The sequence below is a fragment of the Pseudomonas sp. PSE14 genome (assembly GCF_029203285.1).
In the GTDB taxonomy this organism is placed as follows: Bacteria; Pseudomonadota; Gammaproteobacteria; order Pseudomonadales; family Pseudomonadaceae; genus Pseudomonas.
The window spans coordinates 2769131-2826801 of sequence record NZ_CP115669.1 but is presented as its reverse complement, the minus strand read 5'-3'; the positions used below and the strand labels follow the sequence as shown (position 1 = coordinate 2826801).

Here is a 57671-nt window from a genome sequence, read left to right as displayed (position 1 = left end):
ACCAGGGCCGCCAGCGTGGATTCCCCGGCTTCGTCCAGGGCCAGCCCGGGCTCCACCGCGATGCCCAGGCGCTGCAGGGCAGCCAGCAGGTAGGCGAGGAAGCTGGGGTACTGTCGGTCGTCATGGCTGAGCGACAGCCAGGCGACGTCCAGTCCCTCCTTGAGCAGCGCCTGGCGCCACTGCGCGAGCAGCAGGGTCTTGCCGAAGCCGGCGCCGCCAGTGATCAGCGTGAGGTTGCCCAGGCGCGCCTCGTGCAGCCGCTCCAGCAGTTGGGTGCGCGGAATGTGCCGGGTATTGAGGCGCGGCGGGGAGAATTTGGTGGCGACCAGCAGGTCGTCGGAGTTCATCAGCGAGCTTTGCATCTTCTTGTTAGCCCTTGCTCTGGCGTTAGGCGGACGGCGGTAGCGCACGCAGACCCGTGGCTCCGCTCTTCTGGGTACTGGCCAAAGGCACGGTGGGCCCGGCGCATGCCGTCCGCCCCGCCGCGCCCTTTCCTCGACGGCCACGTCCATCCTGCACCAGCCCCTGCGCCGCCGACCCCGTCCGCAAGGGGGGGGGAGCGGCGCCGATGGGCTGGCGTAACGTGCAAATCGACCGTATCGACCCCCGTCCGCGAGGAGCAGAAATGAGCGAATCCGTTAAGTTTGAAGTGAAAGGCCAGGTAGGCTGGATCACCCTCTCCCGTCCCAAGGCGATGAACGCCCTGAACCCGGAGATGCTCCAGGCCATGGTCGAATGCCTGAAGGCCTGGGAAGTCGACGCCGACGTGCGCGTGGTGGCGCTGACTGCCACCGGCCCGGCGTTCTGTGCCGGCGCCGACCTCAAGGTCGCCGGCGCTCCGCAGCCCGGTGAAATGGACCTGCTGGACAACATCGTCGCCTTCTTCGACCGCCTGCGCGTGTTCCCCAAGCCGGTGATCGCCGCGGTCAACGGCCTGGCCCTGGCCGGCGGCCTGGAGACCGTGCTGTGCTGCGATTTCGTGATCGCTGCCGAAAGCGCCCGCTTCGGTGACGCCCACTCCAACTTCGGCGTGTTCCCCGGCGGCGGCGGCGCGGCCATCCTGCCGCGCAAGATCCCGGAAAACGTCGCCAAGTACCTGCTGTTCACCGGCGACTCGCTGCCGGCGCAGGATATGAAGACCTACGGCCTGGTCAGCGAAGTGGTGCCCGACGGCGAATTGCTGGCCCGCGTCCAGGCCATCGGCGACAAGCTGGCGGAAAAGAGCCCGCTGGTGCTGCGGCGGATGAAGCGCGTGGCCGACGAGGCCGCCGACAAGTCCCGCGCCGATGCCCTGCGCCACGAGCTGCTGGAACTGCGCAACCACCAGCGTTCCTACGACATCGCCGAGGGCCTGCGCGCCTTCGCCGAGAAGCGCAAACCGGCCTTCAAGGGCTATTGATCCCGCCCCACCACCGAGCATTTCGAGGAAGCGATGGAAAACATCTATATCGTCGGCGTCGGCATGACCGCCTTCGGCCGACACGCCGACAAGAGCGTCAAGCAGCTCACCGCCTGGGCCGTCGAGGACGCCCTGAAGGACGCCGGCTGCGATCGCCGGTCGATCCAGGTCGCCTTCTACGGCAACTGCACCCAGGGCCATTTCGACGGCCAGCACATGATCCGTGGCCAGGTCGCCCTGCTGCCCCTGGGCCTGGACGGCATCCCGATCTTCAACATCGAGGGCGCCTGCGCCTCCTCCAGCCACGCCTTCAACCTGGCAGTCACCCAGCTGCGCGCCGGCGCCGCCGAGGTGGCCCTGGCCGTCGGTGCGGAGAAGATGTTCTACAGCGACAAGCAGAAGATGTTCTCGGCCTTCGAGTCGGCCTGGGACATCGAGACTTTCGAGGACAACAGGAACTACCTGGCCGCCATGGGCAAGGGCATCGTCCCGCCGCCCGGCTCGCAGTCCGAGAAGCCCTACAGCCCGTTCATGGACGTCTACGCCGCCCTCGGCCGCGGCGGCCTGATGGAGCGCTTCGGCATCACCCAGCGCCAACTGGCGGCGGTGTCCTCGAAGAACCACGGGCACTCGGTGCACAATGAGCGCTCGCAGTACCGCAATGCCATGAGCATCGAGGAAATCCTCGCCGCGCCGCCGATCACCTACCCGATCACCCTGCCCATGTGCTCGCCGATCTCCGACGGCGCTGCCGCCGCGATCCTCTGCACCGAGTCGGCGCTGAAGAAATACGGCTTCGACAAGAGCCGTGCGATCAAGGTCCTGGCCAGCGTGGTGCGCTCGGCCTCCGCGCGCGCCGCCGACGATTTCGCCAACGGCTGCACGCACCTGGCCGGCAAGGCCGCCTTCGAACAGGCCGGCATCGCCCCGCAGGACGTCGACGTGGTCGAAGTGCACGACGCCACCGCCATCGGCGAGTTGCTCTCCATCGAGGCCCTGGGCCTGAGCGAGCCGGGCATGAGCGGCGTGATGGCCGAGCGCGGCGACTTCACTCTGGGCGGACGCCTGCCGGTCAACCCCTCGGGCGGCCTGGAATCCAAGGGCCACCCGATCGGCGCCACCGGCATCGGGCAGATCTTCGAACTGGTGGAGCAACTGCGTGGCAATTGCGGCAAGCGCCAGGTCGAGGGCGCGCGCATCGCCCTGCAGGGCAACGGCGGCGGCCTCTGGCGCGTCGAGGAGTCCACCGAGCACGTCGGCATCTTTGCCCGCGCCTGATCACTATCCTTGACGGGAGCGGTACCTCGCTCCCGTCGCGACAACAACAAGATCCATGAGGAACCACAGCATGACCATTCGTTTCGATGATCGCGTCGCCATCGTCACCGGCGCCGGCAACGGCCTGGGCCGCATCCACGCCCTGCAACTCGCCGCGCGCGGCGCCAAGGTGGTGATCAACGACTTCGGCGGCAGCCGCGACGGCACCGGCAGCTCCTCCGACGCCGCCCAGGCCGTGGTCGAGGAAATCCGCAAGGCCGGCGGCAACGCCATCGCCAACGGCGCCAACGTCGCCGACTACGAGCAGGTCCAGGCCCTGGTCCGGCAGACCGTCGAGGCCTTCGGCCGCGTCGACATCCTGATCAACAACGCCGGCATCCTGCGCGACAAGTCCTTCGCCAAGATGGAGCTGGCCGACATCCATGCCGTGCTCAACGTCCACCTGCTGGGGTCGATGTACTGCTCCAAGGCCGTCTGGGACCTGATGAGGGAGCAGAACTACGGGCGCATCCTGATGACCACCTCGGCCGCCGGCATGTTCGGCAACTTCGGCCAGGCCAACTACGGCGCGGCCAAGATGGGCCTGGTGGGTCTGATGAACATGCTCGCCATCGAGGGCCGCAAGAACAACATCCACGTCAACACCCTGGCGCCCATGGCCGCCACCCGCATGACCGAGGACGTGATGCCGGAAGAGCTGCTCAAGGCCAGCCGCGCCGAGCAGGTCAGCCCGGGCGCGCTGTTCCTGGTCAGCGAGCAGGCACCAACCAAGCTGGTGCTGGGCGCCGGCGCCGGCGTGTTCTCCGCCGTGCGCATGGAAGAGACCACGCCGGTGTTCCTGGGCAGCGAGCTGACCCCGGAAGACGTGCAGGCACACCTGGAGCAGATCACCGACTGGAGCAGCGCCGGCCCGCGCAACGATGCCAACCAGCAGGTCGGCCTGTTCATCGACACCGCGATGAAAGCCTTCAAGGGCGCCTGATCGGCGCGGGTGACTGCCAACGCAAGCCCGGCCCGCGCGGCCGGGCTTTCGTACATCCGCGCAACGACCAAACGCCATGCGGCGCCCCCAGGGGCGCGGTTATCATGGGCCGGTTCCGCGACGGCCCCGAGATGGAGAACAACAATGACAACCATGAATTTCTCGCGAACCATCGGCAACCTGGCGGTCCGCTTCGGCGAGCGCGAGGCCCTGGTCAACATCGAGCGCAACCGCCGCTACAGCTTCCGCCAACTGCACGCCCTGACCAACCGCATCGTCAACATGATGCGCGAGCGCCTGCAACTGCGCCGCGGCGACACCTACCTGTGCATCCTGGAAAACGACAACATCGCGCTGCTGCACGCCTGGACCGCGCTCAAGGGCGACGCCGCGGCGGCGTACACCAATTACCGCGATGCTTTCGACGAGCACCGCTGGCAGGTCGAGTTCATCCGCCCGAAGGTGGTGTTCATCGAGAACGCCCTGCTCGACAGCCATTTCCCCATGCTCCGCGAACTGGGCATCGTGGTGGTGTGCATGGACCCGCCGGCGACCCCGCGCGACGGCCTGCTGTATTTCTGGGACCTGCTCGAAGGCGTCTCGGACGCCAACCCGGACGTCGAGAACGACATCCAGCATGACGCCCTGGTCTACCGCTTCACCGGCGGCACCACCGGCCAGGGCAAGTGCGCCACCTACACCACCGACAACTGGCTGGCCCTGCGCGACTCGATGTACATGGAGAGCGAGCAGCCCTACCAGCCCGACACCCGCTTCCTGCACATGGCGCCGATCAGCCACGGTTCCGGTCTGGGCCTGCTGCCGACGCTGTTCCGTGGCGGCTGCACGGTGACCCAGAACGTGCCCGACATGGTCCAACTGTGCCGCAACATCGAGGCGGAACGCATCACCATGACCCTGCTGGTGCCGACCATGGTCTATCGCCTGCTGGAAATGCCCGAGGCCAGCCACTACGACCTGAGCTCCCTGCAGACCCTGGCCTACGGCGCCGCGCCGATGAGCCCGGCCAAGCTGCGACAGGCCCAGGAGCGCTTCGGCAACATCTTCATGCAGATCTACGGCGCCACCGAGAGCCTGCATGCGGTGGCCATCCTGGGCAAGGCCGAGCACCTGAGCGCCAGCGAGCAGCAACTGGGCTCCGCCGGGCGCATCGCGGCCGCGGCCGAGGTGATCATCGTCGACGAAGACGGCAAGGAGCTGCCCCTGGGCCAGACCGGCGAGTTGTGGGTGCGCTCGCGCGGCACCATCGGCGGTTACTACCGCAACCCCGAAGGCACTGCCAACGAGTTCAGCAATGGCTTCTGGAAGTCCGGCGACCTGGGCTACATCGACGACCAGGGCTTCCTGTTCCTGGTCGACCGCAAGAAGGACATGATCATCACCGGCGGCTTCAACGTCTACGCGGTGGAAGTCGAGGCGGCGCTGAACGCCCACGCGGCGGTGTCCAACTCGGCGGTGGTCGGCATCCCCCACGAGGAATGGGGCGAGGCGGTACACGCCGAGGTGGTGCTCAAGGCCGGTGCGCAGGTTTCGGTCGAGGAGTTGCAGGCCTACGTCAAGGAACGCCTGGGACGCTTCAAGGCGCCCAAGTCCATCATCCTGGTCGATGCCCTGCCGGTGAGCGTGGTGGGCAAGGTGCTGCGCCGTCAGGTGCGGGACAAGTACTGGAAGGACAAGGCGCGGCGAGTGTCGTGAGGCCGGGTGGAGGGACTCGCTCCCTCCATGCTCGACCGTAGGGCGGATAACCGATCGCGGTTATCCGCCGTTGGCGGGAACGTCGGTTCCCATCCTGCGAACAATCCAGGTGCTTTTCGTAGGAGCGAGCTTGCTCGCGAACCAGCCCCGCTGCGGATCCGTTCGCGAGCAAGCTCGCTCCTACAGGTACCTGTGATGCCTGGCATCAGGGGCAGCTTCCTTTTCCGGAAAGTCCGCAGTCAGACATCTCCCCTCACCCCAGGGTGAGGGGCTCTTGCCCCCGTAGGAGCGGACTCCGTCCGCGATCCGCCAGCCGCACCTCAGGACAGCGGCTGCGGCTCCGGCATCTTCCAGCCGCCATCGAGAATCACCGGCTGCGGCAGGTAGTAGCGGATCATGTAGTTCCACCCCGGCATGATCGGTAGACAGTTCACCACCCCCGCCTTGCAATCACCGAAGCGCACGCTGACCTTGCCGCCCTCGCCCTTCTGCGCCGTCAGGTTGTTCAGGGTATAGGCGCCCAGTTCGTTGCGCTGGAAACGGCCCTGCGCATCGTAGACGCTGATCGACCAGAACGCCCCCACCGGAACCGTCGGAACGTCCAGGCGGTAGGCGGTGGCGCCGTCGTTCCGTGGCGGCGTGACGATCTGGTAGAAGGCATCGCGCTCGGGGTTGCCGCCCCAGGCGATGGCGCTGCCGACCAGATGCCGCAGCGGATCGACCTGTCCCGGCGCGCCGAACATGCCACGCGAATCCCCCACTGTCCTACCGAGGACGATCAGCGCGGCGCGCAGGCGGTCCTGGCTGGCCTTGTCCCAGGCGGGAACGGCGAACTGGCCGGGGCCGCCGGGCTGGCTGACGCGGATGCGGTCCTGCAATGCATGCGCCTGCTGCAGGTCCTCGCTGCTGGCGGGGTCGATCAGGGTCCGCACGCCGAGCAGCACGTAGCGCGTGCCGACGTCCTCGCGGGCGATACGGTAGCGTCCTGCGCGGTAATGCATGGCGAGCACATGGTGATCTTCATCGATCACTGCCAGCGAGCGGTAGCGCTTGCCAGCCTCCGGCAGTTCCACTGTGACCGGCCCGGCGTCCAGGTCGAAGACCGCGGTGGAATACAGGGTGTCGCGGTTGGGCCGCACCACCGTCTTGGCATCCACCGGCATCAGCTCGCGCCAATGGACGAACTGGCCGAAGCCGCCGCGCTGCGCGGTAAGGGCGAAATAACGATCCGACTCGGCACGCACGAAATTGTCGAGCGTGACCGGCACCGGTGCATCAGCGGCATGGGCGGCGCCCGCCAGCAGCAGGGCCAGCGTGGTCGCCAGGCGCAGGGGTTTGAACATGGGACGTTCTCCTTGTCGATATGTCATCAGGAACCTTTGACGATGACCGGCGGGAAGTAGCTGCCGTCCGCTACCGCGCCCTTGGCGCCGTAGTAGCGGAACACCAGGCGGTATGGCAGGTCGGCGCGGGTCGGCAGCCAGTTGCCCTCGGGTGCGCCGGCGGGTTTCTGCGGGGCGAAGTAGAGCGTCAGCGACCCGTCCGCGTTGTAGGTCAGCGGCGAGTGGTTGTTGAGCAGGAAGCGCTGGAGCGGATTGGGCAGCACGCGGAAGGTCTTCGAGTCGGTTGCGGTGATCGACCAGAAGTAATGCGCCTGGCTGGCCGGCAACTGCTCGCGGGGGAAGGTCAGGCTGTAGCTGGCGCCGCCGTCAAGAGGCTTGCCGTCGGCGTCCAGGGCGCCGCGGAAGTAGTTCACCTCGCTGCGGGTATTGGCCCAGATGCCGCCGTAGTCCACCAGCGTGCGGGTCAGGTAGTTGCTGCCGTAGGTACCGGTGGCCGGTGGCCGCGACCAGCCGTTGCGCAGGGTGCCGCCGCCCATGGTCGGCGAGGCCTTGGCGAGGTCGGCGTAGGCGCGGCTGCGGATGATCTGGTCGATGCGCTGGCGCTGTTGCGGGTCACCGATCGCGGCGGCAACGGCGCGCACCTTGGCTTGCAGCGGCGCCATGCCGGGGTTGATATCGGGTTCGGCCAGGGCCGCCTCGGCGCCGTCGAAGATTTCCACGCCGGGCAGCTTCGGCCACGCGAAGTCTGCTACCGGCGGCACCTGGGGCAACGCCGGCTTGCCGGTGGGCTGCAAGGTGAAGGCGCGTTGCAGGCGTTCGGCGCCCTGCGGGTCGGCGCCCAGTTCGACGCGGGTCAGCAGGCGCGCGCTACGTACCGGCAGGTCGATTCGACGGACATCGGCAGGCAGCTTCACCTGCGCGTCCTTCAGGCAGAAGGCGAACTCGCCGTCGGGGCGCTCGGGGTAGGTGCGCTCGTTGACGTTGGCCAGGGTCTCGCCCCAGCCGTTGAGCACCTGGGCGGTGTAGTAGCGGCCCTGGATCTTCGGCACGCCGAGCAGCGTGCAGCTGTGCTCGTCCAGCGCCAGCCAGGCTTCGGAATAGGCGACATCGAGGTTGGGGTTGGGCCAGTCCACCGCACCGGGCTTGCGGTGGACCAGGTTGTTCCAGCCCATGCCTTCGCTCAGGTCGATGCGCTGCTGGCGCAGCACCAGCGTGCGGCCGAGCAGGTAGACGTAGGCGTCGCTGATCGCCTGCGCGTCCACGGCAGGCGCGGCCTCGCTGGCCAGGGCGAAGGGGCAGGTCGTCAGCAGCACGCTGGCCGCGACGGCGCTGAGGGCATGGGGCATCCGCATGGGGGGGGTCTCCGGCATGAATGAAAGGGCAGAGTAGTCCGCCCTTCCCTTTCACCGGCCCCTCCCCTTGTGGGGGGATCGTGCCTTTGCCTCAGTCCCGCAGCGAGGCCATGTCGATGACGAAGCGGTATTTCACGTCGTTGCGCTCCATGCGCTCGAAGGCCGCGTTGATGTCCTCCATGGCGATCAGCTCGCACTGCGGCAGCACCTCATGCTCGGCGCAGAAGTCCAGCAGTTCCTGGGTCTGCGCCAGGCCGCCGACCAGCGAACCGGAGATGGAGCGGTTGTTGCGCGCCAGCAGCGCACCATGGATAGGCTCCAGCGGTTCCAGTGCGCCCACCAGCACCAGCTTGCCGTGGCGGCCGAGGAGCATCAGGTAGGGGTTGAGGTTGTGCTGCCGGGGGATGGTGTCGAGGATGAAGTCGAAGCGGTTCGCCGCCGCCTTCATCGCCTGGGCATCGCTGGACAGCAGCACGTCGTGGGCACCGAGGGCACGGGCGTCGTCGGCCTTGCCGGGGGAGCTGGTGATGACGGTCACCTCGGCGCCCAGGGCCACGGCCAGCTTCACCGCCAGGTGGCCGAGGCCGCCCAGGCCGAGCACCGCGACGCGACTGCCCTGCCCCACGCCGTGCTCGCGCAAGGGCGTCCACACGGTGATGCCGGCGCACAGCAGCGGGCCGGTGAAGCGCATGTCCAGCGCTTCGGGCACGCGCAGCACGAAGCGCTCGCTGACCACGATGTTCTGCGAATAGCCGCCGAGGGTCACTTCGCCGTTCTGCCGGTCGCGGCCGTTGTAGGTGGGCGTGGCGCCGTGTTCGCAGTGCGGCTCCTCGTTCGCCTCGCAGGCGGCGCAGTGCTGGCAGCTGTCCACCAGGCAGCCGACCGCCACCCGGTCACCCACCTTGTAGCGGCTGACCGCCGGGCCGACGGCGCTGACCAGGCCGACGATCTCGTGGCCGGGCACGCAGGGGAAGAGGGTGTTGTTCCAGTCGTTGTGCGCGTAGTGCAGGTCGGTATGGCACACGCCGCAGTAAGCGATTTCGATGGCGACGTCGTCCGCGCGCAGCTCGCGGCGGTCGATGCGCAGCGGAGCCAGCGGCGCGCGGGCAGCGCTGGCGGCGTAGCTGAGGCATTGGGACATGGATGACTCCTGATACGAAAACCGGGCCGGCGGCGCCGGCCATGCAGGGTTGTGCCGCCGCCCGGTGCGGGTGGCGGCGGGATCGGGGCTCAGAGCGATGGACGCAGCCAGGGCGCCGGGGTGGTCTCCGGCGAGGCGATCTGGTTGCTGATCCACTTGCCCATGCGACGCATCGGCTCGATGGCGTCCTGCGGGGCGGCGAACTTCATCGCTGCCGCGTAGCCCAGGGATACGATGCGCTGCGCGCCGTACAACGGCAGCACGTCCTTGATCCGGTCCTTGATCGCCTCGGGGTAGACGCCGACGGTCTGGGTGTAGGCGTCGACCGCATCGAGCATCTGCTCCAGCGAATCCACCGGCACCAGGTTGGCGGTGCGGTCGTCCAGGCTGGCGGCGAAGGACACCGCCTCGGGCAGCTGCGAGCAGATGATCGCGCCCTCGCCTTCGCGGCCGCCGATCACCCGGTACCAGTCGTCATCCAGGCGCAGCGCGTCGACGTGGGCCTTGAGCCCCGGGTCATAGCGCTTGGGCCGCGTGCTGACGGTGTTGGGCAACGCCAGCAGCGCCTCGTAGACGTACTGGCCGAAGCGGTTGAGACGCTCCAGCCCGGCGCTGTCGGTGCCGCTCTGCACGTAGGCCACCCGCGAACAGACGCAGCCCTTCTGGTTCAGCACGCCGATATCGGTGGCCAGGCGCACCGCCGCCTCGCGCAGGCTGGCCTCGCTGGCGAAGGCCTCGCTGCCGATGATGCTGGCGCTGCGCTTGGGATCCAGGGAGATCAGCTCCAGCCCCGGCTGGATGTAGCGGGTGACGTGCTTGAGCGCGGCGAAACCGCCCCAGGCGACGATCTTCTCGATGTTCTGCGGCTGGTACAGGCGCTGCTCCAGGGCCTGGTCGCCGCCCTTCCAGTAGGCCACGCTGAGGTGCTTGGTCAACGGGTGGTCGGGCGCCATGTCGATCATGGTGCGGGCGATGGCCAGCGCGGTGAAGGGGTCGTTGGACGGCGCCTTGATGATCGCATCGCTGCGCAGGACCATGTTGCGCACGATGGTCCACAGGGACAGCGCCACCGCGTTGCCGGCCACGATGTGCAGCGCGCGGGAGCCGAAGCAGCGGGTCTCCAGCTCGGTGCCGTCGAGCAAGCACTGGCGCACCCAGCCCTCCAGGTACGGGATGCCGACGGTGCTCTCGGCCATCTCGATGATCGCCTCGCGGGTCAGCAGGTGGCGCAGGTTCATGTAGGCGCCGCGCACCATGGTCGGGGTGGTCGGTGCGGTCAGGTAGGACAGCTCGCAGGCTTCCTGCAGGTAACGGTTGCTGGCGAAGTCCAGGCGCTCGGCGAGGGCCTCGCAGTAGTCGAGGATGTCCTCGAAGCTCAGCGCGTAGAGGTCGGCCAGCTTCGCCGGGTTGCCCAGCGGCAGGCGGTCCAGGTAGCGGTGCGCGTCAGGGGTGAGGAAGGTCAGGTCGCCGCCGCGGCCGCCGACCTCGATCAGGTGATCGGTGATGACCTCGCCACGGATGATCATCGGTGCGATGGGATGGCTCATGGCTCAGGCCTCCAGCGTGCTGAGGAAGTCCATCGCTTCGCGATGGGCCTGTTCGGACGCGGCGCAGGTGATCTTGTCGTCGCCGCCGTTCTTCTCGCTGTAGCGCTGCACCGGCCCGACCACATAGCGGCTGTGGCGCCCGCAGGGGCAAGGCGCGTCCCACTCGACGGTGACTTCGTCGCCGGTGATGAAGCCGCCCCAGCGCAGTTCCGCACCCAGGTCGAAGAAGGCTGCGCGGCCGGTCTGGCGACCGCTGCGCGGCAGGGTTCCACCGGTTTCCGGATCGAGCACGAAAGGAATCGCGGTGTGCGCGAAGTGGTAGTTGCCGTGGTCGCACAGGGCGTGGGAACCGCTGACCACCTCGGACATCGCGTAGGTCTCGTTGATGCGCTGGGCGCCAGTGAATCGCAGCACCTCTTCGCGCCAACCCTCCGGTTGCACGACACCCTTGGCGCCGCCGGTGGTGGCGATGAAGGAACCGGGGTGGAAGACCCCTTCCAGACCGCGCGCCAGCCCTGCCTTGGCCATGTTGTGCAGCAGGTTCCAGGTGCCGCCGATATAGACGCGCTGGCCCTTCAGGCGCTGGGTCATCTCCTCGAAGAAGGCCGCCAGGTGCTGCGGCATCTCGGCCTGCAGCTGGTCGTAGGCCTGTTTCTTCGCCAGCAGCGCCGGGCTCAGTTGCAGGCGGTCGAGGGTGCCTCGGGCCTGGGCCGCGCGGACCTTGGCGCCCAGGTGCAGCACGTCGCTGGAGAGGGTCGCAGGATAGGCCGGGTGGAAGTTGTCCAGGCTCGGCAGCAGGCCGCGCATCAGCGCCATGTTGCCGCGCACGTGGCTCAGGTAGCCCTTGCGGTAGTACGGGTACAGCGCATGCAACTGCGGATCGGGGGTATCCGGACCCTGCATGTCCCAGGCGAACAGCCGGCGCACGCTGGCCGCCTTCTCGAATTCGCGGGTGCCCAGCGGCAGGAACGACAGGGTTCCGGAAGTGCCCGAGGTATGGCTCAGGCACAGCTGCGGCACCTGCGCGTCGATCGCCTCGAACCAATCGTCCAGCCCTTCGCAGTCGCTCACGTCAGCGGCCAACAGGGCCTCGCCGATCTCCGGGGTCACCAGCTTGGACAACCAGCGGTTGATCGCGGCGAAGTTGTTGTTGTCCAGCAGTGACGGCGGGTAGGACTTGAAGACGGTGTGCTCGAACAGCAGCGGGACGACATCTTCGAGCCGCTCGATGCGCTCCACGCCCTCGGCATCGGCCAGGCGCTTGAGCACCGGGATGCGCTCGCGCAGTTGCGTGAAGCGGCGTTGCAGGGCGCGTATCTGCAGGGCGTCGATCTCGGTGCGGGGCAGTTCGTTCCAGGCCTGGCGGGAATGGCCGACCAGGGCGACGGGGTCGCTGAGCAGCAGGTCGACCTTTTCGTCGATTGTTCTTGTCATTGTTCCGGGTCCTCGCTTGCACCCTTCGTACCGCCGCCGGCACGAAGGACCGGCTGCCCGCCGCGGGCAGCCTTCATGGCAAACCCAGTCTAGGGACTGGCAGGCCTGTGCTGTTCCGGATTCCCGATGTTTCTTGTGATAGACAAGCCGTTGAATTAAAACGACTTTTATCAGGACTCGGAGACGCTTTCCGAATCCGCGGTGAGCAGCCCATGGAGCATGCGCGCCAGCAGGCGCACGGTCTGTTCCTGCTGCAGGAAGTCGGGGCGTTCGATGACCAGCGCGCGCGGCAGCGCCGTCACCGCCTGGTAGGCGAGAAAGCCTGCCAGCTCGCGGTCGCGCACCCGCACTTCGGTGGAAAATCGCTCGACCAGCGCGGGGATCACCTGGGACACCCAGAAGCCATCCCCGCGCACCATGTCCAGGCGCACCAGCTCCGCCTGGTAGACGGTCTTGATGCTCAGTTCGGAGTCCAGCCGCAGCCAGCGCTGCAGCGCGGCCAGGCCGGTGTGCAGGAGCAGTTCGATGCCATCCATCAGGCAGGCGGAATCCGGCAGCGCGCGAATGCTGGCGATGACCTCGACCCGCGCCTCGCTGCGGTAGTCGTCGAAGATCGCCGCCACCAGCGATTCCATGGTGGGGAAGTATTCGTAGATGGAACTGATGGCCACCCCGGCGTGTTCGGCGAGGCGGTGTACGGTGAGCGCCGCCCTGCCCTCGCGTTCGAGGATCTCCCGGCCGGTGATCTTCAGCGCCGCCACCAGCGCCACCGAGCGCGCCTGGCGCGGGCGCTTGCGCTGGGGCGCCGGCAGCGCCACGCGCAGGACCGGCTCGGCCGGTTCCTGCGCGGGTTTGTCGATGGGCTTGCGGGGCATGGACACTCAGGGGGTGACGATGTTGAACATGGGGTCGAAGCTCGACATCGCAGCCATCAGTGCCTTGAACTTGCCGGCATCGCCCTCCAACTTGAGCGCATCCTGCTTGAGTGCGGTGGGGAAGTCCAGCTGCTTCAGGGCGATTCGGTCGAGGGTCGCCTTGCTCATCCGCAGGCTGACGTCCGGCTTGGCATGGCTGGCCCCCTCTCGGTAGGTCAGCACGCCATTGCGCAGGGTCAGGGCGAAGGACTGCGCCGGCTCGTCGAAGTCCCAGTTCAGGGTCATGTCGTGGCCCAGGGCCTTGTCCGAATCCAGGCGCACGGCCAGCAGGTCGAAGAACATCGCCGGGGTCGCGGCGCGCACCAGGTCTTCCACCGGGCGGCCCTTGTAGGGCGGCAGGCCGTTGCGCAGCTCGCTGGCGCCGACCAGGTACATGTTGCGCTGCACGCCCGACTCGGCGGCGTAGCCCAGCTGTTCCAGGGCGGCGGCCTGGGCCTCGCGGGCGGCGCGGTTGTCCGGCTCGGCGAAGACCAGGCGGTTGCCCAGCTCGGCGGCCCAGCGGTAGTCGCCCTGCTCCATGGCCTGGCGCACCAGGCCCAGCACCTTGTCGGCGCCGCCCATGGCCGCCACGTAGCGCTTGTCGGCCTGCTCCGGCGGCAGCGGCGCGAGGTTGGCCGGGTTGCCGTCGTAGAAGCCCAGGTAGCGCTGGTACACCGCGCGCACGTTGAAGGCCAGGTTGCCGTAGTAGCCGCGCAGGTACCACTTGCGGTCCAGCTCGCCGGGCAGCTGCTTGACCGCATCGGCGATCTCCAGCGGCGTCAGTCCCTGGTTCAGCAGGTGCAGGGTGCGGTTGTTGATGAAGGCGTACATGTCGCGCTGGTCGGCCAGTTCGGTGCGAATCCGCTCGCCACCCCAGGTCGGCCAGCTGTGCTGGACGAACATCACCTCGGCCTTGTCGCCGTAGCGCACCAGGCTGTCGTCGAGGAATTTCGACCAGGCCTTGGCGTCGCGCACCTCCGCGCCGCGCGGGGTGAGCACGTTATGCATCATGCGGGTGGCGTTCTCGGCCATGCCCAGGGCGTGCCATTGCGGCAGGTACAGGTTCATCTCCGCCGGCGCCTCGGTGCCGGGGGTGAGCTGGAATTCCAGATCGACCCCGGATATCCGCAGCGTTTCCTGAGGCTTGCGGATCAGTTCGGTGGGGGCGATCAGGCCGACGCTGCCGCCTCGCGGCGCGGCCTTGCCCAGGCCGCTGTCCACCAGCGCCTGCTCGCCACGCGGCAGCAGGCTGCCGCCCTGGTACATGGCGCGGCGCAGCATGGCGGTGCCGGCCAGCACGTTCTCGCTGATGGCGTGGTCCATGAAGCCATCGGGAGCGATCACCCGCACCTTGCCGGCGCGCACGTCGGCCTCGTCGATCACCCCGCGCACACCGCCGAAGTGGTCGAGATGGCTGTGGCTGTAGATCACCGCCACCACCGGCTTGTGCGGACGCTTGCTGTAGTAGAGGTCGAGGGCCGCGCGGGCGGTCTCGGCCACCATCAGCGGGTCGATGATGATCAGGCCGTCGTCGCCCTCGATGATGGTCATGTTGGCCAGGTCCAGCCCGCGCACCTGGTAGAGGCGCTCGGCGACCTGGAACAGCCCGGCATGGGTATTGAGCTGTGCCATGCGCCAGAGGCTGGGGTTGACGCTGTCCGGCGCCTTCTCGGCGGCGAGGAAATCGTACTGGTGGGTATCCCACACCACGTTGCCCTGGGCGTCCTTGATGCTCCCGGCGAAGGCTGCCACCAACCCGCGCTTGGCGTCGTCGAAGTCCTGCCGGTCGGCGAACGGCAGGCGGCCGAGCACGGCGTGGTTGGCGGCGATCGTGGCCGGGCTCGCCGGCAGCGGCGCGACGGGCTCGGCGGCCGAAGCCTGGCCGGTGAATGCCACCAGGGCGGCCAACAGGGACAGCGGGAGATATCGGCATTGCATGGTCATTACGTCCTTATCGTCGATGTCCGACCGGCGCGCTGCGCTTCGGATCGGCGTAGCTCATATCGGTGTAGAGATGCCCAGCAAGGTCCGGGCGATCAGCATTTTGTGAGTATCGGTGACGCCGTCGCTCAACGGCAGGCTGAGGGCCTCGCGCACCAGGCGTTCCACCTCGCCGGCCCGCGCCAGGCCGTCGGCGCCCTGCAGCTGCACGGCGTTGCGGCAGACCTGCACGGCCATTTCGCTGGCATACCACTTGGCCATGGACACCTGCGGATCGTACGGCAGGCCTGCATCGATCAGCCCATAGGCCCGCCGGCAGAGCAGGCGCGCCGCGTCGGCCAGGGTGGCCATCTCGGCGAGCTGGGCGGCGAGCAAGGTGTCCGGCCCGCCCGCCAGGCGCTGCCGGACAGGTTCGAGGCTGGCCTCCAGCGCGGCGCGCATCAGCCCCACGCAGAGCAGGCCGGTATCGATGCGCGCCACGTCCAGCGCCCGCAGGCTGTCCTGCAGGCCCACGCCATCCTCACCGAGCAACTGGCAGCCCGGCACCCGCGTCTGGCTGAAAAAGACCTGGGCGGTGGATTGGGAATGCAGCGCAATGCACTCGGCGTTGCGCGTGACGAAGCCATGGGCGCGGCGGTCCACCAGCAGGTGCGCCCACTGGTCGTCGGTGCGCGCGGCGACGATGACGAAGTCCGCGTAGTGCCCGTTGGCCACCCAGGTCTGCTCGCCATCGAGGATGAAGTCCTCGCCTTCGCGGCGGGCCGTCACTCGGGGCGTATCCGCCGAGGCCCCCGCATCAAGGCAGAAGGCACCGAAGCTGCGGCCGCCGAGGACATCCGGCAGGTAGCGTTCGCGAATCGCGGCCCGCTGCGCCGGCAAGCCGGCGAGGAAGGCGGCCACGGCCTTGTTGGTCTTCACGCACAGGGCCACGTCCGCCGACAGCGTCCCCAGCTCCTCGAACAACATGGCTTCGGTGAGCCGCGCCAGGCCCAGGCCGCCCTGCTCTTCGGCGATGCTCGCGCCGGGCAGGCCGAATTCGGCGATGCCCTGGGCCAACTCGCGCATGCGCCCCTTGGGCAGGCTGCGGTCGCGGAACTCCCGCGCCACCGGCACCACCTCGCTGTCGAGGAACTTGCGGAAACTCGCTACCGCCAGACGCTGTGCTTCGCTCGGCATCTCGTTATGCATCTGCCCTCTCCCTTCCCCAGTGCGGTGCCACCGTGCAACTCCGGCGCCGGTCCGGCCTGAGCCGGACCGTGATGCGCATCCTCCCTGTCGGAGGGCGCGCCTCAAGCCAGGTGGCGAGCGATGATGAGTTTCTGGATGTGGCTGGTACCTTCGTAGATCTTGGTCACCCGTACGTCGCGGCAGTAGCGCTCCACCGGGAAGTCCGCCAGGTAGCCGTAACCACCGTGGATCTGCAGCGCGTCGGAGCAGACCTTCTCGGCCATCTCGCTGGCGAACAGCTTGGCCATCGAGGCTTCCTTGGCACAGGGCACGCCCATTTCGCAGAGGCGCGCGGCATGCACCAGGTACTGGTGCGACAGCTCGACCCGGGTGGCCATGTCGGCCAGGTCGAAGGCCACGCCCTGCAGCTGGATGATCGGCGCGCCGTAGGCTTCGCGCTCCTGCGCATAACCGACCGCTGCCTGCAATGCGGCGCGGGCGGTGCCGGTGGCCACGGCAGCAATCGCCACCCGGCCTTCGGACAGCGAGCCCATCACGTTGCGGTAGCCGGAGCCCTCGGCACCCAGCAGGTTTTCCGCCGGTACCCGGCACTCATCCAGCTGGATGGCGGCGACCTGGGCCGAACGCTGGCCCATCTTGTGTTCCACGCGGGTCACCACGTAGCCGGCGTGGACCTTCGGTTCGACGATCAGCAGGCTGCTACCCTTCTTCCCGGCGTTGCGGTCGGTCACCGCCAGCACCAGCCCGACGCCCGCCTCGTTGCCGTTGGAGATGAACTGTTTGCTGCCATTGAGCACGTAGTTGTCGCCCTCACGCCGGGCGCTGGTGCGGAAGGCCGCGGTGTCCGAACCGGCGTGGGGCTCGCTGAGCAGGAAGGCGCCGATCCGGCTGCCGTCGGCGATGCCCGGCAGGAACTTGCGCTTCTGCTCTTCATTGCCCAGGCGGGCGATGGTCAGGCCCACCGAGTTGTGCACGTGGATCAGGGTGGCGAAGCCGGTGTCGACGGCGGCGAACTCCTCGATCGCCAGGCAATACTCGACGAAGCTGGCGCCGGAGCCGCCGTAGGCTTCGGGCACCAGCATGCCGAGGAAGCCCAGCTCGGCCACGGCCGCCAGCTCCTCGCGGGGCCAGGCGCCGGTGCGGTCGCGCTCGGCGGCGGTTGGCGCCAGGACCTCGGCGGCAACCTTGCGGGCGCTGTCGCGAATCAGCCGCTCCTGTTCGTTCAGGAAGATCGCGGACGTATCACTCATCTTGCTTACCTCACAATTCAATTCATCAGGGGCGCCGTGCGCGGCGGGCTCAGACGCAACGGGCGACGGGTTCGTCGCGCCGCTCGCTCACGCTCGCCTTCGGCGTGGTAACGACGTTGCACGCGGCGCGGGGCCCGGAGGCACCGACGCCACGCAGCAGGAAATGGGAAAGCGCCGGGATGAGCACCAGTGCGCCCAGCATGTTCCAGACGAACATGAAGGTAAGCAGGATGCCCATGTCGGCCTGGAACTTGATCGGCGAGAAGGCCCAGGTGATCACGCCGGCCGCCAGGGTCACGCCCACCAGGGCGACCACCTTGCCGGTGAAGCGCAGGGCGTGGCGGTAGGCCTCCACCAACGTGGCTCCGGCGCGCTGGCTGGCCAGCTGGATGCTCAGCAGGTAGAGCGCGTAGTCCACGCCGATGCCCACGCCGAGGGCGATCACCGGCAGGGTGGCGACCTTCACGCCCATGCCCAGCACCACCATCAGCGCCTCGCAGAGCACCGAGGTGATCACCAGCGGGACCACCGCGACGATCACTGCGCGCCAGCTGCGGAAGGTGATGAAGCACAGCACCACCACTGCCGCATAGACGTACAGCAGCATGCTCAGGTTGGCCTTCTTCACCACGATGTTGGTGGCAGCTTCGATACCGGCGCTGCCGGCGGCGAGGAGGAACTGGTGCTCTGCCGTGCTGTGCTCGGCGGCGAAGCGCGCGGCGGCCTCGACCACCCGTTCCAGGGTCTGCGCCTTGTGGTCGGCCAGGTAGGCCACCACCGGCATGATCGAGCACTCGGTGTTGAACAGCTCCGGGTTGGTGGTGCTGGCGGTGCGCGCCGCGTAGTTGAGCACGTCCTGGTTCGGCGACAGGGTCAGCCACTTGTTGCTGCCCTCGTAGGAACCGGCAGTGATCTTGCGCACCGCGTCGGCCAGCGACACCGTGCTCTGCACTCCCGGCACCTGCTGCAGGGTCCAGCCCAGGCGGTCCGCCTCGACCAGCGTCTGGTAGGCCAGGCAGCCCTCGGCCGGGGTCTTGACGATCACCGCGAACTGGTCGCTGGACAACGAGTACTTGCTGGTGATGTAGGCGTTGTCCAGGTTGTAGCGCGAGTTCGGACGCAGCTCGGACGCCCCGGCGTCGAGATCGCCGATCTTCAGCTGCGTGCTCAGGGCGAAGCCACCGGCCCCCAGCAGCGCCGCGCCGATCAGCAGCGGCGTGGCCCAGCGGCGCTCGGTGAAGCGCTCCAGCAAGGCCCAGACGCCACCAGCGCTGCGCTGTTCGGCACGCAGGCTGCGCGCGGCGGCGCTGGCGCTGACGCCGGTATAGGACAGCATCACCGGCAGCAGGATGAGGTTGGTGAACACCAGCAGCGCCACGCCGATCGAGGCGGTGATGGCCAGGTCCTGGATCACCGGGATGTCGATCAGCATCAGCACCGCGAAGCCCACCGCGTCGGCGGCCAGCGCCGTCAGCCCGGCGAGGAACAGGCGGCGGAAGGTGTAGCGCGCCGCCACCAGGCGGTGGGTGCCACGGCCGACGTCCTGCATGATGCCGTTCATCTTCTGTGCCCCGTGGGACACGCCGATGGCGAACACCAGGAACGGCACCAGGATCGAGTACGGGTCCAGCTCGTAACCCAGCAGCGCGATCAGCCCCAGTTGCCAGAGCACCGCCACGCAGGAACAGCCCAGCACCAGCGCGGTGCTGCGCAGGCAGCGGGTCCAGCCATAGATGATCAGCGCGGCGATGATGGCGGCCACGGCGAAGTACAGGACCATCTGCCGCAGACCGTCGAGCAGGTCGCCCACCACCTTGGCGAAGCCGACGATGCGCACCTGGATGTCGGCGCCGTCCTGGGCTCCGGAATACTTCGCGCGGATCGTCTCCAGGCGCTTGGACAGCTCCCAGTAGTCGATCGGCTTGCCGCTGTCGGCGTCCTTGTCCAGCAGCGGCACGAACACCATGCTGGAGCGGTAGTCGCCGCCCACCAGGTTGCCCAGCAGCTGCGCGCGGCCGATGTTCTGCCGCAGCTGCTCGATGTCCTGACTGGTGCCGGAATAGTTGTCGGGCATCACCGGGCCGCCGGCGAAGCCCTCCTCGGTCACCTCGTTCCAGCGCACCACCGGCATCCACAGCGACTTGACGTTGGCGCGGTCGACGCCCGGGGTGAGGAAGAGTTCGTCGTTGATCTGCTTGAGGGCCTGCAGGTAGGCCGGGTCGAAGATGTCGCCCTTGCGGTTCTCCACCACCACGCGCACGGCGTTGCCCAAGCCCTTGAGTTCGTCGCGGTACTCCAGGAAGTTGCGGATGTACGGCTGGTTGTGCGGGATGGTCTTTTCGAACGCCGCGTTCAGCGTCAGCCCGCGCGCCTGCCAGGCCAGCAGCACGGTGGCCAGCAGGCAGAGCAGCACCACCACCAGGCGGTGGTTGAAAATCAACCGCTCCAGACGGCTGCCCGATGCGTGATCGAAATCGCGCAGGTCGGCGATGGTCTGCAGGTGGTCGGTGGAATTGTCGATAGCCATCACGTTACCCCGAATGCTGGTGTTCTCATTGCAGGCTTTCCAGGCGCACGCCGCCCAGCCCGACCAGGGCCACCTTGGCGCCCGGCGCCGCGGCCACGGCGAAGTTCGGCGCCGCGCGCGCGACCTTCAGCGGGTGGAAGCTGGCGCCCTGGTCGGTGGAGCGCAGCAGCTCGCCGGACTGGCTGCCCAGGACGATCGAGCCGTCGGCCAGCACGGTGCCGGTGTTGAGCCCGGCGTCGGTGCCGGTCTGTACCTTGTGCCAGCTGGCGCCACCGTCGGTGCTGCGCAGGGCGTTGCCGCGCAGGCCGTAGACCAGCACCACCTCGGGCGTGCCGACGATGCCGAACAGGGTGCCCTGGTAAGGCAGCTCCAGTGCGCGGAAGCGTTGCTGCCGGGCGTCGAACTTGAGCACCAGCCCCTGCTCGCCCACCATGAATAGCGTGCCGGCCGCCGGGCGCATGGCGTACAGGTGCATGCCACGCGGGTTTTCCACGCGGTCGAGCCAGGGCGTCCAGTGCTGGCCGCCGTCCTCGGTGCGCAGGATCAGGTTGAAGGCGCCGATGGCGTAGCCGCGTTTGTCGTCTTCGAACCACACGTCCAGCAGCGGCTTGTCCGCACCCTGCGCAACGGCCAGCTCGGCCTCGTGTTGCAGGCGCGCCGCGTCGGGGTCGTCCGGGTTGGCCGGTCGGCCGTACTGGCGCTGCAGCAGTTCGGCGATCCGCGGGCCGTCGAGCTGGCGCGTCCAGCTGTGGCCGCCGTCGGCGCTGTGCAGGATCACGCCTTCGTGTCCCACCGCCCAGCCCTGCTGGGGGCTGGGAAACGCCAGGGCGTTGAGGTCGGAGCTGACCGGCACCGCGGCCTGGGTCCAGCTCTGACCGTCGTCGGAATACAGGATGTGCCCGCGCTGCCCGGCGACCACCAGGCGCTGCCCGGCCACGGCCAGTGCGTTGAGCGGCGCCTTCAGCGCCAGGGCGCTCGCCGGCGCCGGAACGTCCATGGGTGCGACGAAGGCTGGCTGCGCCGTGACGGCACCCGCCAGCACGGCCAAGCCGAAGGCCAGCGGAACGCCGAGGATTCTTCTGAACATCTGTTGCCCTCACATCGGTTGTGCCCCGGCAGGAAGTCGCCGGGGCGGTGCGGCGGACGCCAGGGCGCCCGCCGCCGTTTCACGCGCGAAGCCGGGCTGGCTCCGCGCGCGACACGCTCTGCACTCAGATACTGGTCTTGAAGGTGAAGTACAGGGCGCCACGGTCCTCGAGCAGGGACTGACTGCCGCTGGGAGTGAGGGCCGCGCCGTTGGCGTTCTTCGAGAAGTCGCCGAAGTAGTCGACGTACTTCAGGTCGAAGCGGTAGCGGCTGTACAGGTCCAGCGCCATGCCGACGGCATAGCTGCCGGCGTCCTCGTTGCCGCCGGAGGCGACCGCCGAGTTGCCCTGCAGGCCCACCGAGTAGCTCAGCGGCATGCTCAGGTCGCCGCCCGGGAACACCTGGTACCAGGTCGGCGTGAAGTTCACCGCCATGGTGTAGGCGTTGCGGGTCACGGCATCGATGTTGGTCGACACGGCCTTGTACTGCGAGCTGCCCTTGAACAGGTTCAGCGGGTCGTCGTTGACCGACACCCAGCGGCTCCAGGTCAGTTCGGTGGCCCAGGAGGCGGCGTCGAACAGCGGCGTGGAGCTGACCGAGCCGATGGCGTTGAGCACGCCATGCACGGTGTCGCCACGGGCGCCGAGGATGTCGCCACGGTCCGGCAGCGCGGACAGTTTGGTCACCCGCGCCGGGCTGCTCACCAGCGGCATGTTGTGGCGATAGTTCAGGTCCAGGCCGAAGCTGATGCCGGCGACTTCCTTGGACAGGCTGAAGCCGTACATGTCGATGTCCGAGCCGTAGTCCATGAAGTACTGGGGCTTGCGGGTCTGCAGCAGGATGACCTGCGGCAGGGTGTCGGAGAAGCGGCGCACGTAGAGGCCCAGGGTGGCGTCCAGCGCCTCCGGGGTCCAGCGTGCCATGACGCCCCAGTCGCCGGAGTCATGCGGCTCGATGTCGTCGCCGTGGGTGGCGCGCAGGTTCGGGGTGAGGATGAACGACTCGCCACCCTGCAGGTAGATGTCGGAGAAGCCCAGGTAGGTGCCCGCCTCCGGCACCCGCGACGGCCGCCATTCGAGGAAGTACTGGGCGGCGAACGACAGCTCCGGGTTGACCTGCAGCTGCGTCGACAGCTGGGTGCGCGGGATGTACAGCTCCTTGGCCTCGATGCCGGGCAGCGCCAGGGCCTTGCCCTGGTCCAGCGGCGCCTGGCCGTAGGAAATGCCGTGGATCGCGCCGCTGCCCAGCAGCGATTCGCCCCAGTTGACGGTGTGGCGGCCGGCACGCATCTGCAGCGGCGAGTCACCCAGGTTGAAGGAGCCGAACACGAAGGCGTCGAGGATTTCGCCCGAGGGGCCTTCGTAGTAGCGGTTGGCGTAGCGGCTCAGACCTTGCGCCGGCCGGCCGTCGCCGTTGAGGTGGTTGGACGTGGCGGTGTTGTCGCCGTCCAGGCTCCCGGCATAGGCATCGTCGTACCAGAGCGCGGCGCTCACGCGCGCACCGTACTTCTGCTTGTAGACCAGGTCGCTCTCGCTGAGGATGTCGATGCGGTTGGCGACGATGCTGTTCTTCTTGAAATTGCGGTCGCCATCGTCGTTGTTGGGGTTCTTCAGGATCGCCTGCTTCTGGTCGTCGATACGCTTGCCGAGGTTGTAACGGAAGGTATTGTCGAAGCGCAGTTGCAGGTCCGGGTTACCGGTATCGATCTCGATGGCCCGGGCATTGCCCGCACCCAAAGCGCACAACACCAGGACGCTCGCGCTCAGTGCCTGGGATACAGCTGGCTGATTCTTCATCATCTTGTTCTTGTCGTTGGCCATGTGTGTGTCCTCTCTCCCCTCGATATCCAGGCCGCGGGCCGATGGCGCGAAGCCAGGAAGACGCTCAATCAGTGATCGAGTGGAGCAAGGGTGCCAGCGGCCGACGAAAGCACTCCCCCCCTTTTTTTGGGGGCACTCCCCCCCTCCTCGCGCGGCCACCCTGACAACCTGGCCGGCGCGCACAGCGGCCGCCGGCAGGCGATCACCAAGGAGCGACGATGGACAACGACAACCGGCCCCGGCACGACGGCGGGCTGACCTATCCCTGTGGCCCCCGTCCGGCCTTCGGCGAGATGCGTGAAGTGGCGCCCGGGGTGCAGTGGACCCGCATGCCGCTGCCACCGTCCCTGGCAGCGATCAACCTGTGGCTGCTGGACGACGACAGCGGCTACACCCTGGTCGACACCGGCATCAACAGCCCCGAGGCGCGCCAGACCTGGGAGCAACTGTTCGATGGCGCACTGCACGGGCGGGCGCTGCAGCGAGTGCTGGTCACCCACCTGCATCCGGACCATGTCGGCCTCGCCGGCTGGCTCTGCGCGCGCTTCGACTGCCGCCTGTGGATGACCCGCCTGGAGTACATGCAGTGCCGGGTACTGGCCGGCGATACCGGACGCGAGGCGCCACCCGAGGGGCTGGCCTTCTACCGCCGGGCCGGTTGGGACGAGGATGCATTGGCGATGTACCGCTCACGCTTCGGCAATTTCGGCCGGATGATCTGGCAGTTGCCCGACAGCTTCCGGCGCATCCGCGACGGCGAGTCCGTGCGGATCGGCAATCACCACTGGGAAGTGGTGGTCGGCGCCGGCCACACCCCCGAGCACGCCTGCCTGTACGATCCGGCGCGGCGCCTGCTGATCACCGGCGACCAGGTGCTGCCGAGGATTTCGTCGAACCTTTCGGTTCACCCCATCGAACCCGACGCCGACCCGATCGGCGACTGGCTGGTCTCGCTGGTGGTGTTGCGCCAGCGCATCGCCGACGACGTACTGGTGCTGCCCGCCCATGGCGAACCCTTCCATGGCCTGCACGCCCGCCTGGACCAGTTGCGCGACAGCCTGCTCGCCACGCTGCAACGGCTGCGCCAGGGCTTGCAGCGGCCACGGCGCGCGATCGATACCTTCGAACTGCTGTTCTCCCGGCCGATACCCATGACCGACGGCAGCCTGATGAGCCTGGCGACCGGGGAAAGCCTGGCGCACCTGAACCACCTGCTGCATCGCGGCGAACTGGAAGTCGAGACCGACAGCGACGGCGTCGCCTGGTATCGCCTGCGCAGCGAAGCCGCCACCGAGGAAACCTCAGCATGAGCAAGCCACAACCCGAAGTCCTGGAAGCCTACGCCTACGCCCAACCAATCCCGACCCGCTGGATGGACAACGACGTCTATGGCCACGTCAACAACGTCGTCTACTACAGCTACTTCGACACCGTGGTGAACAGCTACCTGATCCGCCATGGCGTCCTGGACTACCTGGCCGGCGACACCATCGGGCTGGTGATCGAAACGCAGTGCAACTACTTCGCTTCGCTGAGCTTCCCCGATACCGTCAATGCCGCGCTGCGCGTCGCGAGCATCGGCAACTCCAGCGTGCGCTACGAGATCGGGCTGTTCCGCAATGACGAGCGGACCTGCGCGGCCAAAGGGCATTTCGTGCACGTCTACGTCGACCGCGAAACGCGCCGCCCGGTGCCCCTGCCCGCAGCGCTGCGCCAGGTGCTGGAAGGCCTGCAGGTTCAGGCCGAGCCGGCCTGAAGGCTCGGGCGGCGCCAGCCAGCGCCGCCCGGCGGTTTCAGCGGGTGCCGCACTGGATGTCGAGGGTCAGCGCGTTCAGGTAGGAATTCTCGGCCACGTGGCGGACCAGCGCCGCGAACTCCTCCGGCCGGCCCATGCGCCGGGGGAACAGCAGGCCGTTGACGATGGTTTCGGAGACCTTCGCCGGCATGCCGGCGGACATGCCCGACTCGAACAGGCCCGGCGCCAGGCTCACCACGCGGATGCCATGCTCGGCCAGGTCACGGGCGATCGGCAGGGTCATGCCGATGACCCCGGCCTTGCTCGCGCTGTAGGCCGCCTGGCCCATCTGCCCTTCGCGCGCGGCGCCGGACGCGGTATTGATGATGACGCCACGCTCGCCGCCCTCGTCCGGTTCATTGGCGCTCATCGCCAGGGCCGCATGGCGGATGACGTTGAAGGTGCCGGTCAGGTTGACCGCCAGTACGCGGTTCCACAGTTCGGTGGGGAACAGCTGGCCCTTGGAGAGGGTCTTGCTTGGGCCGAGGATGCCGGCGCAGTTCACCGCCAGGTGCAGGCCACCCAGCTCGCCCACCACCTGCTCGATGGCGGCACTGACACTGGACTCGTCGGCCACGTCGACGGCGATGCCGCGGATTTCGCCGCCCAGCGCGGCGTCCAGGCGCTCCTGCTGCAGGTCCAGGCCGACCACCCGCACGCCGGCGGCAGCCAGGGCGCGACAGGTGGCGAGGCCGAGCCCCGAAGCGGCCCCGGTGACGATGGCGACCTTGTTGTGCAGATTCATGCGCGTGCTTCTCCCAGGTTCGTGATTCGTACGGCCACTGCGGCCGGCCGTCGAGCTTAGGCAGCGTCTGGCGCGGGCGTCCCACCCCCTTTTTAGGGGGTAGCGGACGTCCGCCGGGGCCTCGAAAAAGCGCGGGATTGACGGTCCTTGACGCTCTCCGGACACTCCAGTACGGTCGCCTTTGCACCTTCATGCCTGACCGCGCCACCGCCCCCGAGAAGGGCCGGCGTTCGCGGCCAACCATCAAGCGTCAGGGAAAAAATGACAATAAATCCCGCCCGACACCTGGTGTCGACCAAGTTCTCCCCGCCGCGCATCGGCACCAAGCACGTGCCGCGCGCCAACCTGATCGCCCAGCTCGACCAGATGCACGAGTGCCGCCTGGCGCTGATCACCGGCGCCGCCGGCTACGGCAAGACCACCCTGCTGGCGCAATGGCGCCAGGCCCGCCTGAAGGCCGGCGCCGAGGTTGCCTGGATCTCGCTGACCGCCGACGACAAGGGCTACGCGCCCTTCTGCACCGCGCTGATCGAAGCGCTGCGCCGGCTGGGCGTCGGCGTGGAGTTCGACCTGCTGCAGGAAGACGGCACCGCCACCGCGATGGACGCCACCATCGCCGCCATCGTCGATGCCGCGGAGAACCTGTCCAAGGAGCTCTACCTGATCCTCGACGACTACCACCACGTCGAGGTGCCGCTGGCCCACAAGCTGGTGCAGAAACTGCTCGACCAGGGCCCCGGCAACCTGCACCTGGTGATCGCCTCGCGGGTGGCGCCACCGCTGAGCCTGTCGCGCCTGCGAGTGATGCAGCAGGTGGTGGAGATCGAGAGCGTCACCCTGCCCTTCGACCCCGCCGAGACGCGTACCTTCGTCGAGGAGAACCTCGGCCGCGACAAGCTCAACGCCGACGAACTGAACCTGATCCACGAACTCACCAGCGGCTGGCCGTCCTGCCTGCAGCTGATCGTGATCATGCTGAAGAACCGCCCCGACACCCGTTCCATCCTGCATGACCTGATCTGGCGCTCCAGCGACCTGCAGACCTACCTCAGCGAAGAGGTGGTCGAGCACCTGCCGGCCGAACTGGTGGAGTTCGCCGAGGCGCTGTCGCTGTTCCGCCGCTTCAACGCCGCCATGGCCCGCGCGGTGACCGACAGGGCCGACGCCGCCGAGCTGATCAAGCGCATGGAGGACGAGAACCTGCTGATCTACCGTGTCGACTCCGACGACCGCCTCGCCTGGTACCGCCTGCACCCACTGTTCGGCGAGTTCCTCGCCACCCGCCTGGCCCGCCACGGCGGCGACCTGCAGAAGCAACTGCACCAGCGCGCGGCACGCTGGTTCGCCGAGCACCGCTGCCTGACCGAAGCCGTGCGCCACGCAAGCCTGGGCGAGGACCTGGACTTCGCCACCCAGGTCATCGAGCGCACCGCGCCCTCGACCTGGAGCCTGGAGTACCTGGGGCCCACGCTGCACCTGCTGGAGCGCCTGCCCGAAGAGGTGCTGCTACGCCACAAGCGCCTGCTCTTCCTCGCCTGCCTGACGGTGTCGCTGACCTCGCGGCCGGCTCGGGCCAAGGCCTGGCTGCAACACCTGAGCACGGCGGACCTGCAGGGGCTGCCGGAAATCGCCAACGGCCTGCCGATGATCCGTGCCGCCATCGCCGTGCAGGACGACGACACCGATCTGGTCATCGAACTGCTGGAGCCGCTGCGCGATGCCAGCGTGGAGAACCCCTTCCTGCGCTACGTGCTGCTGTCGGCGCTGACGGTCGCCTACTCCGCGGCCGGCCGTTACAGCGACGCCCGCCGGCTGTTCGACCAGCACCCGATTCCTCCCGAGGACCGTGGCAACGACATGGCCATGGTCGCCGAATTCTCCAGCGCCACCAACCTGGTCGCCGCCGGCAACTTCCGCGATTTCGAGAAGGTCGGTTCGCAGCTGCTCGAGCACTCCACCCGTGAGGGCGGCAACCGCTCCATCTGCGCCAACCTCTGCGCCAGCGCCCTGACCGAGGTCTTCTACGAACTCGACCGCATCGACGACTCCCGCGAGACCATCGCCAACCGCTTCGGCCTGCTGCATTCCTCCGTGCCGGACGTGATCGTGCGCACCAACGTCACCCGCGTACGCCTGGATCTTTTGCAGAAGGGCTCCGAGGCCGCGCTGGCGTTCCTCGAACAGCAGATCGCCCACCTGCGTTGCCTTGGCCAGGTCCGCCCGGTGGCGCAACTGCTGGGCGAGGAAATCCGCGTACTACTGCTCAAGGGCAGCCGCGGCCGGGCCGGCGAACTGCTGGAAACCCTCGACGAACTGGCTCGCCAGCATGGCACCGAGCGCGGCGCCCGTGCCGAACTGCCGGCGATTGCCGCACTGGCCCGCGCGCGCGTCCTCAAGGCCGAGGACTCGGAACAGACCCTGGCCCAACTGGAGATCGTTCGCGCCTACGCCAAGGCCTTCGATCGCGGCCGCATGGCGGTGCTGGCCGACCTGCTCGCGGCCTCCGCGCTGGAAGACCTCAAGCGTCCCGACGAAGCCCTGCAGCGCGCACGCCAGGCGGTCAGCGACGGACAGCGCTTCGGCCTGGTCCGCACCTTCATCGATGAAGGTCCGCTGGCGGAAAGACTGCTCGCCCGCCTGGTCGAGGAGCAGGCGGTGGAAGGCGAGGTGCTGGCCTACACCGAGGAACTGCTCGCCAAGCTCAACGACCCCTTCGCGGTCAACGCCAGCGCTCCCCGCCCGCGCCGCGCCCTGCCGGCGAAGACCCAGGCCGTGCTGACCAAGCGCGAGATCGACATCCTCGCGCTGGTGGCCCAGGCCATGTCGAGCAAGCGCATCGCCCATACGCTGGACATCACCCTGGAAACGGTGAAGTGGAACCTGCGCAACATCTTCGCCAAGCTCGGTGTGTCCAGCCGTTACGACGCGATGATCTGGGCGAAGAACCACAACCTGATCGAGTAACGCCGCACCTGCCGAACACCCCGGGCGCCGCCGCGCGCCCGGTTCCTCCCGAGCGTCTTTTCCGCAGCGCCGATCGCGTCGCCGGCCGCGCCGACGCGATTGGCATCGAATGACAAATCAATGGCGTAGCCCAGCGATTCGCAACAACTCCCGGATGTCACCTTAGGTCGCACTCAAGACCACCGGGAACTCTCTCCATGCTCACCGCAGCTCGCATCGCCGCAGGCACTCTCAGCCTGCTCCTCGCTCACCTCGCCGTCGCCGCCGAATGCGACGCCAGCGCCGGGCAGAAGGCCTTCCAGAACAAATGCGCGGCCTGTCACGCCCTCGACCAGGACAAGGTCGGCCCCCACCTGTCCGGCATCGTCGGCCGGCCCATGGGCGCCGTCCAGGGTTACGCCTATTCCGCGGGCCTGGCCGGCGCCGGGCAGACCTGGAACCTGGAGCGCCTCGACCAGTGGCTCACCGCTCCGGCACGAATGATCCCCGACACCAACATGGCCTTCGGCGGACTGCGCAACGCAGACGAGCGCAAGGCGGTGCTCTGTTACCTGCAGAGCCAGGGCTGATTTCGGCGCGGGCGGAGTCACAGGCGGCTGGCCACGCGCAGCCGCCGGATACATGGCACAACCACAACAAGGATAAGAACAGTGCGTATCACCTCCTTCAAACGCTGCCTGCTGGCAGCGGCCGTTTCATCGGGCACGCTGCCCTCGGCATTCGCGGTGTCCTTCAACATCGGTGAAATCCAGGGGCAATTCGACTCCACGCTGTCCATCGGCGCCAGCTGGGCAACCGCCAACCCCGACAAGGACCTGATCGACGTCACCAATGGCGGTCGCGGCTACTCCTCCTCCGGCGACGACGGCCGGTTGAATTTCAAGAAGGGCGAAACCTTCTCGAAGATCTTCAAGGGCGTGCACGACCTCGAACTGAACTACGGCGACACCCGGGCCTTCGTCCGTGGCAAGTACTGGTACGACTTCGAGCTCAAGGACGAGAACCGCCCGTTCAAGCAGATCAGCGACGACGGCCGCACCATGTCGACACGCTCGTCGGGGGCGGAATTTCTCGACGCTTTCATCGCCCAGCGCTACGAGATCGCCGGCCGCCCCGGCGACGTACGCCTCGGCAAACAGGTGGTGAGCTGGGGCGAGAGCCTGTTCATCGGCAACTCGATCAACGCGATCAACCCGCTGGACGTGGTGGCGCTGCTGCGCCCCGGTTCGGAAATCAAGGAAGGCCTGATTCCGGTCAACATGCTCTACGTCTCCCAGGGGCTGACCGACAGCCTGAGCCTGGAAGGCTTCTACCAGTTGCAGTGGAAGCCCTACGCCCTGCCCAACTGCGGGACCTTCTTCGGTGCCGACCCGGTGCCCAAGGGTTGCAACAACAACCTGAACGCAGGGCTGGCCGAGGTCGCGCCGCTGGAGCCGATCGCTGCCGCCGCGGGCCTGGGCTTCGGCTTCGAGGACCCGCGCATCGGCAACGAAGGCGTGATCATCCCGCGCCTGAAGGACCACGAACCGCGCGACGGCGGCCAGTACGGCATGGCCCTGCGCTGGCTGGGGGACAGCACGGAGTACGGCGCGTACTACATCAACTACCACTCGCGAAAACCCAAGTTCAGCCTGCTCACCGCCACTGGCGTGAGCGACTTCATCCAGAACGATCCGACCTTCGCCGCCCTCTCGCCACAGGAGCAGATGGCGCTCGGCATCGCCACCGGTGCCGGCAACACCCATTACTTCATCGACTACCCGGAGAACATCCACCTCTTCGGCCTGAGCTTCGCCACCCAATTGCCCACGGGCACCGCCTGGAGCGGCGAGATCAGCTACCGCCCCAACGAGCCGCTGTCGATCAATACCGCCGACCTCGCCGGAGGCGCGCTGAACCCGACCTTCCGGGCGCTCACCGGCAGCGATGTCGAACCCACGGTACCCGCCGAGGAAGGCCAGGTACTGCAAGGCTGGAAGCGCAAGGAAGTAACCCAGGCGCAGACCACCTTCCTGCATGTATTCGACCCGTTGCTGGGCGCCGACTCGATGAGCCTCGCCGCGGAATTCGGCGTGACCCACATCGGCGGCCTGGAGTCGCTGGACAAGCAACGCTACGGGCGCGACTCGGTGTTCGGCGACGTCGTCCAGGGCGGCCGCCACGGCTACTACACCCAGACCTCCTGGGGTTATCGCGCCTACAGCGCACTGAAGTACACCAACGTTTTCGCCGGCATCAACCTGACCCCGAACCTGGGCTGGTCCCATGACGTGGACGGCTACGGGCCGACCTTCAACGAAGGCTCCAAGGCCGTAAGCCTCGGCCTGGATGCCGACTACCGCAACACCTACACCGCCAGCCTCAGTTACACCAACTACTTCGGCGGCGACTTCAACACCGACATCGACCGCGACTACGTATCGCTGAGTCTTGGCGTGAACTTCTGACCGGAGCCTGAACACGATGAACCGAGATACCTTGCTTAAAGGCGCCCTGCTGAGCCTGTCCCTGCTGGCGGGCAGCGTGCTGGCCGCCGTCACTCCCCAGGAAGCCGACAGCCTGGGCAGCAGCCTGACGCCACTGGGCGCGCAGAAGGAAGGCAACGCCGACGGCAGCATCCCGGCCTGGACCGGCGGGCTGCCGAAGACCGCCGGCGCCGTGGACGCCAAGGGCTTTCTCGCCGACCCGTTCGCCAGCGAGAAGCCCCTGTTCGTGATCACCGCGAAGAACGCCGAGCAATACCGTGCCCGTCTCACCGAAGGGCAGATGGCGCTGTTCAAACGCTATCCCGACACCTACCGCATTCCCGTCTACCCAACCCACCGCACCGCCAGCGTCCCGCCGGCGGTCATGGCCGCCGCCAAGGACAGCGCCCTGCACGTCGCCTCGGTCAACGACGGCAGCGGCCTGTCCGGCTTCAAGCCGGGCAGCTACTACGCATTCCCGCTGCCCAGGAACGGCGTAGAGGTGGTCTGGAACCACTTCACCCGCTACATGGGCGACAGCTACAAGCGCGGCTTCATCCAGGCAACGCCGCAGGTGGACGGTGCCTACACCCCCGTGCGCTTCGAAGAGGAGCAGGTCTACCCCAGCCAGGTGGCCGATCTGCCGGCGGAGGATGCCGGCTCCCTGCTCTACTACTACAAGCAGCGGGTGCTCGAACCCGCGCGCCTGGCCGGTACCGTCGCCCTGGTCCACGAGACCATCGACCAGGTCAATAACCCGCGCCGCGCCTGGGTCTACAACGCCGGACAACGCCGCGTACGGCGCGCCCCGCAGCTCGCCTACGACGGGCCGGGTACCGCCTCCGACGGCCAACGTACCGCCGACAACCTGGACATGTACAACGGCGCCCCGGATCGCTACGACTGGAAGCTGATCGGCAAGAAGGAGCTGTACATCCCGTACAACAGCTACCGGCTCGAATCGCCGACCCTCAAGTACGACGAGATCATCAAGGCCGGGCACATCAATCCGGACCACACTCGCTACGAGCTGCACCGGGTCTGGGAGGTGGTCGCCACCGTCAAGCCCGACGCCCGGCACGTCTACGCCAAGCGGCACTTCTATATCGACGAGGACACCTGGCAGATCGCCGAAGTGGATCACTACGATCGCCAGGGCCAGCTCTGGCGGGTCGCCGAAGGCCACGCCCTGTACCGCTATGACCGGCAGACCAGCTACCTGGCGGCGGAAACGCTCTACGACCTGATCTCCGGGCGCTACATGGTGGTCGGCCTGCGCAACGAGGAACCGCGCAACACCCAGTACGGCATCACCGCCAAGGCCTACGACTTCACCCCGGCGGCGCTGCGCACCGACGGCATGCGCTGATCACCGGCTCGCTGCGGGCACGCCCGGCATGGCGTGCCCCCTCCCCACGCCCTATCGGCCCGCGCGCCATAGGGCGTTGCGCATTCGGGCGCAAGCCCTGCCGACAGTGGTTGGCATCCAATGGCAAGTCCTTGGCGCGTCCTGGCGATTAGCCGACGTCCCGCTCTGGCAAGGTGATTGTCAGCTGCCGCAAGGCATTCCGATGAGAAGAACAAGAGGTGGACATGAGCAACAAGCAGAACGATGGCGTCAGCCGCCGCAAATTCCTGCGCAACGCCGGCGTGGTCGGCGCGGTGGGCGCAGCAACGGTCGTCGGTAGCAGCCAGCTTGCGGCGGCCGTCGCTGCCGACCCCAAGCAGCACGCCCGCAACCCCGATTGCGACTACGACGTGATCGTCATCGGCGGTGGTTTCGCCGGCGTCACCGCCGCCCGGGACAGTATGAAGAACGGCTACCGCACCCTGGTCCTTGAGGCTCGCAACCGCCTGGGCGGACGTACCTTCAGCAGTGAATTCGCCGGCCACAAGGTCGAACTCGGCGGCACCTGGATTCACTGGACCCAGCCCTTCGTCTGGGCCGAGGTGCAGCGCTATGGATTGCCGCTGAAAGAAACGCCCGAGCCCTTCGTCGAGGACAAGCAGACCATCTATGTGGCGCAGGACGGCAAATCGATCGAGCTCAAGGGCAAGGACATGATCGAGGTGGCCAAGGCGATCAACACCTACTTCGCCGATGGCCGCAAGCTCTGGGAGCGTCCGTATGACGCCAGGCACACCTGGAACGAGCTCCTCGCCGTCGACGACATGAACGCCGCGGCACGCTATGCGCAGATCGAACTCACCCCGCTGCAGCGCACCATCGTCGATGGCTACATCGCGGCCATCGCCCATACCACCAGCGACAAGGCGTCCTATGCGGACGTGGTGCGCTGGTTTTCGGTGGCCGGCTGGGACCTGCCGCTGTTCATTGATGCCTGCGGCCATTACTCGTTCAAGGACGGCACCATCAGCCTGATCAACGCCATGCTGGAAGAAGGCAAGCCGGAAGTGCGCCTGTCCACGCCGGTCACCAAGGTCGAGGACCAGGGCAAGCGGGTGCTGGTCACCACCCAGCAGGGCGACGTCATCAGCGCCGCCGCGGTCATAGTCGCGGTGCCGATGAACGTTCTGCCGCGCATCGCCTTCACCCCCGCGCTGGACCCGGCGCTGGTGGAAGCGGCCAAGGAGAAGCACACCGGCAGCGGCATCAAGGTGTTCATCCGGACCAAGGGAGCCCTGCCGGGCGGCGGCAAATGGCTGGGTGTGGGCAGTTCGGAGCACCCGATCAACCTGCTGGCGACCTACGCCAAGGGCGAGGACCACACGATCTTCGTCGGCTTCGGGGCCGATCCCCAGAAGCTCGATATCCAGGACCGCGACGCGGTGCAGAAAGTGGTCGACAGCTTCTTCCCGGGACTGGAAGTCGAGCAGTGCTACGGCTACGAATGGACTCTGGACCCTTACGCCCAGGGCACCTACTGCAGCTACAAGCCCAAGTGGTTCAAGAAGTACTACGACCACTTCCAGAAGGACCGCGGCCGGGTGATCTTCGGCCAGGGCGACCATGGCGAAGGTTGGCGCGGCTTCATCGATGGCGCCATCAGCGCCGGCCGACAGTCGGCGCTGCGCACCCACAAGCTGCTTGGCTGACACCTGGCAGCTCTGGCCCCGCCAGGCGCGCTCCCGCCCGGCGGGGCCTTTTTCATTTCCCCTCGCGCTGGCGGAATTCCCGTGGCGTCAGGCCGGTCCAACGGCGGAAGGCGCGGGTGAAGGAGCTGGCTTCGTTGTAGCCGATACGCTGGGCGATCTCGGTCAGGCTGCACGCCGACTGGCGCACCAGCTCGATGGCCAGGCCCTGGCGAATCTCCTCCACCAGTTCGGCGAACTCCAGCTCCAACGCCTGCAGGCGACGCTGCAGGGTGCGCTTGCTCATGCATAGCTCCTGCGCCATGTGCTCCAGGGTGACCTTGCCGGTGGCCAGGTTCGTTTCGATCACCAGGCTCAGCCGGGTGGTCAGGTCGGTATCGGCGAGGCGCCGCCGGCGCTCTTCCTCCAGTCCCGGAATCAGCATCTGGTAGAGCCGCAGGTCGGCCGTCACCAGCGGCTCGTCGAGCATCGCTCCCGGCCACAGCATCAGGTTCGCCGTCTGGTCGAACGACAAGGGGCACTGGAACGTCTGCTGATGCAGGCTGATGTCGGCGGGCTGCGGGTGCATGAAGGCCACCCGCAGTGGCATGTATTTGTTGTCCGTGTATTGGCGAAGACGCGCGAACAGGGTCCCGATGGCGAACTCGGCGTCCTGCCGCCGGTGGGTGACACTGGGATCGGTGATGCGGTAGCGGATTTCCAGATTGCCGGTATTCAAGCGCCAGCTGAGCTCGTTGGCCTGCGCATGGACGACAAGGTAACGGCAGGCGCACTCCAGCATCTGGCGCACGTTCGCCGCGCTGCGCACCGCCAGACTGACGCCGCCCATCAGGTTGCCATCGGACGCCCCATCCAGCAGCCCCAACCCCAGCCGCAGGCCGAAGAAAGGGTCGCCCTGCGCCGCGGTCCGCTCCAGCAGTGCGTTGTACTGGCCGAGTGGAATCTTCGCATCCGGCCGTTGCAGGACTTCCTCGCTCAGGCCGACGGCCGCCAGGTGCGGCTTGAAGGCGGCACCATGGCGCTGCATGAGGGCTTCGGTAAAGACTGTGTGCTTGAGTCTGGACATGGGGTACACGGCCTCCTGGCGTCAGAGGTTCTTGTTATCGCTGGCGCGTGGCCGAGCCCCGCCTGCTTCTTGGTTCTCCGGCCGAATATCGCCGGCCGGAGGGGCAAGCTAGCAAAGCCGGAAAATCCCGACAATATGTCGCGGGCATGCCTCTGGCAATGCCGCTGCGGCGCGGCGAATGGCGTCAGATGACAAGCCGATGGCGCGTCATAGCGATTCAGGCGGCGAACAAGTCTGCGAAGGTCAGCGTTACGGTTGCCGGCGGGCTTTCCGGCCCATTGGCGTCACTGGAGGAACATCGATGAAACCCCGCTTCGCCCCTATGGCCCTTCTCGGCGCCCTGCTGCTGGCCCCGCCGGTCTTCGCCCAGGCGACACCGCCCAACATCGTCATCATGCTTTACGACAACCTCGGTTACGGCGAACTGGGCGTCTATGGCGGCGGCCCCCTGCGCGGAGCCGAGACACCGCGCATCGACGAACTGGCGCGCGAAGGCGTGCGCCTGACCAATTTCAACGTCGAGGCCCAGTGCACCCCGTCGCGCTCGGCGCTGATGACCGGGCGCTTCTCGATCCGCTCCGGCACCTACCGCGTACCGCGCATCGGCGAGCCGGATGGCCTGACCCAATGGGAGGTCACCCTCGCCGAGCTGCTCTCCGCGCGCGGCTATGCCACCGGCATCTGGGGCAAGTGGCACCTGGGCAGCAGCGACGGGCGGCTGCCCACGCAGCAGGGCTTCGACGAGTGGTATGGCACGCCGCGCACCTTCGACGAGGCGATGTGGTCCGCCACGGACATAGCCACCGACCTCACTCCGGCTCCCGGTAGCAAGCAAGGCTGGGACGCCAACCTGGTGCCCCCGCAGTACATCTACGAGTCCCGGCGCGGCGAGCCGCCACGCAAGGTCAAGCCCCTGGACCTGGCCAGCAAGCGCACGCTGGATGAGGAACTCACCGCCAAGGCCAGCGCCTTCATCAAGCGCAACGCCCAGGCGGGCAAGCCGTTCTTCGCCTACATCCCGTTTTCCCTGCCGCACATGCCGACGCAGCCCAACCCGGCCTTCGCCGGCAAGACCGGCAACGGCTCCTGGGCGGACTCCCTGGCCGAGATGGACTACCGCGCCGGGCAGGTCCTCGATGCGCTGCAGGAGGCCGGTGTCGCCGACAACACCCTGGTGATACTCACCAGCGACAACGGCGGCGAAGCGCGGCGTCCCTGGCGCGGCGCCAACGGACCCTGGCGCGGGACCTACTTCACCGCCATGGAAGGCGGCATCCGCGCGCCCTTCATCCTGCGCTGGCCGAACCACGCGGCGGCGGGCCGGGTCAGCAACGAGATCGTGCATATCGTCGACCTCTACACCACCCTCGCCCACGTGGCCGGCGCCGAAGTGCCGCAGGACCGCGCGGTGGACGGAGTCGACCAGCAGGATTTCCTGACCGGAAAGCAGGCGGAGTCCAATCGCCAGGGCTTCCCGATCTACGTCGCCGACCGTCTTACCGCTGTCAAGTGGCGCAACTGGAAGATGCACTTCATCCAGCAGGACGAGATGTTCGATCCGCCCCAACCGCTGGCGATTCCACGCATCTACAACCTGTTGACCGACCTGCGTGAAGAAGACGATGTCGCCATCGAGAACACCTGGCTGCTCAAGCCAATGATGGGCATCGTCGGGCGCCTCAAGACCAGCCTGGCCCAGTATCCGCCCATCGAGAACGGCGCACCCGATCCCTACATCCCACCGGCGCCCGCGCAGAAGCCGGAAAAGAAATGACTCACGGCGAAGAGCGGGTGCTCCTCACCGTGAGTCCGCGGCCAACAATGGCCGATCAAGGCATGTTGGTGGCTGACCGCGAGTCCATGCGCTGGGTGACCGCCTCGGGGTAGTAGGCGATCTTCAGCGTGCGACGCTGCCCCATCAGTTGGCCCTCCCCGTACCAGGTGATGTTGTCCTGGCGCAGGGTCATACCATCGTTGCTGTACTCGTACTCCCCACCATTGGAAGTGCCGAAGGCGAACCGCTGGTTGTCCAGGCGCTTGATATCGAAGCGCGTACCCGGCAAGGGCATCTGCTGCTTGACGCGCTGGAGGAACGCCGGCGCGAGCTCGGAGAACAGCTCGCGGGTGCGCGCCTGGTACTGGGCGTCGGTCAGGCCCGGAGTCTGCTGCAGCTTGTCGGCGATCAGGCTGAAGTACTCGGCGTCGGTACGGGCCAGGGCGATACGCACCGCCATGACCTCGGCCAGCCGCGCCTGGTCGATCCGCAGCTTGCCGTCGGCGCCCTTGCCGGCAGCGAGGAACTCGTTGCCGTCGACCTGGATCAGCGGCGCGGTCGCCAGGTAGGCGGCACAGGCGATCTGCTGCCCGGTACGGTTGCCGCTGACCAGTAATGCGGTCACGCCGCCCTTCTTCTTCAGGTTCTCGCTGTTTTCACCGCTGGCCGCGACGAAGCGATCGACCTCCGCCTGGCTGGTCTCGCCGCGGGCCAGGCCGCAGATATGCTGCATCACCGCCGGATTGCGCTTGCCGTCCACCAGGGGCGTCATGCTGAACAGGGCGTTGCGGATCACCGGCAGCGCCGGGTATTCCAGCGTGCCGAGGGCCTTGGCGGGTGTGACGGTGGTTGCGGCGGTCTGGTCGCTGCCCTTGCAGCCGGACAGCAGGCAAAGCGGCAGGAGCATCGCGGTCAGCCATTTGCTGTGGGTAGTCATGGCTCGTTCCTCATTCTTGATGGGTTTGCGCCAGGCTGGCGCTGGATTCGACGACGACCCGGCGGTCCGCCGCCAGGCAACGGATCAACTCGGCACGCGGTGCATCCGGGCAGGCTGCAAGCGGCTCGGCCGCACCGACGCCACGTACCTGCATCAGCGCCGCCGGCACGCCGGCAGCGGCCAGGTAGTCGCGCACGGCCTCGGCGCGCCGGCGGGACAGGTCGAGGTTGTAGGCCGGCGATCCGAGGCGGTCGGTGTGTCCGGTAATGCTGATCCGTTGCGGATGCTGCGCCTTGAGCTGCGTGGCCAGGCGTCCGAGGCTGTCGCGGCCGGCGTCGCTCAGGCTGGCGCTGCCGAAGGCGAAAGTGGCGTCGCCGGCCAGAGTGACGCGCTGCGCCGGTTGGACGGCGGGCTCGGCAACAGGCGCGGGCTTGAGCTGGCCGAGGCAGTCGGCGGGCAGGAACAGGAAGCTCTGCGCCTGCATGTCCTTGTCGAACAGCACCTTGTACTGGCAGACCAGGTCAGCCTGATTGGCACGACGGAAACGCAGGATGTAGTCCCACTCACGTACGCCGAACAGGCCTTCGTTGAAGTGAGGGGCGCCGAGCAGTTCGTAGAGCTGCGCCTTCGCCATGCCCGGCTGAACCTTGAACAGGTTTTCCAGGTTCACGTAGCTACCCTGCGGACGATAGGAATCACCGATGGCGGGGAACTTCGGTGCACTGCTGTGGCCCTGCTGGTCGACGGTGCTGAGGTTGCCGCAGGCCGCCAGAAGCAGGCCGGCGCAGGCCATGGCCAGGGTACGTACGACGGGGGATTTGAAAGTGTTCATCTTGATCTCCTGGGGACGGCCCGGCCGAAGCCGGGCCCGGATGGATAAACTCACCACTGGTAACCGACACCGGCGGCAATGCCGGCATCACCCTGAGTGCTGGAAGTGGCCTGCAGCTTGGTCACCCACTTGCCGTTGTCGGATATCCGCGAGACGCCGACGGCCAGCGCGCCCTGTCCGCGGTAGTTGCCCAGGCCGACGGCGGCCATGCTCGCGCCCGGTACGTAGGGTTGCGGCAAGGTCGCCATGGCCATGGCCCCGGCGATGCCGGCGCTGAGGATGTCGTCCTGTTTCTTCAGGTCGTGGCGCAGCGCGTTGTAGCGGGAGTCGGTGTAGTCGTAGAACTGGTTGGAGATGTCACCCATGCTCTGTTGCAACTGGCTGACGTTCACCGCATCGCTCGGCGCCGTGCCTGCGGCCACGTTGGTGATCTGCCGTTCGTTGCCGGCACTGCCGACGGACACGCTGTTGGCGCGATCGGCCGTCGAGTTCGCACCCAGCGCCACCGAGTTGTCTGCCCCAGCCTTGGCGCCATTGCCCAGTGCCGTGGCGTTCTGGCCGCTCGCCCGCGAGCGGGTGCCGATGGCCGCGCTGTTGGCGCCGGCAGCCTCGGCGCCGGCACCGCCGGCAACCGAATCAGCCCCGGTGGACTTCGGCTTGGGCAGGTGGCTGGTGTTGTTCACCTGGAACATGCCGTCGGTGCCGTTCTGCACCTTGCTCACGTCGCCCTCGACGTTGGTCACCCGGTTGTCGAGCTTGCTGACGTTGGTCGTGACGTTGGCGACCTGGGTGTTGACGTTCTGGATGGAGTCGTCGGTGTACTGCTTGGACTCGGCCACGGCGCCGTCGAGCTGGCGCAGGTTGACCGCATCGGTGGCTTGCTTGCCATCGGCGACGTTGCTGAGGGTACGGGTTTCACCGGTGGCGGCATTGCCCACCGAAACGGTGCCGACGCTGGCGTTGGCCGCGTTGGAGTACTTGCCGATGTAGCTTTCCGCGCCACGGCCGTTGTCGCTGGCGCCTTGCCCCAGGGCCACACTGCCATCGGCCGTGGCACTGGCGCCCTCGCCCATGGCGACGGAGCCATTGCCGCTGGACTGGGCGTTCGGACCCACGGCGACGGAATCGGCACCACTGGCAACCGAGTCGGCCTTGGTCGAGTTGGCGTGGAAATACTTGATGCCGCCACCATTGTTGATGCTGGTGATGCTGCCCTCGACGTTGGTGACGCGACCATCGATGTTGCTGACCTGGGCGTTGGTCTCGTTGAGCTGGGACATGTTCACCGCGTCGCTGTCGTTCTCGCCGCGAGCGACGTTGGTGATCCTGGTACCGCCATTTTTGGTCAGGCTGTTATAGGTTGGGCCGCCCAGGGTGATGCTGTCGTGGCTGCTGTTGTCGTACATCACCGCATCAGCCACTGCACCGCTGGTGATGGCCTTGAGCTGGGCGACGTTGACCGCATCGGTGTCGTCGGCACCGGCCGACAGGCCGGTCACGCGGCGGTCGCCGATGTTGACTTCGCCCGTGGCGGTACCGCCCACCAGGTAGGCTTCGTGGCCCAGGGTGCTGCCGTTGGCGATGGAGCCGGCGCCCAGGGCAACGCTGCCGTCATGGCTGGCGATCGCGCCCATGCCGATGGCCACCGAGTCCACGCCAGAGGCGATCGAATCGGTGCCGGTGGAGTTGGCGTGGAAGTACTTGGTGCCGGTGTCGTAGATGTTGGTGACACGACCGTCAAGGTTGGTCACGTCGCCTTCCACGTTCGTCACCCGGCCATCCAGGTTGGTGATCTTGTTGGTATTGGCATCCACCTGCTGGTTGGTCGCGTTCAGTTGCGAGCCGTTGACCGCGTCGGTCGAGTCAGCGCTGATGTCGCCTGCGGCTACGTTGGTGATCTTCTGCGCATCGCCCGAGCCATGGCTGGCATCGTAGGCGCCCAGTGCATCGCTCCACTGCAGCGCATCCTGCTGCAGGCTGGTGATGTTGGTGGTGTTCTGGGTTACGCGGCCGTCGATGTGGGTAATGGCATCCCCGACGTTGTTGACCGTCATGCCATCGACGTAATAGGTCGGGGCGGAGATCGAGCCGTCCGGGTTGACCGTCGAACCTCCCCCCATGGCGTTGGCGGTGGAACTGGCCAGGCCATACAACTGGGAACCGTTGACCGCATCGAGGGAGCTCGAGTTGACCGCACCGTTGGCCACATTGTTCAGTACCTGGGCGTTGCCAGGGTTGAGAGCATCGCCGCCGGAGGCGATCAGCGAGAGCTGGTCGGTGCCCGTGCGCTGCACCGGGCCGGCCGTGCCATTGCTGTAGTTGTTGATGGTGTTGGTGACATTGCTGATGTCACTGGTGTTCTGCTCCACCTGCTGGTTGGTTGCATACAGCTGCGAACCATTGACCGCTTCGGACGAGTTGGCGCTGAGGTCGCCGGGGTAGACGTTGATGATCTTCCGGTTACCGGCATCGATGCCATTGAAGGTCACGCTCGGACCGCCATTGATGGTCAGGCCGTTGCCGTCGATCAGCGTATTGCCGGTGGTCACCGAGTTGAACACGGGGTCATCGGCCATCAGCAGTTGCAGGTTGCCGGCGCCATCCACTTCGGTCCGCAGGTTGTTGCCCGAGTAGTTGCCCGTTGTGCTGGCGGCACCCTGGATGACCATTGCCTCACCCAGCTTCTTCTCCACCGAACCGGCGTTGCCGACAAAGGTCAGCGGGGTATTGGCCAGGTCGTTGAGTTGCGAGACGTTCACCGCATCGCTGTCGTTCACCCCATTGGCCAGGTTGGTGATGGTAGTGCCGCCGGTGTGGGTGCTGTTGTCATAGGTGTTGCCACCCAGGGTCACGGTGTTGTGGCTGCCGTCGTCATACATCACCCCGTCGGCGGTGGCACTGCCGACCAGGCCCTTGAGTTGCGCCACGTTGACCGCATCGCTGTCCTGGGTACCGGCGGCAAGGCCGGTGATCTGGCGGAATTTGCCGCTGGCGGCATCACCGACGGCCACGGCGCCCAGCGTACTGCCGGTGGCATTGATGGCGTCGGCCTGAGCCTGTGATGCACCTACAGGGACATAGCCGGCCACGCCGGCTTTGGTCTGGGCAATCGAGCCGGAACCGATGGCGACGCCATCCTGGGCTTGCGCCTGAGCACCGGTGCCCAGTGCCAACGCGTTCTGCTGGCTGGCCACCGCGTTGTTGCCGATGGCAACCGAGTCGACAGCGGTGGCGCGAGTGCCGGTGGGATTGCCCAGCGCATCGGTGCCTACGTTGCCGATTGCCAGGGAGTTGCTGCCGTCGATCTTGTTGTTCAGACCGATGCGGCCACCGTTGACGTACAGCTCGTTACCGAGGGTCAGCGAGTTGGTGCCGTCGGCCTGGCTACCGGTGCCGTAGAACAGCACCCGGCCGGTCTGGGTCGCCTTGTCGTTGGACTTGCAGTTGGTGTTGTTGCCGTCGTACTTCCAGCCCATGTCGCCGCTGACACCGGTGTCATGCACGAACACGCAGCCCGAGTCGGTGCTGTCGTTGACGTACAGGCCGGCATTCCCGGCGATGGCCCGTTCCGTGGCGGAACCGGCGGCAGCCTGGGAATCCATGCCATACAGTCCACCCAGTGCGCCGAGGCTGAGCACGGCCAGTGCGCGCCCTCCCTTGCCGGCGCTGCGGGCGAATTCCGAGGCCACATGCCAGCAATGCTGGGCTTTGGACCAGACGACACGATAAATCCTGTTCATGAGGGGCTCCTTCCAGGGGGCAACCCTGGGGCGGGTAGTGAGAATCCGGGGGAATGAATCAGCGCGAGGACAGCTGCAGGGCGCGGCTGGTCTGGATCAGCAGGGGGCGCTCCATTGCCGTGGGGCGGGACTGCTGAAGGGCTCGCTGGTAAGTGCGCAGCGCAGAGGCGTGGTCCTGGCGGACGTAATCGAGATAGGCGCCGGCAAACAGCCCGGCTTCGGTGCGCAGGTCGCGCTTCACCGCATCGGGGGCTTGCAGGGCGTCGATTTCGGCGAAGACCGCGGAGACGTCGGTCTTGCCCTGATACAGGGCCAGCAGTGCGCGCTGCTGCGCGGTGGCCGGCTGGATGGCGCGGGCCAGCTTCTGCACCCGTGCCTTGGTGGTTTCGGGTTTCACCCCGGCATCACTGGCGGTGCGGGCGGCCAGCCAGAGTTTCCAGAGCCCCGCATAGGCCTTCACCTGCGCATTGGCCGATTGCCGTTGCAGTTGATCGAAGGCCTTGCGCGATGACTCGAAGCGGCCGAGCTCGGCCAGGTTCACCGCAGCGGGGACGGCAATGACCGCCGCCTGGTCGCTGCCCTTGAGGGCGTCATAGAACTGTCGGGCGCGCATGTGACGGCCGCTGGCGTCTTCGATGAAGGCCTGCTCGGCCAGGGCGCGGGAGCCGCCCTGCCCTTGGGCGCCGGCCTGGCGGAGCAAGGCCTGGGCGGAGGCAAGGTCGCCCTCCAGCAGCTGCTGATGGGCCAGCAGCACCAGGGGCTGGATCACTTCGCGGGCGGGGCTGGTCTGGGACGTCGGAGCGGTTTTCTGCGGTGCGCTGGCCGGGGCGCCCAGGGCCGAACCGGTGGCGACCAGCAGGGCCAGCGCCAGCGCGGAAAGCACGCCGGGGCGGCGGGTAACGGAGGCATTCGAGAAGCGGTTCATGGTGGCAACTCCTGAAAGTTTTCGAGTTGCACACATGCTATTAAGCGCTCCGCGCGAGCGAACTCAGAGTCCTCCGGGTACCGCCATCAGAGTTATTCCTCAATCACTCATGCCGGGCCTGCCTGGGGCAGCATCAGTTCGAGCTCGATTTCCACGCGATCATCATGCCGCCCGTGGGCGAAGCTTCCCTCCAGGTACTCCGCCATCCGCCTGCAGTGGTTGAGATCGATGATGCTTTCCGGTGCGGGCTGGCCGCTCAGCTCCATCCTTGCGTGGACCCGGCCCTGTTCACGGACGCGCATGTCGAGGTGGATCAGCGCCGGATGGTCGATATCGGGTTGCAGCAGACCGAGCGCGGTCGCCATCCATTCGGTGAACGCGCCGGTGTCCAGCCAGACGCGCCGTGCATCGATGCGTTGAACGCCGAACAGCGTTTCCGGCTGGCCGGCCAGGCAGCGCTCGATGAGGGCTGGCAGGTCGCAGGCCTGGGTGGCCGTGGCGACCGATTTTTCCGGCAACTGGCACAGGCGTCGCAACCGTTCCAGGCGGACGTTCAGCGCGGAGAGTCCAGGCGTGGCCGGGTGCAGCCCGAGCGCGGCGACACGCCCAGCCAGCTCCTGCAGCGAAGCCTCGTAGAATTCTGCCTGACGGCGCTCATGCGCCTCGGCGGCAAGCAACTGATCGCGCAGCGTCACCAGTTGCCCCTCGCTCTCGGTGACGTCCTGCAACCCGCCGAGGATCGCACTGGCCCGCCCCTGGTCATCGCGGTACGGCACCATCCAGTAATGCATGACCCTGGCCTCGCCGAATATTTCCACGCGCGTGGTGACCGCCATCGGCACGCCTTCACGGGCGACGCGGGCAAAGCCGTCGGGAAGCGTCTTGCGCACGGCGGGAGGGAACCAGTGGGCATCGGCGAATCCCGAGCCCAGTGCCTCCTCGGCACTGATGCGGTAGTAGTCGAGGAATTTCTGGTTGCAGAACAGCAGTTGCCCCTCTGTCGATCGTACGAACATCGGGTTGGGAGCCGCGTCCACCAGGTGGCGCAACAGGCCCAGCTCCGCCGGGAGCGCAGCGGCCACCACGGCGCCCCCCGCGGGCTCATGGCCGGCCACCAGGCCATTGCGCCGAGCCACTTCGGCCAGTTCGACGTTCGAACTGACATGGAGTTTTTCCAGCAGGTGCGCCTTGTAGGTGCTGACCGTCTTGAAGCTGATGCGCAGCTCTTCGGCGATGCGCAGATTGGTCTTGCCTTCGGCGATCAGCTGCAGCACGGCGGACTCGCGCCGCGTCAGGCAATCCAGCTCGTTGCCACCGCCTGGCTGCATGTGCTCGCGGGCGAAATGGCCGCGCCCCGCGAGGACGTCGGCGATCGCCTTGCGCAGGATCGCCATGTCCTCCTGTTTGCTGACGAAGCCGCTGGCGCCCGACTGGAAACACAGGGGGGCGAAGTGCGCGGCGTTCTGGCGGCTGTAGACCAGCACCTTCTGCGAGGCATCGCGCGCGCGCAGGCGGCGCAGCAGGTCGAGCCCGTCGGAACCGGGCAGTGCGATCTCCAGGATCACCAGTTGCGGCTTGCACTCGCGCGTCAGGCTGAGCGCCGTCGGCACGTCGGCTGCTTCCTGCACGACCTCGTGCCCCATATCCTCCAGCAGATCACGCAGCGCGCTACGCACAATGGGCGTGGCGTCGGCGAGCAGCACCGTAGCCATAGCATCCTTCCCGGCTCGTCCTTCAAGTGCTCAAAGCATAGGCGATGACCGCGCGTTGCAGGCTGTCAGCAACGCGCAGCGGTATCCACTGCATGATGGGCTGCGACTCAGTGCGCCGTTCCCGCCACCTCGTCGCGGCAGGCGGACGGGCTGCGGCCGGTCCAGCGCTTGAAGGCCCGGCGGAAGCCGCGCACGTCACTGTAGCCGAGGGCCTCGGCGATGCGCTCGATGGGCAAGTCCGGGTTGCTCAGCAGACTCATGGCCCGCGCCCGGCGCACCCGCTCCTGCAGCGCGTCGAAGGTCGTCTCGTGTTCGCCCAGGCGCCGGCGCAGGGTGCGGCTGCTCATGTTGAGGTCGGCGGCGACCTTGTCGATGTGGCTGCCATGAGCCAGGTCTCGGGCGATGGCGCGCTCGACCGTTTCCAGCAGGTCCATCTTCTGCTGCACCTGGGCGCACTCCACCTCAAGCAGGTTGAGCGCCTGGCGAAGGGCGACCGGCTGGTGGCTGGGCAGTTGCAGGTCGAGCCAGTGGCTGGCGATCACCATGCGGTTGTGCAGGCAGCCGAAGCGCAGGTTCGGCCCCAGCAGGCGCCGGTACTCGTCCTCGTAGCTCGGCGCGGCATGGGTGAACTCGAAGCGCAGGGGCTGGAACTCGCTGCCGATCAGCGTGCGGTTGTAGACCAGCAGGCTGGCGAAGAACTCCTCCACCGCGAACACCTGGACATCGGCATAGGGCAGGCGGCATTCGACTTCGACGAAGCTCTCCGCGGGGCCTTCGATCAGGTTGCACACCGCCATGCTGCCGGTGGTGTGCTGGAAGCGCCGGCCGATCTCGAAGGCATCGCGCAGGGTCTTGCACAGGGACAGCACGTGGCCGAGCAGGCCGAGGGTGCCGAGCACGTTGTGGTTGCCCACCCAGAGTCCCAGGCCGCGCTCCGGCAGCGCCGCCAGCGCGCGCTGGATCATGCTTACGGCCTGGCGGTAGGAGATGCGCTGGGCCGGGTCCTGCAGTTCCTCGACCGTGAAGCCGAGCCCCAGGCACAGGCGCTCGCTGCTCACGCCCTTTTCGCTGGCGACCTCGGCGAGGGTCTGCAGCAGGAAGGGCGAAACCAGGGCCACGTCGAGCTGGGTGTCGATGGGTGTGCTGGGCATGAAGGCTGTTCCCGAATGCGGGCGCCGGGAGTTCTTGTTCTGGGGGTGGCGCGCGGCGCGGCCATCATAACGCGTTCGCGGGGATGCCAGGACCGGGCGTAACAGAATATTGCAGGCTGTCCGGCAAAGCCCCCCTGATTGTCCGGCAATGCCCTGCTTCATCGAGCCGCCAGCGCTTATTTCTATGGCGCGGTCCGGGCCACGCCCCGGAGCCGTCCGCCAACAAGAACAATGAGCTCACGCATGAACACTATCCGTCTCCCCAGGCTGCCGCTGGCGGCCTCCCTCTTCATTGCCTCGTCCCTCTCGCTGCCGGTCCAGGCCACCGAAAACGGCGTCGACAACATCGGCCCCGGCACCGACGGTTTCTTCGTCCTGCCGCTGGACGTGAACAAGCTGCCGGACCACATGTTCGCCTTCAACCTCTACTACAACCACTACGAGGCGAAGAAGCTGGACATCAGCTCCCTCGGCGGCAAGGTGCCGGGGGTCAAGATCACCTCCGACGCGATCATCCCCCGCCTCGACTACCTGAGCCCCCTGCGGGTATTCGGCGGGCGCCTCGGTGGCTACGTCGCGCAGCCCTACATGCGCCAGCAGGTCGAGATGTTCGGCATGCAGGACCGGCGCGAGAGCCAGGGCGACACCACGGTGGCGCCGATCATCCTCTGGGACATGGGCAAGGACCTGACCATCGGCGCCGCGCTGGAAATCACCCTGCCCACCGGCGACTACGACGCCACGCGCCTGGCCAACACCAGCAACAACTTCTACACCTACAAGCCACTGCTTTCGGCGACCTGGCTGCCCAGCGAGCGCACCGAGCTGTCGGTCAAGGCCACCTACAGCTTCAACGAGGAAAACCCCGACACCGACTACCGCTCCGGCCAGCTCTTCCATTTCGACTACTCGGCCAGCTACCGGGTGACCGACAACCTGCGCCTGGGCGTGAACGGCTACTACCTCAAGCAGACCACCGACGACGAGCAGTACGGCAAGACGGTGACCTTCATGGGCGAGAAAGTGGATGACGGCGTACGCGGCCAGGTGTTCGCCATCGGCCCCGCCCTGCACCTGACCTTCCTCAAGTACGCCAGCTTCGAGGTGCGCTGGGCCAAGGAATATGCCGTGGAAAACCGCCCCGAGGGCGAGATGCTGTGGGCCAAGCTGAACCTGCCCTTCACCCTCTGAGTTCTTCGCGGACAGAAAAAAACCTCAGGTCATCGACCTGAGGTTTTTTATTGGGCGGAGCCGGCGTTCAGCTATAGACCGGCCAGTGCTCGACGATGCGGCCGCCGCGCACCGCCAGCAGGTCGCCGAACTGCAGCAGGATCGATTCGGACTGGGTCGGCCGCAGGAACACCTGGTCGTCCACCTTGAGCCCCACGGCGCTGGAACCGTTGACCATCTCCTGGTTGGAGCTGCGCCCGTACAGGCCGTTGAATTGCAGGCCAGCAGGCGACTCGGGCTCGGCCAGCCAGTTGCCGCCGTAGATGAAGAAGGTCCCGCGCTGGTTCGGATCCCACCAGGAGAACAGCGCCGACCTGTCGTCCAGCGCCGGAATCTCCACCGCGCCGGTGCTCTTGAGCACTGGCGTGGCGATGAAGGCTGCGGGCTGGTGGTCCACCAGCGACGGCAGGTCGTAGTGCGTCGGCTTGACCAGCGCCGACCCCACCGACACCTCGCTGCTGGTGCGCTCGTGCTCGTGCATGCGGTAGCTCGGGCTGCCGGCGGTGTTGAGCGTCAGCCCCGGTTTCCAGAGCGCGGCATGTTGCGTGCGGGCGTAATCGACGAAGCCATCGTAGAGCTTCATGACTTTGGCGAAGAGTTCTTCCGGCGAGCCGAGGATGCCGGGCACGCCCATGCCGACGAAGGGGTCGTAGCCCATGAAGCCGGCGAACTCCAGGTGCTGCGGGTTGGCGCCGATCAGCGTGAGCATCCGCCCCAGGGTTGCGTGATCAGCCACGCCGCCACGGTGCAGGCCGACGTCCAGCTCGATATTGATCCGCATCCGGGTGTTCAATCCCTGCGCCAGGGCCAGGTACTGCTGCAGGCGCTCGGGGGTGTCCAGCAGCCATTGCAGCTGGGTCGTCGGATCAAACGGGCCGCGAAGGTTCTGGTAGAACTCCTGCGCCGAGCGCACCGGCAGCGGCTTGCCCAGCAACAGGTCGGCGTCGGGGAAGCGCTCGGCATCGTGGTTGAGGAAAGGCTGGTGGAACGACATCAGCCGGCGGGTGCCGGCGCGCCTGGCGATGTAATCGAGCAGTTGTGGCGATGGCAGGGACTTCTCTACCAGCCGCAGCTGCTTGCCGGCGCGGCGAACCGACTGCATCACCACGTCGACGTTGTGATCCAGCCGGTCCAGGTCGATCAGCATCACCGGGCGCATCGGCCCGTGCTCGCGCAACTCGCGGTTCAGCCGGGCGAAGTAGTCGCTATACGGGGCCCCCTTGTCAGTGGGGCGTAGCCAGGCGCCGGCACCGGCGAGCAGGACGCCCGCTCCGGCCGCGCCGACGATGAAGTGGCGTCGCTTCATGCACTCTCCTTCCTTGTCAGGCCACACCCAGGATCGAGGCCAGGTGGGCATTGAGGAACTTGCCCTGCGGGTCCAGCGCCTGGCGTACCTCGGTGAATTCCTTCCAGCGCGGGTAGAGCGGTTGCAGGGTCCGCGCGTTCAAGGTGTGCAGCTTGCCCCAGTGCGGCCGCCCCGCATACTTCCAGAAGATCGGTTCGATCGCCGCGAAGAAGTTGTGGTGGTCCATGCTGTAGTGCTGGTGCACGGAGATGGAACAGCTGTCGCGGCCCTCGAACATGCTCAGGGGAATGTCGTCGGCCTTCACGTAGCGGTACTCGATGGGGAACCAGGTGCGCAGGTCCTTGTCGCGGATTTTCTTGAGGATTTCCCGCAGGCAGGCCGGGCCGTGCTCCGCCGGCACCGAGTATTCCATCTCGTTGAAGCGCACGTTGCGCACGTTGGCGTAGATCTCGTAGGAGTCGCCGACGCGGTCGTCGAAGCTGGCGATGTGGCGCAGGCTGTTGAGCAGAGCCCGGCGCGCGGCCGGGAAATCGCTGCCGTACTTGTCGAGGTCCTCGATGATGCTGACGAACTCGTTGCCGCCCTCCTCGGCAGGGTCCAGCGGCGGTGTGGCCGGGTCGGTGGTCTCGTTCAGGGCGACGGACAGCGCGTAATCGGAATGGGTGATCACCAGCATTTCCCAGTGCTGGTTCTCGCGGGTGTTCTTCTCCACGTCCTCCAGCAGCTCCTCGGTCTTCGCAATCCACTGCCGCTCGCGCAGGCGATAGGCCTCGCGGTTCTGCAGGCGTACCCGGGTGGCCACACCGAAGGCACCGAGGGACACCCGCGCGGCATTGAATACCTCAGGGTGGCGCTGGGCGTCGCAGTCCAGCACTTCGCCGCTGGCGGTCACCAGTTGCAGTCCGGTGACGTGGGAGGAATAGGAGCCGAAGCCAACGCCGGTGCCGTGGGTCGAGGTAGAGATCGCCCCGGCCAGGGTCTGGTAGTCAATGTCGGCCATGTTCGGCAGCGCCTGACCGACCGCCTTCAGCGCCGCGCCCATCTGCGACATCGGCGTGCCGGCGGCGAATTCCGCCTGCAGCGTCCTGGTGTCGTGGCCGAGCAGACCGTTGAAGTAGCTCAGCGACACCAGCGTGCCGTCGGTAGGCACCAGGGCGCTGAAGGAGTGCGCCGAGCCCACCGGGCGCACCTTGCCCTGGGCCTGGCGGATGACCTGCACCAGTTCGTCCAGGTTCTGCGGCGCCAGGCGCGCCTGGGGCAGGCAGCTCTGCGCGCCGGACCAGTTGCGCCAGGGGATCAGGCGTGGCGTGCGGGCCAGCTCCGCCGCCATCGGAGTGGTGGAAAGCGCCGCGAACGCGCCGGCAACGCCAGCACGCTGCAGCAGTTGGCGGCGGGTGAGATGAATTGCCATCGAGAGGACCCTGTACTTATTGGATTGGCTGGCCGGACATGAAGGAAATCAGCGCGAGGAACTCGTCCTCCGAGCACTGCATGCACATCCCCATCGGCGGCATGCCCTTGTAGCCATTGATGCTGTGGTCCAGCAGGCTGTCCGCGCCCTGGGCGACGCGGGGGCTCCAGGCCTTGGCATCGCCAACCAGCGGCGCCCCGGAGGCCGGGTTGGCGTGACACAGTTTGCAGCTGCTGTCGTAAATCTTCGCCAGGGCGGGGTCGGCGGGAACCAGGGTGGCGGTGTTGCGAGGAGTGGGTGGCGCGGCGTCTTCTCCGCAGCCGGCGAGCAGTCCGGCCAGGGCCAGCAAGGCAGCCGGCAGCAGCGGTGTTCCGGGTTTTGGCATAGTGCTCCCCTCTTCTACCGCGCCGGGCGGCGGCACGGATTCTTGTTGTCATGGGCAGGGAGCAACGTTAAGTCAGGCGCCAATCGTGGCGGAGGGCATTGGCGGACAGCGAAGGGGGTTAAAGGGGACAGCAGGAAAACCCATCGCCGGGCCTGCCGCCCTTGCCTCCCGGCAACCCAGGCCCCGAGGACCCGACTGCAGCGCGCCGGCAGATACCGCGACGGCGCGCTGCGCGGTCATTTCAGTAGCGCCACCACCTGCTCCGCCGTCGCCTTCGCGGACTGAGGGTTCTGCCCCGTAACCAGTCGACCGTCGACGATGACATTGGAGACGAATGGCAGCAAAGCCTTCTCGTAGCGGGCGCCCCGGCGCTTCATCTCCGCTTCGGAGTTGTAGGGCACTTGCCTGGCAACACCGGCCAGCACTTCCTCGTTCCAGGAATAACCGGTGAGCCGCCGACCGGCGACCAGCAGGCTACCGTCCGACAACCTGGTATTCAGCAACCCGCAGTAACCATGGCAAACGGAAGAGACGACGCCTCCTCGCTCATGGATTTCGCGAGTGAGCCTCTGCAATCCGGAGTCGTCGGGAAAGTCCCACATCACGGCATGGCCGCCGGTGAAATAGATGGCATCGAAGTCAGCGGAGTCGATCTCCTCCGGTCGCGCGGTCGTCGCCAGGCGCCGCATGCTCGCCTCGTCGTTCAACCACGCCTTGGCCGTGCGGTCGAGAAGCGGCCATTTCAGCGAGCGCGGCTCCAGGGGCGATACGCCCCCCTTGGGGCTCACCAGGTGCTGTTCATACCCGTTTGCGGCAAAGACGTGGTACGCATGGGTCAGCTCGCCCAACCACAATCCGGTCGGCTTGGACGGGTCAGCGTAGTGGGCGACGTTGGTAACGACGTGAAGAATGCGCTTGCTCATGTTCTCGAGTGCCCTCTGTTTCCCCAGCTTGTGCCTTGAATCGTCCACGGAGTCGGCGGGTTCGATGCGATCCGCGCATCCCTGCCTGCGGACCGCGCCGCTCCTCGCCAGCCACAATCACTCTAAGGTTGAACTCAACTTCAAGGTCAAGGCTGCGTTTCCTTATTGCGGACATTCACGGGATTTATCGAGGCCGCCCCATGCATGACTCAAAAACCCGGAAATCGCCTCGAATTCCCTGATCCACGCGCCTCGCCGCCCGATTCTCCAGAAACGAAAAGCCATGTCCTGGCGACCTTGACCTTAAAGTTCAGTTCAAGGTTAGGGTGCCACCGGCAAGCCGCTCAATAGCGTGCCGCAAGTGCCACGCATGACTCTGGAGATACTTGAACCATGAAACTCGGAAGTGTTGTCGCAATAGCCGGACTTTTCGTGAATGCCCTGGCGGCCCACGCATGGGCTGAGGTCCCGGCAACGAACAGCCAGGCGGAAAGTACGATCATCACTATCGCCGGCCATGAAGTGCCTGTGGTCAAGGGCGGCCTGTATGACCGATACCGTTCAAACCCACCGCTCTCGGTAATTGCCGCCGAAGCTCCGGATGTCGACCTGAGCTGGTTCAAGGGGCTGACCAAGACCAGGGTGGATATCGGCTTCGAGTCCTATTCGCCTAACTTCTACTACCGGAACAGCAGGGTGACGGCTGTCTTTACGGCGGACATCGAGAAGCTGAAGGAACTGATGCCGGCCAGGGTCCTGGAGAAAGTGCAGCCACTCCAGGTATGGCCGGGGCGCGGCCTGGTCGCCTTCACTGCATACTCCTATCACTACTGCGACAATGACAGCTACAACGAAGTCGCACTCTCCGTGGTCACCAGCAAGCCCGGCAATGCCAATCTTGGTCCCATCACGCTGATCGGCCAGTCGATGTCCAAGGATTACTGGGGGTATGTACTCAAGCTCCCGGTGAACACCGAACTGGCAAGGGTCCGCGGGGTCGTGGGCTACAACCTGCCCAAGTGGCTTACCGGTATCAACGTCAGGGAAGACGACCACACGGTCTCCTACGACATCATCGATAGCCAGACCGGCAAAGTGGATGTCGTCTTCAAGGCCGACAAACTCTCCGGTCTCTCGAAGGACGACGAGCTGGTAACCAACAGCTTTACCAATACCGACAGGAACGGCGAGTTGACCTATGGATACGCGGTTTCGCGACAACTCAGCCATGCAAGCAGCACCGATGGCGACGCGGCGACACTGATCCTCGGCGACGGAAGTCTCTCGGAGTACATCAAGCCGCTGAAACTGGGGAAAATGATGAAGTACGAGTACGTTCCGGAATTCCAGAGCGCGCTGTATGCCCCCAGGCCGCTTGCCACGTTGATCGGCAAGGACTGAACGTCCGGCGGATGAAGCCAGGCCCATCGGGCCTGGTTTTCCAGGGCAAGCCCCCCCAATCCTCATGCCGCCCCACAAAAAGCATTGACCTTAAAGCTTACTTTAATCCTAGAGTGATCTAACGGCTCAGCGTTGGGGCGCCTTGCGCAGTACGACCGACAACGCCACCGCCGCTCATGGAAGAGGCCCCGACAAGCGCCGACCGGCAACGCCCCGGAAGGCGCGCCGTTCCCGGGGGAGCCTGGACAAGGCCGTTCGCAGCGCAGGCGTCAATGCCACTGCGGCCCGTCGCCTCGATCGAACCGCCACCTGTCCGGCGAGAGCGGAAAAGAACTCCCGTTACGAGCGGCAATGACCAGCACTGTTGATTGCTGCGTGCCGAACTCCACCCACCACAGGAGATGCAAACATGGGATACGTCACGACAAAGGACGGCGTAGAAATCTTCTACAAGGACTGGGGCCCGCGCGATGCCCAGGTGATCCACTTCCACCACGGTTGGCCACTCAGTGCCGACGACTGGGATGCCCAGATGCTGTTCTTCCTGGCCAATGGCTTCCGCGTGGTCGCACACGATCGTCGCGGACATGGTCGGTCGAGCCAGGTGTGGGACGGACACGACATGGATCACTACGCCGATGACGTGGCCGCGGTGGTCCAGCATCTCGGCACCCAGGGGGCCATTCATGTCGGCCACTCCACCGGCGGCGGCGAGGTCATCCACTACATCGCCCGTCACCGCGAGGACCCTGTGCCCAAGGCCGCCATCATCAGCGCCGTTCCGCCGCTGATGGTGAAGACCGCGAGCAATCCCGGCGGCCTGCCCAAGGAGGTCTTCGATGACCTCCAGGCCCAGCTCGCGGCCAACCGCGCACAGTTCTATCACGACATCCCCGCCGGCCCCTTCTATGGCTACAACCGCCCGGGTGCCAAACCTTCGGAAGGCATCATCCGGAACTGGTGGCGGCAAGGCATGATGGGCGGCGCCAAGGCACACTACGACGGCATCGTCGCCTTCTCGCAGACGGACTTCACCGAAGACCTGAAGAGCGTGACCATCCCGGTCCTGGTGATGCACGGCGATGACGACCAGATAGTGCCCTATGAGAACTCGGGCCTGCTGTCGGCGAAGCTGCTCAGGAACAGCACGCTGAAAACCTACTCCGGCTTCCCCCACGGAATGCCAACCACCCACGCCGACACCATCAACGCCGATCTGCTCGCCTTCGTGCGCGGCTGACAGGCGCGGGAGCCAGGAGCTTGCCGCCTGGCTCCCCTCTTTTCGCCATTTGCGCCATTGCCAGGGTGGGTGATTCGCTGGGAGCCTGTCCCTTCTCAGGCCCGGCCGGCCTGCATGACCTCCAGGCAGACCGTTACTACCCGGCCACCTTTCGCTGCTGCTTCACCTTGTACATTTCCCGATCGGCCAGCTTGATGGCCTCATCCACGTCCACGTTATCGGGTTGCACCGCAACGACGCCGACGCTGGCGCCGCTGTACTGGATGTCCCCGTGTCCAACCCCCAACTGGTAACGCCCGATGGTCGCGTTCGCCAATCGATCCTGCAGCAGATGGGCTGCATGCAGCATGTCGTTCTCGGGGGCCTGCCGCGGGTCGAACGAGCCGAGCGCGATCACGATGAACTCATCGCCACCGGTACGCCCCAGAATGTCGCTGGAACGCAGGCTGTCCTGCAGCCGGCCGGAAACGCCCTGCAAAAAGGCATCTCCGGCGTGATGACCATGGGTATCGTTGATGTACTTGAACCCATCCAGATCCACGACGCCGACCAGCACGTACATCCGCTCGCGCCTGGCCAGCGCGAACGTACGCTCGAGTTCGCCCAGGATGGCGCGCCGGTTAGGCAACCCCGTCAGGGAGTCCGTCAGCGCCAGCTTCGCCAGTTCCGCGTTCGCGGTTTGCAGCCGTTCGACCAGCAGCTCCCGCTCCAGGGAATACCCCAACAGTCCGGAAAGCAGCCTCAGGATCGGCTCCACCTCTGGCGTACGGGCGATCTTCGATGAACTGGCAGCGCAAACCGTCCCGAGCACCCGGCCATCCTGGGCGGTGATCGGGGCGCTCACATAGGTTTTGATGCCCAGCGCCTTGGCGGCATCCGAATCCCCCCAGCACTGCGCAACGTCGTCGGAGTACAGACGCTTCTCCTCCAGCGCGCGCTTGCACAAGGTGTCTTCCCAGGGCACCACCAGCCCCTCGGGAATTTCCATCTTGCCAATGTTGCGCGCGAACTCCACCCGCTGCACGCCGTGCTCGATGTCGATGGTCGTCAGGTAGGTGGACTCCATTCCCGTCACCCTTTCGAGCAGGGCCAGCAATGGACGTGTGAGTTGCTCTACGGTTTTGGCTTTAGGGACGGTCTCGGACAGGAACGACAGAATCTGATCCATGCGGGAGCTTCGGCAGCAGTGTGAAGGTATGGCGATTGATAGCAAAACACCTGGGCCATGAACAGCCATTCGAGAAGCACCCGGCAGCTCGGCGAAGAAGAAATCCCCCGACAAAGGCGGACGGTTCGCAGAAAGGTGCGGCAGAACTGGACGACTCGCCAGTGCAATGGCTTTGCAAGCGTGAGTAAAGCGACGCAGGCAGGCAGAGAAACGTCGATCCTCCACCTTCCCAAGGATCACGGACGACCGGCAAGATAGTCCGACTCGCTGCCGCGCTTCGGTGGCCCAACTTCCTGCCTTGGAAACTCCATGCAACCGCGCGACCTTGCCGCCTACCTGTTCCTCGCGATCGGCTGGGGGCTGTCCTTTCTGGTGCTGCTAAAGGCCATTGCCGGATTCGGCTGGGTCGGCGCAGTGAGCTTCCGTGCGTTGATCGCCAGCTTCACGCTGCTGGCAGTGGCGAAGCTATCCGGGCGCAGGATGAACTTCGAAGGGCTGTGGAAGCCGCTGTGCGTGGTGGGCGCCACCACGGTGGCCGGCCAGCTGATCGGCATGACCTACGCCACCCCGCGCATCGGCACCGCCATGGCGGCGATCTTCGTTGCCGGAATCCCGCTGTTCTCCATGCTCATCGGGCGCGTCTGGGGGCTGGAGCGGATCACCTGGAGTGGCCTCGGCGGGTTGCTGCTGGGCTTCTTCGGCATGGTGCTGCTGGTGGGTTTCCCGGCGGTGCCGGTGACCCATGAGTTCATCCTCGGTTGTGCGGCATCCGTGTTCGGCGCCATCTGTGCGGCCTTCGGCAGCAACTATGCGAGCCTGCGCCTGCGCACGGCGGGTCCCTGGGAAGTAACCTGCGGGGCCTTCCTCATCGGCGGCCTGCTGACCCTACCGCTGCTGGTCTGGGTGCCGGTGCCCGGCACGCCGCAGCTGATGGACTTCCTCTACCTGCTGCTGTGCGGCTGCGTGCTGAGCGCGGTGAACTACGTGGTGTATTTCCAGCTGGTGGCGCGAATCGGGGCGACGCGCACCATCAGCGTGGAATTCGTGGTCACGGTAGTAGCCGTGCTGGTCGGCGCGCTGGTGCTGGGCGAAAGCCTGTCGCTGGTCCAGGGCCTGGGCGCGCTGACCATCCTGGCCGGCTGCGCCCTGGTCCTGGGGCTGGTGCCCGGCGCCAGACCGCGCGCAGCCCGTTAACCCACCTGCACTTGCGCGGCGCCCGGCGCCGCGTCGTCACGGTCGATCTCTTCCATCGGCAAGCGCGAGGTTTCACGCAGCATCCAGGAGCAGAACGCCACCAGCGCCAGGGCCGCCGCGCCATACAGCGCCACGCCGAAGGGATTGCGCCCGGTGGCGATGAGGATGGCGGTGGCGATGCTCGATGCCGTGCCGCCGCCCACTGCAGCGCCGATCTGGTAGCTGAAGGAGATCCCCGAGTAACGCATCTCACGCGGGAACTGCTCGGCCAGGAACGCCGGGATCGGCCCCTGGGTCGCGCCCATGAAGAAGCCCACGGCAATGTAGGCCAGCAGCGCCAGAGCCAGGTTGTGCGCACCGATCATGGGGAAGAAGGCGAACAGCCCCAGGGCCATGATGGCCGCACCGAAGATCATCACGTTACGACGGCCGAAACGGTCCGACAGATGCCCGAAGAACGGCGCCGAGACGACGATGGCCACCGACAGGGAGAAGTCGAACAACAAGGCTTCGCTGCTGCTGTAACCGATATCGGTCGCGTAGGCGAGGAAGAAGGTACTGCCGATATAGGCGATGGTGACGTAGCCGAAAGCGATGCCGATGCACAGCAGCAGCTCGCGCGGGCGACGACGGAAGGCTTCCATCAGCGGCATGCGCGCCTGGACCTTGGCTGCGGCCTTGGGCTGCGGCTCTGCGCTGTTCTGCAGGCGCGCGTAGAGGCCGATCAGCACCAGCACGCCGCCGAGCCAGAACGGGATGCGCCAGCCGATGCCGGTGAGGTCGTCGTTGAAGGCGAAGCTGACGATGGCGAACACGGCCGAGCCGAAGATGCCGCCGATACCGATGCCCATGCTGGTGAAGCTGCCCCACAGGCCGCGACGACCCTTGGGCGCCACCTCGATACCGAACAGCGCCGCCCCGCCCCACTCGCCGCCGGCGGCGAAGCCCTGCACCAGGCGTAGCAGCACCAGCAGGATGGGGGCGGCGGCGCCGAGCGCCGCATGGGTCGGCAGGAAGCCGATCAGCAAGGTGCTGGTGCCCATCAGCACCAGGGTGGCGACCAGCGCCTTCTGCCGGCCGTAGCGGTCGCCCAGGTGGCCGAACACCACGCCGCCCAGGGGACGGGCAAAGAAGCCCGCGCCGAAGGCCGCGAAGGCGATCAGTACGGCGGTGAGGCGATCCATGCCGGGGAAGAACAGCTGCGGGAAGACCAGCGCGGCGGCGTAGCCGTAGATGATGAAATCGTAGAACTCCAGCGCGGTACCCATGCCGGAGACGCAGAAGGTGCGAAAGGCCGAACGGGACCCCGGTGCGGCGGGTGTGTGATCGATCATG

General features: G+C 66.7%; 43 protein-coding genes (1 of these 43 cut by a window edge). 16 read left to right on the top strand and 27 right to left on the bottom strand.

Annotated features, from left to right (window positions below):
* Positions 1–362 carry the 5' portion of a LuxR C-terminal-related transcriptional regulator gene (locus tag O6P39_RS13010; protein WP_275611734.1) on the bottom strand. The gene continues 2344 nt to the left of window position 1, outside the view, so only the first 362 of its 2706 coding nucleotides appear in the window; its start codon is at positions 360–362; its stop codon lies off the left edge, out of view.
* A gap of 263 nt (positions 363–625) precedes the next feature.
* On the opposite strand from O6P39_RS13010, the gene O6P39_RS13005 reads away from it, so the two are divergent.
* From O6P39_RS13005 to O6P39_RS12990, 4 genes are all read left to right on the top strand, one after another.
* Complete coding sequence (locus O6P39_RS13005; protein ID WP_275611733.1) at positions 626–1399, top strand: enoyl-CoA hydratase/isomerase family protein; 774 nt, start codon at positions 626–628, stop codon at positions 1397–1399.
* A gap of 33 nt (positions 1400–1432) precedes the next feature.
* Positions 1433–2677, top strand: a complete 1245-nt coding sequence (locus O6P39_RS13000; protein ID WP_275611732.1) for a thiolase family protein — start codon at positions 1433–1435, stop codon at positions 2675–2677.
* Between the two features lie 70 nt (positions 2678–2747).
* Positions 2748–3659 (top strand): SDR family oxidoreductase, encoded by a 912-nt coding sequence (locus tag O6P39_RS12995; protein WP_275611731.1) that lies wholly within the window; start codon positions 2748–2750, stop codon positions 3657–3659.
* A 144-nt stretch (positions 3660–3803) separates the two neighbouring features.
* Positions 3804–5375: an AMP-binding protein gene (locus tag O6P39_RS12990; RefSeq protein ID WP_275611730.1), complete on the top strand. Its 1572-nt coding sequence runs from the start codon at positions 3804–3806 to the stop codon at positions 5373–5375.
* A gap of 320 nt (positions 5376–5695) precedes the next feature.
* On the opposite strand, the gene O6P39_RS12985 is transcribed toward O6P39_RS12990, so the two are convergent.
* The 12 genes from O6P39_RS12985 to O6P39_RS12930 form a co-directional block, all read right to left on the bottom strand.
* Positions 5696–6718, bottom strand: coding sequence for a DUF1254 domain-containing protein (locus O6P39_RS12985; protein WP_275611729.1), 1023 nt, complete (start codon positions 6716–6718; stop codon positions 5696–5698).
* A gap of 26 nt (positions 6719–6744) precedes the next feature.
* Entirely contained in the window at positions 6745–8070 is a 1326-nt protein-coding gene (locus tag O6P39_RS12980) for a DUF1214 domain-containing protein (protein WP_275611728.1), read from the bottom strand.
* A gap of 91 nt (positions 8071–8161) precedes the next feature.
* On the bottom strand, positions 8162–9211 hold the full coding sequence (locus O6P39_RS12975; protein ID WP_275611727.1) for an NAD(P)-dependent alcohol dehydrogenase: 1050 nt from the start codon (positions 9209–9211) through the stop codon (positions 8162–8164).
* A gap of 89 nt (positions 9212–9300) precedes the next feature.
* Positions 9301–10758: an acyl-CoA reductase gene (locus tag O6P39_RS12970; protein ID WP_275611726.1), complete on the bottom strand. Its 1458-nt coding sequence runs from the start codon at positions 10756–10758 to the stop codon at positions 9301–9303.
* Between the two features lie 3 nt (positions 10759–10761).
* Positions 10762–12192 (bottom strand): hypothetical protein, encoded by a 1431-nt coding sequence (locus O6P39_RS12965; RefSeq protein ID WP_275611725.1) that lies wholly within the window; start codon positions 12190–12192, stop codon positions 10762–10764.
* A 170-nt stretch (positions 12193–12362) separates the two neighbouring features.
* Positions 12363–13067 carry a TetR/AcrR family transcriptional regulator gene (locus tag O6P39_RS12960; RefSeq protein ID WP_275611724.1) on the bottom strand — a complete coding sequence of 235 codons (705 nt, stop codon included), beginning with the start codon at positions 13065–13067 and terminating at the stop codon, positions 12363–12365.
* A gap of 6 nt (positions 13068–13073) precedes the next feature.
* Positions 13074–15044, bottom strand: coding sequence for an alkyl sulfatase dimerization domain-containing protein (locus tag O6P39_RS12955; protein ID WP_275611723.1), 1971 nt, complete (start codon positions 15042–15044; stop codon positions 13074–13076).
* A 60-nt stretch (positions 15045–15104) separates the two neighbouring features.
* Positions 15105–16235: an acyl-CoA dehydrogenase family protein gene (locus tag O6P39_RS12950; RefSeq protein ID WP_275611722.1), complete on the bottom strand. Its 1131-nt coding sequence runs from the start codon at positions 16233–16235 to the stop codon at positions 15105–15107.
* A 101-nt stretch (positions 16236–16336) separates the two neighbouring features.
* Positions 16337–17485: an acyl-CoA dehydrogenase family protein gene (locus O6P39_RS12945; protein WP_275611721.1), complete on the bottom strand. Its 1149-nt coding sequence runs from the start codon at positions 17483–17485 to the stop codon at positions 16337–16339.
* Between the two features lie 49 nt (positions 17486–17534).
* Positions 17535–20012, bottom strand: coding sequence for an MMPL family transporter (locus tag O6P39_RS12940; protein WP_275611720.1), 2478 nt, complete (start codon positions 20010–20012; stop codon positions 17535–17537).
* Positions 20013–20037: 25 nt separating this feature from the next.
* Positions 20038–21099 carry a YCF48-related protein gene (locus O6P39_RS12935; RefSeq protein WP_275611719.1) on the bottom strand — a complete coding sequence of 354 codons (1062 nt, stop codon included), beginning with the start codon at positions 21097–21099 and terminating at the stop codon, positions 20038–20040.
* 124 nt (positions 21100–21223) lie between these two features.
* A complete protein-coding gene (locus O6P39_RS12930; protein ID WP_275611718.1) occupies positions 21224–22918 on the bottom strand; it encodes a DUF1302 domain-containing protein in 1695 nt (564 codons plus the stop codon).
* A gap of 218 nt (positions 22919–23136) precedes the next feature.
* Between O6P39_RS12930 and O6P39_RS12925 the strand changes: the two genes are divergently transcribed.
* Together O6P39_RS12925 and O6P39_RS12920 are read left to right on the top strand one after the other, a co-directional pair.
* Positions 23137–24228 (top strand): MBL fold metallo-hydrolase, encoded by a 1092-nt coding sequence (locus O6P39_RS12925; protein ID WP_275611717.1) that lies wholly within the window; start codon positions 23137–23139, stop codon positions 24226–24228.
* Positions 24225–24674, top strand: a complete 450-nt coding sequence (locus O6P39_RS12920) for a thioesterase family protein (protein ID WP_275611716.1) — start codon at positions 24225–24227, stop codon at positions 24672–24674. Before O6P39_RS12925 ends, O6P39_RS12920 begins: the two co-directional genes overlap by 4 nt.
* A 37-nt stretch (positions 24675–24711) precedes the next feature.
* Here the strand turns inward: O6P39_RS12920 and O6P39_RS12915 are convergent, their stop codons facing one another.
* Entirely contained in the window at positions 24712–25458 is a 747-nt protein-coding gene (locus O6P39_RS12915) for an SDR family NAD(P)-dependent oxidoreductase (RefSeq protein WP_275611715.1), read from the bottom strand.
* Between the two features lie 288 nt (positions 25459–25746).
* Between O6P39_RS12915 and O6P39_RS12910 the strand changes: the two genes are divergently transcribed.
* The 5 genes from O6P39_RS12910 to O6P39_RS12890 all read left to right on the top strand — a co-directional run bounded on the left by O6P39_RS12910 (position 25747) and on the right by O6P39_RS12890 (position 33944).
* Complete coding sequence (locus tag O6P39_RS12910) at positions 25747–28422, top strand: LuxR C-terminal-related transcriptional regulator (RefSeq protein WP_275611714.1); 2676 nt, start codon at positions 25747–25749, stop codon at positions 28420–28422.
* A gap of 197 nt (positions 28423–28619) precedes the next feature.
* Complete coding sequence (locus tag O6P39_RS12905; RefSeq protein WP_275611713.1) at positions 28620–28991, top strand: c-type cytochrome; 372 nt, start codon at positions 28620–28622, stop codon at positions 28989–28991.
* 81 nt (positions 28992–29072) lie between these two features.
* Positions 29073–30869, top strand: coding sequence for a DUF1302 domain-containing protein (locus tag O6P39_RS12900; RefSeq protein ID WP_275611712.1), 1797 nt, complete (start codon positions 29073–29075; stop codon positions 30867–30869).
* 16 nt (positions 30870–30885) lie between these two features.
* A complete protein-coding gene (locus O6P39_RS12895) occupies positions 30886–32256 on the top strand; it encodes a DUF1329 domain-containing protein (protein WP_275611711.1) in 1371 nt (456 codons plus the stop codon).
* 224 nt (positions 32257–32480) lie between these two features.
* Positions 32481–33944: an FAD-dependent oxidoreductase gene (locus O6P39_RS12890; protein ID WP_275611710.1), complete on the top strand. Its 1464-nt coding sequence runs from the start codon at positions 32481–32483 to the stop codon at positions 33942–33944.
* 52 nt (positions 33945–33996) lie between these two features.
* Here O6P39_RS12890 and O6P39_RS12885 read toward each other — a convergent pair whose 3' ends face one another.
* Positions 33997–35007: an AraC family transcriptional regulator gene (locus O6P39_RS12885; protein ID WP_275611709.1), complete on the bottom strand. Its 1011-nt coding sequence runs from the start codon at positions 35005–35007 to the stop codon at positions 33997–33999.
* Between the two features lie 301 nt (positions 35008–35308).
* On the opposite strand from O6P39_RS12885, the gene O6P39_RS12880 reads away from it, so the two are divergent.
* Positions 35309–36781, top strand: coding sequence for an arylsulfatase (locus O6P39_RS12880; RefSeq protein WP_275611708.1), 1473 nt, complete (start codon positions 35309–35311; stop codon positions 36779–36781).
* A gap of 55 nt (positions 36782–36836) precedes the next feature.
* Here O6P39_RS12880 and O6P39_RS12875 read toward each other — a convergent pair whose 3' ends face one another.
* The 6 genes from O6P39_RS12875 to O6P39_RS12850 all read right to left on the bottom strand — a co-directional run bounded on the left by O6P39_RS12875 (position 36837) and on the right by O6P39_RS12850 (position 46078).
* Positions 36837–37718, bottom strand: a complete 882-nt coding sequence (locus O6P39_RS12875; protein ID WP_275611707.1) for a hypothetical protein — start codon at positions 37716–37718, stop codon at positions 36837–36839.
* Between the two features lie 10 nt (positions 37719–37728).
* On the bottom strand, positions 37729–38550 hold the full coding sequence (locus O6P39_RS12870; RefSeq protein ID WP_275611706.1) for an OmpA family protein: 822 nt from the start codon (positions 38548–38550) through the stop codon (positions 37729–37731).
* Between the two features lie 50 nt (positions 38551–38600).
* Positions 38601–42290, bottom strand: a complete 3690-nt coding sequence (locus tag O6P39_RS12865) for a YadA-like family protein (RefSeq protein WP_275611705.1) — start codon at positions 42288–42290, stop codon at positions 38601–38603.
* Positions 42291–42348: 58 nt separating this feature from the next.
* Entirely contained in the window at positions 42349–43215 is an 867-nt protein-coding gene (locus O6P39_RS12860; protein ID WP_275611704.1) for a hypothetical protein, read from the bottom strand.
* Positions 43216–43322: 107 nt separating this feature from the next.
* Complete coding sequence (locus O6P39_RS12855) at positions 43323–44927, bottom strand: response regulator (protein ID WP_275611703.1); 1605 nt, start codon at positions 44925–44927, stop codon at positions 43323–43325.
* Between the two features lie 107 nt (positions 44928–45034).
* Positions 45035–46078 carry an AraC family transcriptional regulator gene (locus O6P39_RS12850; protein WP_275611702.1) on the bottom strand — a complete coding sequence of 348 codons (1044 nt, stop codon included), beginning with the start codon at positions 46076–46078 and terminating at the stop codon, positions 45035–45037.
* 243 nt (positions 46079–46321) lie between these two features.
* On the opposite strand from O6P39_RS12850, the gene O6P39_RS12845 reads away from it, so the two are divergent.
* Positions 46322–47269, top strand: coding sequence for a transporter (locus O6P39_RS12845; RefSeq protein ID WP_275611701.1), 948 nt, complete (start codon positions 46322–46324; stop codon positions 47267–47269).
* A 67-nt stretch (positions 47270–47336) separates the two neighbouring features.
* Here the strand turns inward: O6P39_RS12845 and O6P39_RS12840 are convergent, their stop codons facing one another.
* The 4 genes from O6P39_RS12840 to O6P39_RS12825 all read right to left on the bottom strand — a co-directional run bounded on the left by O6P39_RS12840 (position 47337) and on the right by O6P39_RS12825 (position 51333).
* Complete coding sequence (locus O6P39_RS12840) at positions 47337–48614, bottom strand: DSD1 family PLP-dependent enzyme (protein ID WP_275611700.1); 1278 nt, start codon at positions 48612–48614, stop codon at positions 47337–47339.
* Positions 48615–48630: 16 nt separating this feature from the next.
* Positions 48631–49944 (bottom strand): D-arabinono-1,4-lactone oxidase, encoded by a 1314-nt coding sequence (locus O6P39_RS12835; RefSeq protein WP_275611943.1) that lies wholly within the window; start codon positions 49942–49944, stop codon positions 48631–48633.
* Positions 49945–50041: 97 nt separating this feature from the next.
* Entirely contained in the window at positions 50042–50410 is a 369-nt protein-coding gene (locus tag O6P39_RS12830; RefSeq protein ID WP_275611699.1) for a c-type cytochrome, read from the bottom strand.
* Between the two features lie 236 nt (positions 50411–50646).
* Positions 50647–51333, bottom strand: a complete 687-nt coding sequence (locus tag O6P39_RS12825) for a type 1 glutamine amidotransferase domain-containing protein (RefSeq protein ID WP_275611698.1) — start codon at positions 51331–51333, stop codon at positions 50647–50649.
* A gap of 393 nt (positions 51334–51726) precedes the next feature.
* Here O6P39_RS12825 and O6P39_RS12820 point away from each other — a divergent pair, with 393 nt between their 5' ends.
* Both O6P39_RS12820 and O6P39_RS12815 read left to right on the top strand, forming a co-directional pair.
* A complete protein-coding gene (locus tag O6P39_RS12820; RefSeq protein ID WP_275611697.1) occupies positions 51727–52734 on the top strand; it encodes an acetoacetate decarboxylase (ADC) in 1008 nt (335 codons plus the stop codon).
* A 409-nt stretch (positions 52735–53143) separates the two neighbouring features.
* Complete coding sequence (locus O6P39_RS12815; protein ID WP_275611696.1) at positions 53144–53974, top strand: alpha/beta hydrolase; 831 nt, start codon at positions 53144–53146, stop codon at positions 53972–53974.
* A gap of 136 nt (positions 53975–54110) precedes the next feature.
* On the opposite strand, the gene O6P39_RS12810 is transcribed toward O6P39_RS12815, so the two are convergent.
* The gene (locus O6P39_RS12810) at positions 54111–55142 is read right to left on the bottom strand and encodes a sensor domain-containing diguanylate cyclase (RefSeq protein ID WP_275611695.1); all 1032 of its coding nucleotides are present in this window, start codon (positions 55140–55142) and stop codon (positions 54111–54113) included.
* A gap of 309 nt (positions 55143–55451) precedes the next feature.
* Here O6P39_RS12810 and O6P39_RS12805 point away from each other — a divergent pair, with 309 nt between their 5' ends.
* Positions 55452–56336, top strand: a complete 885-nt coding sequence (locus tag O6P39_RS12805; RefSeq protein ID WP_275611694.1) for a DMT family transporter — start codon at positions 55452–55454, stop codon at positions 56334–56336.
* Here O6P39_RS12805 and O6P39_RS12800 read toward each other — a convergent pair.
* On the bottom strand, positions 56333–57670 hold the full coding sequence (locus O6P39_RS12800) for an MFS transporter (protein WP_275611693.1): 1338 nt from the start codon (positions 57668–57670) through the stop codon (positions 56333–56335). The two genes, O6P39_RS12805 and O6P39_RS12800, sit on opposite strands and share 4 nt — an antisense overlap.
* Between the last annotated feature and the right edge of the window lies 1 nt (position 57671).

Coding starts and splice junctions, on each gene's coding strand:
- O6P39_RS12995 (WP_275611731.1), top strand. CDS start 2,748: ATGACCATTCGTTTCGATGATCGCGTCGCCATCGTCACCGGCGCCGGC.
- O6P39_RS12965 (WP_275611725.1), bottom strand. CDS start 12,192: ATGACAAGAACAATCGACGAAAAGGTCGACCTGCTGCTCAGCGACCCC.
- O6P39_RS13005 (WP_275611733.1), top strand. CDS start 626: ATGAGCGAATCCGTTAAGTTTGAAGTGAAAGGCCAGGTAGGCTGGATC.
- O6P39_RS12810 (WP_275611695.1), bottom strand. CDS start 55,142: ATGGATCAGATTCTGTCGTTCCTGTCCGAGACCGTCCCTAAAGCCAAA.
- O6P39_RS12940 (WP_275611720.1), bottom strand. CDS start 20,012: ATGGCTATCGACAATTCCACCGACCACCTGCAGACCATCGCCGACCTG.
- O6P39_RS12850 (WP_275611702.1), bottom strand. CDS start 46,078: ATGCCCAGCACACCCATCGACACCCAGCTCGACGTGGCCCTGGTTTCG.
- O6P39_RS12975 (WP_275611727.1), bottom strand. CDS start 9,211: ATGTCCCAATGCCTCAGCTACGCCGCCAGCGCTGCCCGCGCGCCGCTG.
- O6P39_RS12980 (WP_275611728.1), bottom strand. CDS start 8,070: ATGCGGATGCCCCATGCCCTCAGCGCCGTCGCGGCCAGCGTGCTGCTG.
- O6P39_RS12905 (WP_275611713.1), top strand. CDS start 28,620: ATGCTCACCGCAGCTCGCATCGCCGCAGGCACTCTCAGCCTGCTCCTC.
- O6P39_RS12970 (WP_275611726.1), bottom strand. CDS start 10,758: ATGAGCCATCCCATCGCACCGATGATCATCCGTGGCGAGGTCATCACC.
- O6P39_RS12865 (WP_275611705.1), bottom strand. CDS start 42,290: ATGAACAGGATTTATCGTGTCGTCTGGTCCAAAGCCCAGCATTGCTGG.
- O6P39_RS12825 (WP_275611698.1), bottom strand. CDS start 51,333: ATGAGCAAGCGCATTCTTCACGTCGTTACCAACGTCGCCCACTACGCT.
- O6P39_RS12955 (WP_275611723.1), bottom strand. CDS start 15,044: ATGCAATGCCGATATCTCCCGCTGTCCCTGTTGGCCGCCCTGGTGGCA.
- O6P39_RS12805 (WP_275611694.1), top strand. CDS start 55,452: ATGCAACCGCGCGACCTTGCCGCCTACCTGTTCCTCGCGATCGGCTGG.
- O6P39_RS12925 (WP_275611717.1), top strand. CDS start 23,137: ATGGACAACGACAACCGGCCCCGGCACGACGGCGGGCTGACCTATCCC.
- O6P39_RS12920 (WP_275611716.1), top strand. CDS start 24,225: ATGAGCAAGCCACAACCCGAAGTCCTGGAAGCCTACGCCTACGCCCAA.
- O6P39_RS12880 (WP_275611708.1), top strand. CDS start 35,309: ATGAAACCCCGCTTCGCCCCTATGGCCCTTCTCGGCGCCCTGCTGCTG.
- O6P39_RS12820 (WP_275611697.1), top strand. CDS start 51,727: ATGAAACTCGGAAGTGTTGTCGCAATAGCCGGACTTTTCGTGAATGCC.
- O6P39_RS12870 (WP_275611706.1), bottom strand. CDS start 38,550: ATGAACACTTTCAAATCCCCCGTCGTACGTACCCTGGCCATGGCCTGC.
- O6P39_RS12855 (WP_275611703.1), bottom strand. CDS start 44,927: ATGGCTACGGTGCTGCTCGCCGACGCCACGCCCATTGTGCGTAGCGCG.
- O6P39_RS12875 (WP_275611707.1), bottom strand. CDS start 37,718: ATGACTACCCACAGCAAATGGCTGACCGCGATGCTCCTGCCGCTTTGC.
- O6P39_RS12930 (WP_275611718.1), bottom strand. CDS start 22,918: ATGGCCAACGACAAGAACAAGATGATGAAGAATCAGCCAGCTGTATCC.
- O6P39_RS12945 (WP_275611721.1), bottom strand. CDS start 17,485: ATGAGTGATACGTCCGCGATCTTCCTGAACGAACAGGAGCGGCTGATT.
- O6P39_RS12985 (WP_275611729.1), bottom strand. CDS start 6,718: ATGTTCAAACCCCTGCGCCTGGCGACCACGCTGGCCCTGCTGCTGGCG.
- O6P39_RS12950 (WP_275611722.1), bottom strand. CDS start 16,235: ATGCATAACGAGATGCCGAGCGAAGCACAGCGTCTGGCGGTAGCGAGT.
- O6P39_RS12835 (WP_275611943.1), bottom strand. CDS start 49,944: ATGGCGGCGGAGCTGGCCCGCACGCCACGCCTGATCCCCTGGCGCAAC.
- O6P39_RS12845 (WP_275611701.1), top strand. CDS start 46,322: ATGAACACTATCCGTCTCCCCAGGCTGCCGCTGGCGGCCTCCCTCTTC.
- O6P39_RS12885 (WP_275611709.1), bottom strand. CDS start 35,007: ATGTCCAGACTCAAGCACACAGTCTTTACCGAAGCCCTCATGCAGCGC.
- O6P39_RS12800 (WP_275611693.1), bottom strand. CDS start 57,670: ATGATCGATCACACACCCGCCGCACCGGGGTCCCGTTCGGCCTTTCGC.
- O6P39_RS12830 (WP_275611699.1), bottom strand. CDS start 50,410: ATGCCAAAACCCGGAACACCGCTGCTGCCGGCTGCCTTGCTGGCCCTG.
- O6P39_RS12860 (WP_275611704.1), bottom strand. CDS start 43,215: ATGAACCGCTTCTCGAATGCCTCCGTTACCCGCCGCCCCGGCGTGCTT.
- O6P39_RS12935 (WP_275611719.1), bottom strand. CDS start 21,099: ATGTTCAGAAGAATCCTCGGCGTTCCGCTGGCCTTCGGCTTGGCCGTG.
- O6P39_RS12840 (WP_275611700.1), bottom strand. CDS start 48,614: ATGAAGCGACGCCACTTCATCGTCGGCGCGGCCGGAGCGGGCGTCCTG.
- O6P39_RS12815 (WP_275611696.1), top strand. CDS start 53,144: ATGGGATACGTCACGACAAAGGACGGCGTAGAAATCTTCTACAAGGAC.
- O6P39_RS12890 (WP_275611710.1), top strand. CDS start 32,481: ATGAGCAACAAGCAGAACGATGGCGTCAGCCGCCGCAAATTCCTGCGC.
- O6P39_RS12915 (WP_275611715.1), bottom strand. CDS start 25,458: ATGAATCTGCACAACAAGGTCGCCATCGTCACCGGGGCCGCTTCGGGG.
- O6P39_RS12990 (WP_275611730.1), top strand. CDS start 3,804: ATGACAACCATGAATTTCTCGCGAACCATCGGCAACCTGGCGGTCCGC.
- O6P39_RS12960 (WP_275611724.1), bottom strand. CDS start 13,067: ATGCCCCGCAAGCCCATCGACAAACCCGCGCAGGAACCGGCCGAGCCG.
- O6P39_RS12895 (WP_275611711.1), top strand. CDS start 30,886: ATGAACCGAGATACCTTGCTTAAAGGCGCCCTGCTGAGCCTGTCCCTG.
- O6P39_RS13000 (WP_275611732.1), top strand. CDS start 1,433: ATGGAAAACATCTATATCGTCGGCGTCGGCATGACCGCCTTCGGCCGA.